The sequence below is a fragment of the Arthrospira sp. PCC 8006 genome (assembly GCF_046480465.1).
Classification (GTDB): Bacteria; Cyanobacteriota; Cyanobacteriia; order Cyanobacteriales; family Microcoleaceae; genus Limnospira; species Limnospira platensis.
In genome coordinates this window covers 1-57,671 of sequence record NZ_PKGG01000009.1, presented here as the reverse complement: position 1 = coordinate 57,671, position 57,671 = coordinate 1, and the positions used below count along the sequence as shown (strand labels likewise).

The 57,671-nt window shown below is 44.4% G+C and carries 51 protein-coding genes and 1 pseudogene (1 of these 52 running past the window's edge); 29 read left to right on the top strand and 23 right to left on the bottom strand.

Translation table 11 applies throughout. From position 1 onward, the window contains the following. Positions 1-860, top strand: partial view of an FAD-dependent oxidoreductase gene (locus B9T16_RS03090; RefSeq protein WP_410244068.1) — the 3' end only. Its footprint begins 868 nt before the window's first position; 860 of the gene's 1,728 nt are visible here — the last part of the coding sequence; its start codon lies off the left edge, out of view; it ends in the stop codon at positions 858-860. On the opposite strand, the gene B9T16_RS03085 is transcribed toward B9T16_RS03090, so the two are convergent. From B9T16_RS03085 to serA, 4 genes are all read right to left on the bottom strand, one after another. Continuing rightward, positions 818-1,255: a DUF6691 family protein gene (locus tag B9T16_RS03085; RefSeq protein ID WP_410244067.1), complete on the bottom strand. Its 438-nt coding sequence runs from the start codon at positions 1,253-1,255 to the stop codon at positions 818-820. The two genes, B9T16_RS03090 and B9T16_RS03085, sit on opposite strands and share 43 nt — an antisense overlap. A 3-nt stretch (positions 1,256-1,258) precedes the next feature. Further along, positions 1,259-1,681: a YeeE/YedE family protein gene (locus B9T16_RS03080; protein ID WP_410244069.1), complete on the bottom strand. Its 423-nt coding sequence runs from the start codon at positions 1,679-1,681 to the stop codon at positions 1,259-1,261. 50 nt (positions 1,682-1,731) lie between these two features. Beyond that, a complete protein-coding gene (gene prmA / locus B9T16_RS03075) occupies positions 1,732-2,625 on the bottom strand; it encodes a 50S ribosomal protein L11 methyltransferase (RefSeq protein WP_006618207.1) in 894 nt (297 codons plus the stop codon). Between the two features lie 164 nt (positions 2,626-2,789). Next, positions 2,790-4,373 carry a phosphoglycerate dehydrogenase gene (serA, locus tag B9T16_RS03070; protein ID WP_006618206.1) on the bottom strand — a complete coding sequence of 528 codons (1,584 nt, stop codon included), beginning with the start codon at positions 4,371-4,373 and terminating at the stop codon, positions 2,790-2,792. A gap of 326 nt (positions 4,374-4,699) precedes the next feature. Between serA and B9T16_RS03065 the strand changes: the two genes are divergently transcribed. Then, a complete protein-coding gene (locus tag B9T16_RS03065; RefSeq protein WP_006618205.1) occupies positions 4,700-5,203 on the top strand; it encodes a hypothetical protein in 504 nt (167 codons plus the stop codon). 78 nt (positions 5,204-5,281) lie between these two features. On the opposite strand, the gene B9T16_RS03060 is transcribed toward B9T16_RS03065, so the two are convergent. Further along, the gene (locus tag B9T16_RS03060; RefSeq protein ID WP_410244066.1) at positions 5,282-6,748 is read right to left on the bottom strand and encodes a haloacid dehalogenase-like hydrolase; all 1,467 of its coding nucleotides are present in this window, start codon (positions 6,746-6,748) and stop codon (positions 5,282-5,284) included. A 262-nt stretch (positions 6,749-7,010) separates the two neighbouring features. After that, positions 7,011-7,676 (bottom strand): DUF2301 domain-containing membrane protein, encoded by a 666-nt coding sequence (locus B9T16_RS03055; RefSeq protein WP_410244065.1) that lies wholly within the window; start codon positions 7,674-7,676, stop codon positions 7,011-7,013. Between the two features lie 79 nt (positions 7,677-7,755). Here B9T16_RS03055 and B9T16_RS03050 point away from each other — a divergent pair, with 79 nt between their 5' ends. Beyond that, a complete protein-coding gene (locus B9T16_RS03050) occupies positions 7,756-8,424 on the top strand; it encodes a calcium-binding protein (protein ID WP_006618202.1) in 669 nt (222 codons plus the stop codon). Positions 8,425-8,506: 82 nt separating this feature from the next. Here B9T16_RS03050 and B9T16_RS03045 read toward each other — a convergent pair whose 3' ends face one another. Then, positions 8,507-9,256, bottom strand: coding sequence for a DUF561 domain-containing protein (locus tag B9T16_RS03045; RefSeq protein WP_014276218.1), 750 nt, complete (start codon positions 9,254-9,256; stop codon positions 8,507-8,509). Positions 9,257-9,288: 32 nt separating this feature from the next. Then, positions 9,289-10,107, bottom strand: coding sequence for a creatininase family protein (locus B9T16_RS03040; RefSeq protein WP_006620122.1), 819 nt, complete (start codon positions 10,105-10,107; stop codon positions 9,289-9,291). 282 nt (positions 10,108-10,389) lie between these two features. Here B9T16_RS03040 and B9T16_RS03035 point away from each other — a divergent pair, with 282 nt between their 5' ends. The 3 genes from B9T16_RS03035 (at position 10,390) to B9T16_RS03025 (ending at position 14,636) form a co-directional block, all read left to right on the top strand. Next, positions 10,390-12,657 (top strand): tetratricopeptide repeat protein, encoded by a 2,268-nt coding sequence (locus tag B9T16_RS03035; protein WP_410244064.1) that lies wholly within the window; start codon positions 10,390-10,392, stop codon positions 12,655-12,657. A gap of 89 nt (positions 12,658-12,746) precedes the next feature. Beyond that, positions 12,747-13,586: a hypothetical protein gene (locus B9T16_RS03030; protein ID WP_410244063.1), complete on the top strand. Its 840-nt coding sequence runs from the start codon at positions 12,747-12,749 to the stop codon at positions 13,584-13,586. Between the two features lie 225 nt (positions 13,587-13,811). Beyond that, entirely contained in the window at positions 13,812-14,636 is an 825-nt protein-coding gene (locus B9T16_RS03025; RefSeq protein ID WP_410244062.1) for a hypothetical protein, read from the top strand. Positions 14,637-14,638: 2 nt separating this feature from the next. On the opposite strand, the gene B9T16_RS03020 is transcribed toward B9T16_RS03025, so the two are convergent. Beyond that, the gene (locus B9T16_RS03020; protein ID WP_410244061.1) at positions 14,639-15,067 is read right to left on the bottom strand and encodes a hypothetical protein; all 429 of its coding nucleotides are present in this window, start codon (positions 15,065-15,067) and stop codon (positions 14,639-14,641) included. A 67-nt stretch (positions 15,068-15,134) separates the two neighbouring features. Here B9T16_RS03020 and B9T16_RS03015 point away from each other — a divergent pair, with 67 nt between their 5' ends. From B9T16_RS03015 to B9T16_RS02980, 8 genes are all read left to right on the top strand, one after another. Continuing rightward, positions 15,135-15,455: a hypothetical protein gene (locus B9T16_RS03015; protein ID WP_006620116.1), complete on the top strand. Its 321-nt coding sequence runs from the start codon at positions 15,135-15,137 to the stop codon at positions 15,453-15,455. Between the two features lie 51 nt (positions 15,456-15,506). Further along, positions 15,507-17,639 (top strand): pentapeptide repeat-containing protein, encoded by a 2,133-nt coding sequence (locus tag B9T16_RS03010; protein WP_410244060.1) that lies wholly within the window; start codon positions 15,507-15,509, stop codon positions 17,637-17,639. 158 nt (positions 17,640-17,797) lie between these two features. After that, entirely contained in the window at positions 17,798-18,949 is a 1,152-nt protein-coding gene (locus B9T16_RS03005; RefSeq protein ID WP_410244059.1) for a DegT/DnrJ/EryC1/StrS family aminotransferase, read from the top strand. Between the two features lie 73 nt (positions 18,950-19,022). Beyond that, entirely contained in the window at positions 19,023-19,928 is a 906-nt protein-coding gene (gene crtB, locus B9T16_RS03000; RefSeq protein WP_410244058.1) for a cyanoexosortase B, read from the top strand. Next, complete coding sequence (locus B9T16_RS02995; RefSeq protein ID WP_410244057.1) at positions 19,903-20,622, top strand: cyanoexosortase B system-associated protein; 720 nt, start codon at positions 19,903-19,905, stop codon at positions 20,620-20,622. The genes crtB and B9T16_RS02995 overlap by 26 nt, the downstream gene beginning before the upstream one ends. A 21-nt stretch (positions 20,623-20,643) precedes the next feature. Continuing rightward, complete coding sequence (locus B9T16_RS02990; RefSeq protein WP_410244056.1) at positions 20,644-22,251, top strand: polysaccharide biosynthesis/export family protein; 1,608 nt, start codon at positions 20,644-20,646, stop codon at positions 22,249-22,251. Between the two features lie 150 nt (positions 22,252-22,401). Further along, entirely contained in the window at positions 22,402-24,624 is a 2,223-nt protein-coding gene (locus B9T16_RS02985; RefSeq protein WP_410244055.1) for a GumC family protein, read from the top strand. Continuing rightward, positions 24,625-25,320: a 4'-phosphopantetheinyl transferase family protein gene (locus B9T16_RS02980; protein ID WP_410244054.1), complete on the top strand. Its 696-nt coding sequence runs from the start codon at positions 24,625-24,627 to the stop codon at positions 25,318-25,320. Positions 25,321-25,353: 33 nt separating this feature from the next. On the opposite strand, the gene B9T16_RS02975 is transcribed toward B9T16_RS02980, so the two are convergent. Continuing rightward, positions 25,354-25,947: a hypothetical protein gene (locus B9T16_RS02975; RefSeq protein WP_410244053.1), complete on the bottom strand. Its 594-nt coding sequence runs from the start codon at positions 25,945-25,947 to the stop codon at positions 25,354-25,356. Positions 25,948-26,079: 132 nt separating this feature from the next. After that, entirely contained in the window at positions 26,080-27,198 is a 1,119-nt protein-coding gene (locus tag B9T16_RS02970; protein WP_006620107.1) for a ParM/StbA family protein, read from the bottom strand. Between the two features lie 620 nt (positions 27,199-27,818). Here B9T16_RS02970 and ftsH2 point away from each other — a divergent pair. From ftsH2 to B9T16_RS02955, 3 genes are all read left to right on the top strand, one after another. Beyond that, positions 27,819-29,708, top strand: a complete 1,890-nt coding sequence (gene ftsH2, locus B9T16_RS02965; RefSeq protein WP_006620106.1) for an ATP-dependent zinc metalloprotease FtsH2 — start codon at positions 27,819-27,821, stop codon at positions 29,706-29,708. Between the two features lie 250 nt (positions 29,709-29,958). Continuing rightward, on the top strand, positions 29,959-31,269 hold the full coding sequence (locus B9T16_RS02960) for an aminopeptidase P N-terminal domain-containing protein (protein WP_410244052.1): 1,311 nt from the start codon (positions 29,959-29,961) through the stop codon (positions 31,267-31,269). A 210-nt stretch (positions 31,270-31,479) separates the two neighbouring features. Then, positions 31,480-31,827 carry an SH3 domain-containing protein gene (locus B9T16_RS02955; protein ID WP_014276229.1) on the top strand — a complete coding sequence of 116 codons (348 nt, stop codon included), beginning with the start codon at positions 31,480-31,482 and terminating at the stop codon, positions 31,825-31,827. Between the two features lie 43 nt (positions 31,828-31,870). On the opposite strand, the gene B9T16_RS02950 is transcribed toward B9T16_RS02955, so the two are convergent. The 4 genes from B9T16_RS02950 to B9T16_RS02935 all read right to left on the bottom strand — a co-directional run bounded on the left by B9T16_RS02950 (position 31,871) and on the right by B9T16_RS02935 (position 35,904). Then, positions 31,871-33,472: a glycosyltransferase family 39 protein gene (locus B9T16_RS02950; RefSeq protein ID WP_410244051.1), complete on the bottom strand. Its 1,602-nt coding sequence runs from the start codon at positions 33,470-33,472 to the stop codon at positions 31,871-31,873. Positions 33,473-33,592: 120 nt separating this feature from the next. Beyond that, on the bottom strand, positions 33,593-33,928 hold the full coding sequence (locus B9T16_RS02945) for a ribulose bisphosphate carboxylase small subunit (protein ID WP_006620102.1): 336 nt from the start codon (positions 33,926-33,928) through the stop codon (positions 33,593-33,595). A 48-nt stretch (positions 33,929-33,976) separates the two neighbouring features. Then, positions 33,977-34,342 carry a RuBisCO chaperone RbcX gene (gene rcbX, locus B9T16_RS02940; protein ID WP_014276230.1) on the bottom strand — a complete coding sequence of 122 codons (366 nt, stop codon included), beginning with the start codon at positions 34,340-34,342 and terminating at the stop codon, positions 33,977-33,979. A gap of 131 nt (positions 34,343-34,473) precedes the next feature. Continuing rightward, positions 34,474-35,904, bottom strand: a complete 1,431-nt coding sequence (locus tag B9T16_RS02935) for a form I ribulose bisphosphate carboxylase large subunit (RefSeq protein ID WP_006620100.1) — start codon at positions 35,902-35,904, stop codon at positions 34,474-34,476. Between the two features lie 457 nt (positions 35,905-36,361). Here B9T16_RS02935 and B9T16_RS02930 point away from each other — a divergent pair, with 457 nt between their 5' ends. The 3 genes from B9T16_RS02930 to B9T16_RS02920 are packed head-to-tail and all read left to right on the top strand — an operon-like array spanning position 36,362 to position 41,188. Further along, entirely contained in the window at positions 36,362-37,258 is an 897-nt protein-coding gene (locus B9T16_RS02930) for a LysR family transcriptional regulator (protein ID WP_006620099.1), read from the top strand. A 23-nt stretch (positions 37,259-37,281) separates the two neighbouring features. After that, positions 37,282-39,510 carry an amino acid permease gene (locus tag B9T16_RS02925; RefSeq protein WP_006620098.1) on the top strand — a complete coding sequence of 743 codons (2,229 nt, stop codon included), beginning with the start codon at positions 37,282-37,284 and terminating at the stop codon, positions 39,508-39,510. Positions 39,511-39,544: 34 nt separating this feature from the next. Then, positions 39,545-41,188 carry an alpha/beta hydrolase gene (locus B9T16_RS02920; protein WP_006620097.1) on the top strand — a complete coding sequence of 548 codons (1,644 nt, stop codon included), beginning with the start codon at positions 39,545-39,547 and terminating at the stop codon, positions 41,186-41,188. On the opposite strand, the gene B9T16_RS02915 is transcribed toward B9T16_RS02920, so the two are convergent. Then, positions 41,185-41,514 carry a hypothetical protein gene (locus B9T16_RS02915; RefSeq protein ID WP_006620096.1) on the bottom strand — a complete coding sequence of 110 codons (330 nt, stop codon included), beginning with the start codon at positions 41,512-41,514 and terminating at the stop codon, positions 41,185-41,187. The genes B9T16_RS02920 and B9T16_RS02915 overlap by 4 nt on opposite strands. Positions 41,515-41,746: 232 nt before the next feature. Here B9T16_RS02915 and B9T16_RS02910 point away from each other — a divergent pair, with 232 nt between their 5' ends. Then, positions 41,747-41,980 (top strand): hypothetical protein, encoded by a 234-nt coding sequence (locus B9T16_RS02910; RefSeq protein WP_006620095.1) that lies wholly within the window; start codon positions 41,747-41,749, stop codon positions 41,978-41,980. A gap of 52 nt (positions 41,981-42,032) precedes the next feature. On the opposite strand, the gene ilvC is transcribed toward B9T16_RS02910, so the two are convergent. After that, complete coding sequence (ilvC, locus tag B9T16_RS02905) at positions 42,033-43,031, bottom strand: ketol-acid reductoisomerase (protein WP_006620094.1); 999 nt, start codon at positions 43,029-43,031, stop codon at positions 42,033-42,035. A 373-nt stretch (positions 43,032-43,404) separates the two neighbouring features. On the opposite strand from ilvC, the gene B9T16_RS02900 reads away from it, so the two are divergent. Next, on the top strand, positions 43,405-43,689 hold the full coding sequence (locus tag B9T16_RS02900) for a hypothetical protein (protein WP_006620093.1): 285 nt from the start codon (positions 43,405-43,407) through the stop codon (positions 43,687-43,689). A 266-nt stretch (positions 43,690-43,955) separates the two neighbouring features. Here B9T16_RS02900 and B9T16_RS02895 read toward each other — a convergent pair whose 3' ends face one another. The 3 genes from B9T16_RS02895 to B9T16_RS02885 form a co-directional block, all read right to left on the bottom strand. After that, positions 43,956-45,842: a tetratricopeptide repeat protein gene (locus B9T16_RS02895; RefSeq protein WP_235181474.1), complete on the bottom strand. Its 1,887-nt coding sequence runs from the start codon at positions 45,840-45,842 to the stop codon at positions 43,956-43,958. A 377-nt stretch (positions 45,843-46,219) separates the two neighbouring features. Then, a complete protein-coding gene (locus B9T16_RS02890; RefSeq protein WP_006620091.1) occupies positions 46,220-47,092 on the bottom strand; it encodes a 6-carboxytetrahydropterin synthase in 873 nt (290 codons plus the stop codon). Between the two features lie 124 nt (positions 47,093-47,216). After that, positions 47,217-47,867 (bottom strand): J domain-containing protein, encoded by a 651-nt coding sequence (locus tag B9T16_RS02885; RefSeq protein WP_014276240.1) that lies wholly within the window; start codon positions 47,865-47,867, stop codon positions 47,217-47,219. Between the two features lie 513 nt (positions 47,868-48,380). Here B9T16_RS02885 and B9T16_RS02880 point away from each other — a divergent pair. Continuing rightward, a complete protein-coding gene (locus B9T16_RS02880; RefSeq protein WP_006620089.1) occupies positions 48,381-48,902 on the top strand; it encodes a hypothetical protein in 522 nt (173 codons plus the stop codon). A gap of 1 nt (position 48,903) precedes the next feature. Here B9T16_RS02880 and B9T16_RS02875 read toward each other — a convergent pair whose 3' ends face one another. Then, positions 48,904-49,374, bottom strand: coding sequence for a type IV pilin-like G/H family protein (locus B9T16_RS02875; RefSeq protein WP_014276241.1), 471 nt, complete (start codon positions 49,372-49,374; stop codon positions 48,904-48,906). An 803-nt stretch (positions 49,375-50,177) separates the two neighbouring features. Here B9T16_RS02875 and B9T16_RS02870 point away from each other — a divergent pair. Genes B9T16_RS02870 through B9T16_RS02860 form a run of 3 tightly spaced genes read left to right on the top strand, consistent with a single transcriptional unit; the run spans position 50,178 to position 52,819 of the window. Further along, positions 50,178-50,819, top strand: a complete 642-nt coding sequence (locus B9T16_RS02870) for a hypothetical protein (RefSeq protein ID WP_410244050.1) — start codon at positions 50,178-50,180, stop codon at positions 50,817-50,819. Further along, positions 50,804-51,772 carry a hypothetical protein gene (locus tag B9T16_RS02865; protein WP_410244049.1) on the top strand — a complete coding sequence of 323 codons (969 nt, stop codon included), beginning with the start codon at positions 50,804-50,806 and terminating at the stop codon, positions 51,770-51,772. The genes B9T16_RS02870 and B9T16_RS02865 overlap by 16 nt, the downstream gene beginning before the upstream one ends. Positions 51,773-51,823: 51 nt before the next feature. Further along, positions 51,824-52,819 carry a pentapeptide repeat-containing protein gene (locus B9T16_RS02860; protein ID WP_006620086.1) on the top strand — a complete coding sequence of 332 codons (996 nt, stop codon included), beginning with the start codon at positions 51,824-51,826 and terminating at the stop codon, positions 52,817-52,819. Positions 52,820-53,279: 460 nt separating this feature from the next. On the opposite strand, the gene psbA is transcribed toward B9T16_RS02860, so the two are convergent. Next, positions 53,280-54,359, bottom strand: a complete 1,080-nt coding sequence (psbA, locus tag B9T16_RS02855) for a photosystem II q(b) protein (protein ID WP_014276244.1) — start codon at positions 54,357-54,359, stop codon at positions 53,280-53,282. A 262-nt stretch (positions 54,360-54,621) separates the two neighbouring features. On the opposite strand from psbA, the gene B9T16_RS02850 reads away from it, so the two are divergent. Continuing rightward, on the top strand, positions 54,622-55,530 hold the full coding sequence (locus tag B9T16_RS02850; RefSeq protein ID WP_014276245.1) for a Uma2 family endonuclease: 909 nt from the start codon (positions 54,622-54,624) through the stop codon (positions 55,528-55,530). A gap of 24 nt (positions 55,531-55,554) precedes the next feature. Here the strand turns inward: B9T16_RS02850 and B9T16_RS02845 are convergent, their stop codons facing one another. After that, on the bottom strand, positions 55,555-56,907 hold the full coding sequence (locus B9T16_RS02845; RefSeq protein ID WP_410244048.1) for a hypothetical protein: 1,353 nt from the start codon (positions 56,905-56,907) through the stop codon (positions 55,555-55,557). A 101-nt stretch (positions 56,908-57,008) separates the two neighbouring features. Between B9T16_RS02845 and B9T16_RS02840 the strand changes: the two genes are divergently transcribed. Both B9T16_RS02840 and B9T16_RS02835 read left to right on the top strand, forming a co-directional pair. Further along, positions 57,009-57,293: a hypothetical protein gene (locus B9T16_RS02840; protein ID WP_006616217.1), complete on the top strand. Its 285-nt coding sequence runs from the start codon at positions 57,009-57,011 to the stop codon at positions 57,291-57,293. Between the two features lie 30 nt (positions 57,294-57,323). After that, positions 57,324-57,671: pseudogene (locus B9T16_RS02835) on the top strand (ATPase); the annotation flags it as partial.

Below are 57,671 nucleotides of genomic sequence, written 5' to 3'. Positions count from 1 at the left end.
TTTTACAAGTTCGCGATCATCCTAAAGTATATGCGATCGGAGATGTAGCTTTTCTCTGGCCTGAGCATGGCCTTAGCGGTATCGCCCCGCAAGCTATCCAACAGGGGGAAGCCGTCGCGACCAATATTTTGCATCAGTTACGGGGAACATATCCCCAACCTTTTCGTTATATTGATAAGGGCAAGGCTGCTATTATTAGTCGCTATGCTGGGATTTTGTCATGCGATCGCCTCAATAGCACCGGATTTTGGGGTTGGCTAACTTGGTTAGTGATTCATCTGTGTTATCTACCCGGATGGCGCAATCGGTTAACAGTGGGCTATAACTGGTTCTGGGATTGTGTTTTAGGACTGAGACTGCTAAAACCGATTCTCCCTCCTTACCGGGAAATTGCCTTTTTAAATAGTCCTGATCCGGCTATGGAGTTTTTTAAGGATAAATCCCAAAGAAAGCGATCGCATTTGTTGTCTCAAGATAATTGGATTATGAATTATATTCCCCTAATTGGACGAGCATTTTTAGCCACCATTTTTATCAATTCATCCGTTAGCAAAATCTTGGATTTCGCCGCCACCGAGGAAATGATAGCATTGCGGGGATTGCCGCATCCCAATTTAATGCTATTAGGAAATATTGTGTTTCAATTAGTGGGTGCTTTTTCTTTAATTCTAGGTTATAAAACCCGTTGGGGGGCGATTATTTTGATTTTATTTTTAATCCCCACCACCCTAGTTTTCCACAATTTCCTAGATGCTCCTGGTGAGAAAACGGCATTTTTAAAGAACTTAGCCCTAATTGGTTCTTTAATGATGGTTTCCTACTTCGGCCCAGGACCAGTGAGCTTAGATGAGAGAGTATAAGCCAAGGACCCAGCAATCATCGCGATTATAAACAATACCGGGTTAAGAATACCTAAAACCAGGGCGGTAATCGCCGGACCCGGACAGTAGCCAGCAATACCCCAGCCAATGCCAAAAATAGCCGCCCCCATGATTAAAGTGGGGTCGATATCTTGGCGTGTAGGTAGGTAAAATTTGTGGGAAAATAGGGGGTGAGGAAGACGGAGGACAAACCGAAAAGCGATCGCTGTCACTCCGACCGCGCCGCCCAGGACAAAGATTAAAGTAGGGTCCCAAACTCCCACAACATCTAAAAATCCCAAAACGCGATCGCGATCCATCATTTGGGATAAACCCAGTCCGAAACCAAATAAAATCCCAGAAACCAAGACAATTAAATTTTCTTTCAGGTTCATAAGTTACAGCACCAAAACATGACGCATGATAAATACAGTAATAAAAGCAGTGGTCATAAATGAGAGAACTGCTATAAGCGATCGCATGGAAAAGCGACCCAAGCCACAAACACCATGACCACTGGTGCAACCGTTACCCATACGAGTACCAAACCCCACCAGAAAACCACCAATAATCATTAGCACAGGCACAAAATTTGACGGGGGAGTTGGCGGCGTTGGCAATCCATATTCATAAATAGCAGCACCAACTATTAAACCCAGAATAAACAGCCATCGCCAAGCCTCCTGGGATTTAAAAGTAATCGCCCCATTAACCATGCCACTAATGCCAGCAATCCGACCATTAAAAGCTAATAATAGGGTAGCACTCAGACCAATTAAAATCCCGCCCATTAAGGCACTTATCCAGTCAAAATCAGCCATATTACCTCTAAAATCATCAGTATAGTGAGAGTTGGTCAGATGTTGAACCATCAACAACGTCTAATATTGAAACAGCACCAGTCCTGTCGCTTCCAGAGAGTCGCGACGATCCAGCCATGTTGTTCTAATAAATCAGCGATCGGTTTAGCCTGTTCTAGCAAAATACCACTGAGAACCCCCCAGCTATTAGGTTGAGTGAGGGAGTCCAACTGAGGAATGATATCCATAATCACCTCAGCCAAAATATTGCATAAAATCCCATCAACAGGTCTTTGAACCCGCTTAATCAACTCCTGAACACTCCCCACGTCACTAATCATCTGTTCTGGTGATATATGGTTGAGGTCGCGGTTTTCATTAGCCGATCGCACCGCTAAGGGGTCAGTATCGACACCATAAACCTGAGTCGCCCCCAATAGGATCGCACCAATACCCAAAATTCCCGATCCACAACCGATATCAGCAATAGTGATCGGATTTTCTCCTAATATTCCCAAACGCATTTCTAGGGACTCCAAGCAAAGCTGAGTAGTAGCATGAGCCCCCGTACCAAAAGCCACCCCAGGGTCAAGACGTAAAATCAAGCGATCGCTATTTTCCGGGGGAGTTAGCCAAGCCGGATAAATCAAAAAGCGATCGCCAATTTCCGTTGGTTCCCAATGCTGTTTCCAACTACTAGACCAGTCCTCCTCATCAATGAGATCCCATTGCACAATAGGGATAGACATTTCCATGCACAAAGCATCCTGGCGCAGCAAAATAGATAAAGCCGCCAGATCCAAAAGATGAGCTTGTTCCTCTGGTAAATAGGCACAAATCAAACAAGACTGATGTTTAGTTTGACTGGCTGTTCCCCGAAAGCCAAAATTGTCGAGTCTCCAGAAGACAGTTTCTTCTAGGTTCAAATCACAGACTACTCGAATTTCCCACCAGCTATGTGCCATATCAGTTACTTTTGGGGTCGGACAATATGCGAGCATTTAACTCACCAGAAGTATTGAGAGAATGTATCTCACCCTAACGTAGTGTGAGCATCTGATTCTCCACTTTCTACCCCCAGTTTAGTCTGCCGGGAGCCATTAAGTCCAGCACCCCAATTTCGTTGAATTTAGAGAGTTACCGTATAGGCATCCCGGATACCTGCTACTTTCATGATCTCACTCAACAGTCCGTCCGGCAATGGGTCATCTAAACTTAAAACCATCACCGCCTCTCCCCGTACAATTTTACGACCGACCTGCATACTAGCAATATTTACATTAAAGCTACCGAGGAGCGACCCAATTTTACCGATAATTCCCGGCATATCTCGGTGGAGAGTAAATAACATATAACGAGTCGGCGGTACGTTAATGGGGAAATCATCAATATTTGTCACCCGAATTTCGCGATCGCCCAATAGAGCCCCCGTCACCGAATGAGTACCTAAAGATCCCTTCGCTTCCAAATGCAGAGAGCCGGTATAGTCACACACCGAAGCATCCCTAGTTTCAATGACCCGAATACCGCGTTCTTTGGCTTCAATGGTAGCATTAACATAATTAACCCGCTCCCGCAGAGCCTGAGATAACAAACCTTTCAGAGCCGCCACCACCACAGGTTTACTATCGCGATTAGCCAAATCCCCTTGTAAGCGGATATCCAAGAAATCTACCCTACCTCCTACCAGTTGGCTGACCAAATTTCCCAAGGTTTCCGCCAGTTGTAGATAAGGCTTGAGTTGTTCGAGAGCATCGGGATATAATCCCGGAATATTGACCGCTGAACGAGCTGGTAATCCTAACAATACATCTCTAATTTGTTCAGCTACATCAATGGCTACATTAACTTGAGCTTCTTCTGTGGATGCTCCCAAGTGGGGAGTGAGGATCACCTTTTGACCCAACTCCCGCAGGGGGGAATTTTCCTCTAGGGGTTCGTTTTCATAAACATCTACCGCCGCCCCAGCAATTTGATCACTTTTCAGAGCTTCTGCTAAAGCTACCTCATCCACAATACCCCCACGAGCGCAGTTAATTATACGAGCTGTGGGTTTCATTTGAGCGAGAGCCTCTGCGTTAATTAAATGATAGGTCTCCTCAGTTTTCGGCATATGCAGACTGATATAGTCTGACTCGCGGATGAGTAAATCTAAGTCTACTAACCGACAGCCTAACTGTTCTGCGCGATCTTGGGAAATAAATGGATCATAAGCCAGTAATTTCATCCCCATAGCTTTAGCTGCGGCTGCTACATGGGAACCAATTTTACCAAGACCGACAATCCCCAGGGTTTTTTTGTAAACTTCTACCCCAATAAACTGTTTGCGATTCCACTGGCCGTTTTTTACGGATACATTGGCTTCGGGAATATGGCGCGATAGGGCTAACATCATCGCTATAGCGTGTTCGGCGGCGGCGATCGTATTACCTTGGGGGGAGTTAACTACGACAATTCCTTGGCGGGTGGCGGCGGGAACATCCACGTTGTCCACCCCCACACCAGCCCGACCAATAATTTTCAGATGAGTACCCGCTTCTATTATTTCTTTGGTGACACGAGTACCAGAACGGATCATCAGGGCATCATATTCGGGAATAATCTTTACCAGTTCCTCAGCAGGTAGTCCGGTTTTGACATCAACCTGAGCCACCTGAGAGAGAATGTCAAGTCCAACTTGATCAATCGGATCAGATACAAGAACCTTAGGCATGGTTAGGCCAATAAATTGCAACGGTAGGGGATTCACCACAACTTCCTTGATTGGAGGATTCGTGGTAAATTGAGAGAGTCTGTTGATGCAGATCTCGATCGCGGCTAAAAATACCGCAGTGAACTATTCTAGCGTTAAGGGGGACGAGCTACCAAAAATTGTTCACAAAAATTTAGTAAATTCAGTTGTGATTGTCCCCGGCATCAGGCCCATTGATGATTAACCACAGTATTTATTATGGTGCATTTCCCAACATTAACAGGGGATCATGAAGCCTAGTGACTAACAGAATTGCGGCCGTATATCCAATAATCTAATCATCATATATGAACTACCTAATTGCTGTTTTACCCGATCGCATTCAAGCTGAGGCTGCCTATTTAGCTTTAGAAAAAGACGAAATCCCTATCAGTCAAGTAAGTATTTTAGGCAGAGGATACAAAAGCGCTGATGAGTTTGGCTTGATTGACCCCTATGATCCTGCCCGCAAACAGGTTAAACTGATGGCTAGTTGGTTGATTCCTTTTGGGTTTGTGGCGGGCTACACTTTCAGCTTAATCACCGGGCTTAATACCTTTGCTTGGGCGGGGGAAATTGGCGATCATTTCATCGGTGGTATTCTGGGCGGTATTTCTGGGGGACTCGGTAGCATTCTCGCTGGCGGCGGGGTAGGCTTGATTATTGGGGGTGGAGATGCTGTACCCTATCGGAATCGCCTTAATGCTGGGAAATATCTAGTGGTGGTTCAAGGTTCGGAAACTTTAGTCCGTAAAGCTACCCGCACCCTCAAACAATTTAACCCGGAAAATATCCAAGGTTATACTACCTGAAAAAAAAACAGGATGCTATAGCTGGCACAGCTTTCACAGCCAGCTAATCTTAACCTGTGCAAGCTGTTATTTTGGCAATTAGACGACAGTTTTATCCTTATATATTGGGTATGCTTGACGGCAAATATTGACAAATTGCTTGCGTCCTCGGTAAGCACACCAGGCAAAAATCACGAGAGTTTGCCAACTAAGTAAAATGGACAATTCCCCAGTTCCCAGGGCGACAGAAATCATCAGAAATGTAAACAAAAAGCAGCGGAAAAGTTCTCCGGGAAAATCCATCCATTCGGAGTGTTTACCGACTCGATAAACAATATAGGCGATCCAGCGGGCTAAAACTTGAGAAGCAAATAACATAATACCTATGCTATTTGTGGTAGTTACCATCAAAAATCCAAAACATTTACTGGCTTGTAACCCGAAATATAGCCAAATTCTAGTTTGTTTATCAAGGCGGTTATAACTCCCAAAAAGACCAAATACCAAGCCCAGAAAGGTTAGCCATAGGATACCATCTAAAGCCATAGATATGAGTAGGGATAAATTGAGAGTTGCTGAGGTTAATTGAAGTTTGATCACCTCCAATAAGAAAAGTCCGGGTATTGCCAAAATTATCGCCCATAACCAAACCTGTGAGAGGTGGACACGATTTTTGTATTTTTGATAGGTGGCGGTGAGAGCGGGTTTTTGCTCAAAAGTTTCGGCGATGATATCATTATCTACATAGCCATACTCGTAGATACACCAAAAAGATAAAAGCAAAAACAGCATCATGATTGATTGTAAAGCTGGATAAGGACTTATCCAAGCGATCGCCAAAATCAAGACTAACCAATCATCTGCGATAATGTTCTTGATAAAATATTTTTGGCCGGGGCGCTTACCACGTTCGAGATACAAAAATGGAATATAAGCATCAGCCATAGCGGGGACATATTGAGCATCGAGCCACTGCACGAGATAGGGTGATGCCACTGCATCCAATAATACCTGATCATCTGTGGAATCTGTAATCACGGCGGCATTGGCGATTTCTTCGTCAGTTAATACTGCTTTAACTAACTCATACTTTCCCCGTTGACGATCAACTCCTCCCTGCCAAAACCGACAACTAATGACAGCATCAGGACAAAATTGGAAATTCTTAATAATGGGATTGATAATTAGATCAAAACCGAGGGTAGCAATGACTATTTTTGATGGGAATTGTTCCAGGAATTTTAGTATCAGTTCCTGGTTAATATAATCATGAGCAAGTTTCTTGGCTTGGTGTTGCCAAAAAATTAAAGTCCAGGGAAAAATTAGGGTGGAAATAATTACACGACACCAATCCCTTGATTGGTCTCCTTTGAGATGTCCGGGTAACCAATTCCAAGGCTTGAGAATATCTAGGGCAATTAATAAAACAGCCCCCAAAATTTGAGGCTGCAAAGAATTGAGATATTCTTCTGTTGAGTTTCGCAAAAGAAGCGTTTCGTCCAAATCTACAATTACAAGTTTTCCTTGTAGTTCCATGGACATTGGGTCCGGCTCTATTGTTTCCATAAGTTTTGATAATTGATCAAGAAAATTAGATTTACGGTGGAGTAAGCATTTGAGGTATTCGGATGGACTTGAGTGAAATTACGGATGTTACCATAATCAAATATATACGATCATGGACTTGGTGGCCATGGCAGTCAAGAATAATTTACGATCGCCTTTATATGTAGATATCCTGCCCCTAGCTAGGGAAAAGGGCAGGTTGCTAATATTGACTGGTTATGTTTGACAACGGGCTTCTAGGGGCTGCTAGTATTGGGGTTAATTATACTGAATTTTGCGATCGCTGTTGGTGGAGGTAATCAAATACACTTTTATCGCCAATATCAGAAGGAATGGCTTGGAAACACTTGCGGAGGGCAAAAATCCCAAATTGAATAGCCCAGAAAAACAACAAAAATTTCTGATTGATCACTGTCCACACTCCCGCCATATATCCCAACAGTAAGAGGGGGACTAGGGGAGTTAGCAGTTTGGTTTCCATGCGATTAAAACAAAAAGCCTCCTTAAAGTAAATTCCTGTTAGGGCTACAAATGTAAACCCGACACCGAATAAGCTATATGGCTGATTATAAACGGTGACGGCTAAGGGTTCAGGATCTGCGATCGCCACTACTAGGGTAGCAATACCCCCCATGAGCCAACAAAACTGAAGGAATCTGTGTAAAATAATCAGATAGATATGAATTGTGAACAGGCTAACCCCCAAAGCTAACCAGAACACAAGATAAATAGGGGTCAGCAGTTGCAGGACTATGGGGTTGTGTGAGTCCCATATTACTAAAGCAGTCCCTATACCAAAGCAGAGGGCGGCGATCGCCAAACTAACTCTATATACTAGGACTCCCTGGCGATCGCCATCAGTGATGGTATACTCACCAAACTGTCCTTGGTATATCTGTGGCTGAGATGTTGATACGGTTTGAGTCACAATTTTAGTCTCCTGTTGATTATTAGGATCTATCCAGAACAAATTAAAGTAACTTCTGTTGTTCACTAACCTAAATATTATGACAAAATTTCAGAAAAACTTAAAATCGGCCTCGACTCATCTCGATCCGTCTCACCTGGAGGGGATTCAAATTGATGAGACGATTACTTTTAATATCCGTAGTGGTAACAGTAGAGACCGATTCGAGCTAACAGAAGATCCCCGTTTATTGATGTTTGAACACATCAAACACTTGAATCTAAGTGATATTGAAGGTCTCGAAGGTCTTGATGACTTATACATGGATTATGTTACCGATGATGACCTAGAAAAGGCGGTAGCCAAGACTAACAAAAAGTTGGGTTTCAAGGCTTCTTATAGTTTGACAAAAAAACTTAAACTATATCTGCAATACCTGAAAAAAGAAATCAAGTTACCTTGTTATGTGACCGGAAGCGATGAATTTGATTGGGAAGAAGAATATTTATTTTCTTCGGGTCGCAAAAAGGAATATCAGAAACAAAAAATCAACAATCCTTCCTATCAAGATACTTTTGAAATTTTGAGTTTTGTTGATAAATTTGATGCAGAAGATGGCTTGAAAGTGGAAGTCCGACGGGTTAGCGATGAGAAATTATTTACCCTAGTCCTAGCGGATTTAGAATGCACAGACGAAGAGTCTGATAATTATGAATTAATCGAAGATTATTCGATCTGGTTTTTAAGTAGCGCGGGAGATTTTGATTAGAGTACAGCCCCAACCGTCATCTGGTGGGCGGATAATTCCGACTGCCAAAGATAGAGACGAACTGTGGGGCTGTAAACATTTTCTAAGAGTGATAAATCCGGGAAGTATTGACAGTGGCTAATGCTTCCACCAGACTACGAACGGCTGCAATCATTGCTAATTCATTATCCAGGCGGTTGATAGCGGAACCGACACCGACACCAGCCGCCCCAGCAGCGATCGCCAAAGGTGCTGTTACACTAGAAATTCCCGAAGCGCATAATACTGGAACCGATACGGCGCGGGAAATTTCGCGGGCGGCGGCTAGGGTAGGGGCAGCTTTTTCAATCAATCCTAAAGTTCCGGGATGCACGGGGTTAGCGCTAGTTCCCCCTTCAGTTTGGATAATATCCGCCCCAGCTTCCACTAAGTCTATAGCTAATTGGACTTGTTGATCAAGTTCCAAAATATGGGGAACTGTTACCGATAGGGTAATCTCAGGAAGTAGCGATCGAGTTTGACGGGTCAATTCCAAAACTTCGGGAGCTTCAAAGCGCCGTCCTTGGGCGTAGAAAGCATCAAAATTCCCAATTTCAATCAAATCAGCCCCAGCTTGGACACAGGGGAGAAACTTTTCTGGTTCTACGGCTGAGACACAAATAGGTAAATGGGTCAAATTCCGGGCGATCGCCACCAATTCGGGGTCGGCGGCAATATCTACAAAGGTCGCGCCGCCTTGAGTGGCTGCTTTGACTACCGCCATGACATTGGCGCGATTGAAATTCATTAAACCGCTAATTACTTTCAGCCCTTGGCCTCGGTTAAAGGCTTGCTGTAGGGTGGAGTTGATCATTGTATTACTTAGACTCTATTTCCGATATCGATTTATTTTGACACAGAGCGGAAACACTGGGGCTGCTGAAATTTATAAATATCTGCGATCGCCTTTACCCAACTGTCTACCACCGACTCGAGTAGGCGCGTCCCCTTATCTTCTGTGGCGGCGGTTGCATCTCCCAAAACACCACTAGCGCTTAGATCCCGCGTTACCCAAGCAAAGGGCAATTTTCCCTCCATACTCAGTAAACTGTCCGAGGGTAAGCCGTGGGGAAACTCTCGCACCACCTTTTCCCGGCGTACCACATCAGGCAAAATTGATAACATCACGCTGGTTTCTATGTCTCCGGCGTGAATCCCTAATTCCAATTCTTCGGGGGAAAATAGTTCTTTGGCTATGTGGGGAACCCGCCACACAAACAGGGGAAAGACCATGAAATCTTCATGCTGTTGATGCAAGTCTCGCGCTACCATCTCTAAAATCTGGGGTTGTCCACCGTGGGCGTTCACAAATACTAATTTGCGGAACCCCGCCCGATATATACTTTCTCCTACTTCCATTAATACTGACATTAGGGTTTCAGAGGTTAAGGTGATGGTTCCCGGAAAGTGCCAATGTTCGTTAGATTTGCCATAATATAAGGTAGACAGGGCATAGGCGGGAATAGTGCGATCGAGTTTTTCTAGGGCTTTCCCGGTCACAGCCGTAGCAATGGCAGCATCGACAATTAACGGTAAATGGGGGCCGTGTTGTTCTATAGCCCCAATAGGTTGGATAATTACCGTATTTTCTCGATCGGGCATTTCCGCAATTTCTGTCCAAGTTAGGTAAGGGAAAAACCGATGAGGGGGGATAAAATTGTGCATGGTTTTCGAGGTAATTTTCACCAAAAATTTAGAATATTTTTTAATCTCAGGAAACTAGATCTTGAGCATGGTGTGCATACCTACCTAGGGACGGGGGGCATGGTGCAATCAGACTGGGTTCACAGTGGTTATGATTGATATAGACCATAGCCAAAATTTTATGCCAAAATTGACACAAGAAACTCAATGGTGAGTTCTCAATCCATAGGAAAATCAGTTAATCCATAGGAAAACCGATTGCATTTGTTATCTCCTCCATTTTATATCAAACTGTAACATATTATGAACTTAGACGATCGCTCAAAACCCCATTCCTCGAACTCCCATAGAAGTTTCAAACCTCAACGCCAGATGGAAATCATTGGTCAACTCCTAGATGGAAGGTATCGAATTGTACAAATTTTGAGTTCGGGAGCATTTGGCCAGACCTATCTAGCGGCAGATACCCGCCGCCCAGGTCATCCTCAATGTGTGGTTAAACAACTGCGTCCCCCCAGTAATAATTCCAAAATCCTGAAAACAGCCCTACGCCTATTTCGACAGGAAGCAGAAATCTTAGAAAAACTTGGAAGAAACGATCGCATTCCCCTATTATTAGCCTATTTTGAGGACAATAATCACTTCTATCTAGTGGAAGAATTTATCGAAGGACATCCCCTTCATAAAGAACTAATTCCCGGTCATCCGTGGAAAGAAGATATAGTTATCGAAGTATTAGAAGAAATCCTCAATATTTTAGTATTTGTTCACCACAACGGCGTAATTCATCGAGATGTTAACCCCTCGAATTTAATTCGCCGCAAATCAGACCAAGCCTTAGTCTTAATCGATTTCGGTTCTGTCAAAGCCGTGAGTAGTCAACTGGCTGAGGAAAATAATCAACCCATGCGAACCATAGCCACGGGTACACCTTCCTATATGCCGATTGAACAATTCCAGGGAAACCCACAATTTAATAGCGATCTATATGCTGTGGGAATGATTGCTATTCAGGCTTTAACTGGTTTAGAAGCCTCAGATTTGCCGAAACTTCAAGATCCTAGCCTATCTATATCTGGAGAAATTGCCTGGCGACAGCGGGCGCGAGTTAGTAACGGCCTAGCTAGTATTATAGATAAAATGGTGCATCATTACTATGGCAAGCGATATAAATCGGCTATTGATGCGATCGCCGAATTAAATCAACTCACCGGAAAAACTGGGTTAGTTAACCAAACTTCCCCAAATCACCCCCCTTATAAAGCACACAAACCGCGACGACGGGAAATCTCCTTAAATCGCCTATGGACTGTAGTAGGAATAGCCGCGACTGGATTAGTGGGTTTAATGGTGATATTTGGCTTATTTCAAGTGTTAAACCGTCCCGATCCCGTGAAATCAGAAGCCGCCTTAAAAAGAGGGGTAGAACGTCTGGAAGCGGGAGATACGGAAGCGGCAATTAAGGCTTTTAATCGCTCAATCCAGCTATTTCCTGATAATAGTGAAGCCTTCCGTAAACGGGCTAATGCTTACTATGACCTCCAGAAATATGAACAGGCGATCGCTGATTACACCCAAGCCATTAAACTTGATCCTACTAATCCTGACATCTATTTTAACCGCAGTTTAGCATACCATCAAATGGGAGATTTTGGTAATGCTATTAATGACCTAAATCAAGTTATCCGTCTGAACCCAGAAGATACAGACGCTTTCTATCAAAGGGGGCTCGCCCATTATACCCAAGAAAACTACGAAGCCGCCATATTAGATTATACCGAAGTAATTAGGCGACAGCCCGACCATAGTGAGGCTTATCGTGCTAGAGGAAGCGCTCACGTTAAAGCTGGTAATTTACAAGCCGGAATGGCTGATTATACAGAAGCAATTAGACTCAATCCCCAGTCGGCTGCTGCTTATTATAATCGGGGTCGCGCTCGGTTTCATTTAGGAGATTATCAAGGTGCTTTAGCAGACTATAATCAAGTGATTAGTTGGGAACCAGATAATGCTGAAGCATACGGGAATCGTTGCAGTACCTACATCAATTTAGGGAATTATGAGGCGGCGATAGAAAGTTGTAGTAGATCCATTCAATTAAACCCCACAGCTATGGATTATAATAATCGCTGTATTGCTTATCTGAATGTGCAAAATTATGATGCAGCTATTGGAGATTGTACTAAGGCGATTGAGTTAGAACCTAATAATTCTAAGGCTCACAGTAATCGGGGGTTAGTTCACTCTTTGGCTGAGGATTATGAGGCGGCGATCGCAGACTATAGCCAAGCCATTAGTCTTAATCCTAATGATGCGGAATCATACAGTAACCGGGCTCAGGCTCATGCTGAACTTGGTAATTACTCTCAGGCGATCGCAGACTACGCCCAAGCTATTCGCATCAGACCTAATTTAGCTGGTGCTTTTTATGGTCGCGGAATGGTCCGAGCATCTTTAGGCGATCGCCGAGGTGCCATCAGTGATTTTGAACAGGCTGGAAAACTGTTTTTAGAGCAAGGTTTGACCGGGGGATTTCGGGATTCTCAATATCAAATTCAGCGATTACAGTAACCTGGTTTTGATATAGAATTATCCCAGATATTGGTTTGTAATTTTGTGGGACATTGGCCAAATTCTCTAACTCTATCTATAACCTAGCCATGACTAATCAATACCCTCAACCCTCTTTAAATATCAGTGGTGTGATCATTGCCGGATTTCGCATCTATCGAGACCATTTTAAACAATACTTTACTATGGCGTTGGTTGGCTGTTTATGGCTGATTGTTCCCGTTTATGGTTGGGCTAAATTTCTCGCCACTTTAGGAGCGATCGCTCGTTTAGCCTTTTTTGAAGTCAGCGAACGCCCAGAAGCCCCATCAGATGCTAAACGCTACACTAACAAACGCCAATGGAGTTTTTTCGGACAATTACTCCTCGTCGGATTAATTCTTATTGGTATTGTCATCGGTTTTAGTATGATTCTTGGTGCCGCCATATTCATATTTATGAAACTGAATTTTGACAGTTTTTGGTTATCATGGTTAATTTTTTTATTAGCAGTATTTGGGTTTATCATCTTATACCTGGGGTTTATATGGATATCAGCCCGTCTGTATATATGTGACGTGATTCTCGCATTAGAAGACCAGACCAACGCCAAAAAATCGGTTAGAAAAAGCTGGGAAATTACCGAAGAATCAGAGTTTCAAATTATGGGGATTTTTATAGTCGCATTTTTAGCAACTTTACCCTTCCCCATAGCTACTCGGTTCATTTTATTAATCAGCCGATTACTTATCAATTCCCTGGTCACGGCGGCTGAGGTAGCAGTTTGGCTGAATTTATTAGTTGTATCCGCTGTGTTAATTTCTATGGGGGCGCTGACTCTCCCCTTTTTCAAATCCATTAAAGCCGTGATTTACTACGACCTCATCAACCAGCATAATCAGGATGAACAGAATTTAGTCACAGATAACTCCAAAATCTTAGAAATCTGAAGGTGTTTGTGAAATTTTGTTTAAGAAAATCGCCCGAATTACCTAATTGCTGTATAATCCCGACCATAGGAATTTTCGGGCTGGTCAATTAAAAGCAGATTCCTGGCTCCCCCCCCCTAGGTAACGACGAGCAGCATTTTTTTCCTTTGGTGAAACCAAGGAGACCAAGAATCTGTAATTTTGGAGACAGTCAAAAATCCTATAGCTGCATATCTAAATTGAGTCATGACTAATAAATATGCTCACAAATCCCTAAACTTGGGTGATGTGATTAGTGCCGGATTTCGCATCTATCGAGACCATTTTAAACAATACTTTACTATGGCGTTTTTCGGCTGTTTATGGCTGATTGTTCCCATTTATGGTTGGGCTAAATTTGCCGCTACTGTAGGAGCGATCGCTCGTTTAGCCTTTTTTGAAGTTAGCGAACGCCCAGAACCAGGAGCAGATGCTAAACGCTATACCGACAAGCGAAAATGGAGTTTTTTAGGGCAATCAATTCTGGTAGGATTGATTCTTATTGGGGCTTTTATAGGTTTAAGCATAGCTATGGTAATAGCCGGATTCTTGGTATCTATGGTGCTGAATCCAGAAAATTGGGTGTCATTATTACTAGGATTTTTATTAGGAGTAGTGGCATTTGTCATGTTTTATATAGGCTTGATGTGGATATTAGCCCGCCTGTATATATGTGACGTTATTCTAGCCGTAGAAAACCCGATGACCGCCACCGGAGCCATTAGTAAGAGCTGGAAAATTACCCAAGAATCAGCATTTAAAATTATCTGGATTATGATAGTCGCAGGTCTGGCTACATCCCCGATTGGCGTGGTTCAGTTGATTATACAAATCAGCCGATTATCGATAACTGCCAATTTTCCCGATGAGATAAAACTTTTTGTGAACTTGTTATTTTTTCCTGTGTTAATTGCTATGACTGCGCTGACTCTGCCGTTTTTCCAAGCCATTACAGCCGTTATTTACTACGATATAATCAGCCGTAATGGTAAAAAACAGAATCTAGTGACAGATAGCCCCAAAAGCCGATAAATCTAGGGCTTACGGTCAGAAATCGAAAGGCTATAAGGATGTTGAGACTGTTGGCGATCGCCAATAAAAATCCGATAAGTTCCCCGAGTACCATAACCAGAAAACTGTAACATAGACCCAGAGGGACTCTCCGGGAGTACACAATAGCGACCAGCCGGACCATCAATCAGTAAAGTAGGAGCCCCAGCCGTCTGTACAGTAATACTCCAATATGGTAGATCCTGAGTCACATCAAGAACATGATTAGGACTCTCAGCGATCCAACCACAGTCTCGGCTATTAGAACTTCCCCCCGAAGTTCCCGATAAAGTGACAGCCACCCCAGGGGAAACCGATCGCCTGTCAGCCAAAACCGACTGCGCCGACCCCAGAAACAGGGAAACCCCCAGCAGTCCCGCTGTGAAAACTTGACCCAAGTTAATATTAGTCATAACCCACCCTCTTAATCTCCTTGTACAATGGTAAAGCCTTGTTTTATATCCCCGGAGGAGAAACCCCTTGAACTACCAAGACGACCCGAAAATCAATCGTCGCCTCGAGCAACTCGAAGCCGAAGTTAACCCCAATGCACCCATAAATCCCACCCCCTCCGACTTAAACAGCAGCCTAAAAACCCTATATGGTCAGTTGATGGCGCGGTTCAAGAGATTACCCAAAGCCGGACAGATCGCCATAGCCAGTGTGGGAGTCATCGCCGGGTTAGCCCTATTAAAAACCCTTGTCGAATTAATTTCCTTAGCCATAAGTCTTGCGGTAGTCGGGGTGATAGTGTACATAGGTTATCAAGTATTCAAATCATCCCAAAAACCCAAGATTTAAAGAAGTTCCGTAACCCATCATCAAAGATTCAGACAAAGGCAATTATTAATTATGGCTAGTCCGACTGCAAACCGACCCAGCATCGACCAACCAACCCCCACCTGGCAAAAACAAGCCAAACAACTCCCGTTTTGGGTGCGTCGCTGCAGTGCTTGGGCGGTCGAGATGTCCCTAGTAATCGTGGGGGGATTAGCCCCATTTACCATTGGTGCGATTTCTAATCGTGGTCCCGTGTCAGTCCCCCTCAACCCAGTAGTAAGAGGAACAGCCGAAACAGTGGCTGCTACCTTGGGACTACCAATGCGCGATCGCCAGCCCAGTGTATCTCCATTGACGAATTTATTTTGGTCTGGTGCCTTAGTTTTGCCAATAGCGATCGCCTCCTGGCAGCTTTATCTATTGTCCACCACCGGACAAACCCTTCCCAAGCGCTGGTTTGGGGTTCGTGTAGTCAACTCCAGACAACTCCCCCCCGGATTTTCACGGATTATCGCTAGGGAAACCATCGGGCGTTGGGGCATTCCCGTCGGTATAGCATATATAGTTTGGCAAGCCACAGGCGCATTCCCCAATCTCCTGGTAATGATGGGATTATCGGGAATTATGATCGCCGCCGACGGACTAATGGGGCGGCGCTTCCACAGTCGCACCGGACACGATTTGCTGGCTGGTACTTATGTACAACCCGTCGCCACTTCCTTCTTTACCAATCCATTCACCTCCTACGACTGGGAAGAAGAAAACCAATCGGTCAAGGCGATCGTCTTAATCTCTAAGCCAAAACTCCCAGAGTGGAATTTATGGCAATGGATGCGACAATATCCTGGCTTAACCCTAATTATCGTCGGTAGCGCCAGCATGGCAGCCGTTTTGGGAACCTTTATCGGCACTCAAGTCTATATTCAAAATCAAGCCAACCTTCGCGCCTCCCAAAATCAAGATAACGAAGTATTCCTGGCGCTGGTGGGTCGCCTTTCTCCCGCCGCCAACACCGACCCCGCACAACGGCGGGGAGCAATTTTAGCTTTAGGAACCCTACAAGACCCCCGCGCTGTTCCCCTACTGGTGGATTTACTCGGTCAAGAAGATGACCCCATATTGCTAGAGGTGATTCAACAGGCTTTGGTGAGTACAGGTCCGGTGGCTTTACCAAACATCCGCAAACTTAATCAAGCCTTGAGAAATGACCTCGATTCGATGAGGTTTGGGGCGGACCCACAGCAAAAACGTATTGTTTCCCAACGACAGCAGGCTACTCAAAGGGCGATCGCCAAAATTCTCAAAGTCTATGGCGGTTTTATCCAACAAGCCGATCTTAGTCGTGTTCATCTCGGTCAAACTACCACCCCTCCCGCTCAGTTTACCCTCGTACTAGACCAAACCGACCTATCTGGCATCAGTTTCCGCAGTGCCATCATGACCCATGCCAATTTCCGCAATAGTCGCTTTGCTTCACCTGGACCTGATGGACGTTTTAACACCTTTGACGACTTGATATCAGACCTCAGCGGCGCTGATTTGACCTCTGTTGACCTGACAGGCGCTTTTATGAGTCCCGTCATCATGCGACGCACTAACCTGTTAAACGGCACCCTAGACCGCGCTAATTTATCCAATGCTGATTTGAATGGCAGTAATTTTAGCAGTGCTAGTCTGATTGGCACTAACCTAGAAAATGCTAACCTAAAAGAAGCTAGTTTGACCGGAGCAGATATCACTAACGCTAATCTGTCACGCTCAGACCTCAAATTAGCCCGCATGAGTCAGATTAACGCCCAGGGAACCCAATTTATGTTTGCTGACCTCCGGGAAGCAGATTTACAAAGGGGTTCCTTATCGGGCGCTGATTTCCAAGGCGCTAATCTTCAGAATGCTAACCTCAGTCAAGCTCAACTCACTGGCACTAATTTTAGAAACGCTAGGCTACAAAATGCTAACCTGAGTAATGCTGACCTGAGTTTAGTTAACCTACAGGGTGCTAGACTACATGGCGCAAATTTTGAGGGGGTGACTTTTGTGGTTAATCGGGAAACTCGCACTGATGAGTTTATCGAAGAAACCGCTCAGGGTGCCACTTCAAACCGAATGCAGGGGGCTGATTTTTCCCGTGTGCAAAACTTGAGTGATGCTCAAATTACCTATATCTGCAATCAAGGCGCAATTCATCCTAATTGTGAGTCCTGAAAGGGCTAAATAATTGTCGGGGTGGGTTGGGCAGTTTGGGGGTGGCGGATTCAGATCACTTCTGAACCCCCCCAGACTTCAGCAGTATTTTGGTTAAATTTATCGGCTAACTTAACCGTCGAAATAGACACCCAAATTGTTCCATATTGGCTAAAATTATGACCAATTCTATAGCACCTATTCCGTTTGTTGATTTATCGTTTCAATATCAGGAACTTACCGATGAGATTGAAAAGGCAATTCATGCAGTAATTGGACGCGGAGATTTTATCCTGGGACGCGCCCTGCAAGAATTTGAGGCAGATTGTGCGACAGCCTGTGGTGCTAAATATGGGGTGGGTGTCGCCTGCGGAACTGATGCGATCGCCATAGGTTTACAAGCCTGTGGCGTTAAACCAGGGGACGAAGTTTTAGTGCCAGCTAATACCTTTATTGCAACTATTATTGGTATTTTGCAAGCCAGAGCCAAACCCGTTTTGGTAGACTGTGAATTAAGCACAGCTTTAATTGATATAGCCGCCGCTGAAAGAGCCGTGACCGCCAAAACTAAGGCGATTTTACCAGTGCATCTATACGGTCAAATTGTCACCCCTAGCCAACTGCTTGACCTAGCCCTAAGTCATAACTTAATTGTATTTGAAGATGCGGCACAAGCTCATCTGGCTACCTGCGAAAACTATCGAGCCGGTTCTATCGGTCGCGCCGCCGCCTTTAGTTTCTACCCTAGTAAAAATCTAGGCGCTTTTGGTAGTGGGGGTATGGTGGTTACTTCCGATGAAACGGTCGCTAAACAGGCGCGAATTCTGAGGAATTATGGCGCACCGGAAAAATATGTGCATACGGAACAGGGGACTAACAGCCGCTTAGATACTATACAAGCAGCGGTTCTTAACGTCAAATTGCGTCATTTACCAGGGTGGAACCGCGATCGCAATTTAGCCGCCGAACAGTATGATGTTCAATTAATGGTGCTAAAAGAACATGGCATTATCCCCATTTACAACTACAGCGAAGGGGGTCATGTTTATCACCTGTATGTAATTCGTGTGACCGAGGAATGTTCCCTCACTCGCGATCAGCTACAGGCTAAACTGAATGAATTAGGGGTGCAAACAGGTATTCACTATCCCATCCCCTGTCACCTACAACCGGGTTATACTGATCTGGGATACAAAGCTGGAGACTTTCCCAAAACTGAAACCCTCAGCCAGCAGATTCTATCTTTACCCATGTATCCTGGGATTACCAGTGATCAGATTAATCAGGTAGTTGCAGCTATTCGCACCGCCTTGGGTCTTAAAAAAGATTAGGTGCGAGATGTTCGCGATTAAATAGGGATCATTAAATCAGTGGGAATGTTGCTCGATTACACAATTAAGGCTTATGGAAACTCAACCTAAAATTCCTGTGGCGATAGAGCGAAATCTATTTATCGGATTGGCGATCGCCTTGTTGGTGTTATTATACGCCCCTTTGCTCCTGCATTGGTACAATGGCTGGCTCAACAAAAGCATTAGCATCGAACATGAATATTTTAGCCACGGCGTAATTGGTCTACCCTTCGCGGCTTATATCGCTTGGAATAACCGCCAACAGTGGAACAAACTACCCAATCAACTGCACCCCTTGGGGGGAGTATTATTAGGACTCGGTGGCGTTCTCTACCTCAGTAGCATCTCCGATTTAGTCAATCTGTCCTTTCCGATAATTTTAGCCGGACTCTGCCTGTGGCTAAAAGGAATACCTGGGTTAAAATTGCAGGGGATAGCCTTATTGTTTTTGCTACTGGCAACCCCTAACTATATCCCCTATCTGATAGAGCCTTTAGCCCTGCCTCTACAAACCTTTATCGCCAATATGGCGGGATTTGTTCTAATTCAGTTTAACGTCCCGGTGACGGTAGATCAAATCTATCTCTATGTAAATGGACAAATTGTTGAGGTTGCGCCACACTGTGCGGGACTGAAAATGCTATTTACGAGTCTGTATGTCGGTTTAATGTTATTGTACTGGACGGGTGCGATCGCTTCGAGAACCAAAACCATCCTATTTTTAGTGGCAGCCGCTTTAACCAGTGTTGTCGCGAATATTATCCGCAATACCCTGTTAACTCTGTTTTTCGGAACAGGTAATCAAGAACTTTTTGATTGGCTTCATGAAGGGTGGGGAGGAGACCTATACTCTGCTTCCATGTTGGGTCTATTGGTTATTCTGATGAAACTAATGCAGTATTATTTCCCCAATCAACAGGAATCCGAAGATAATGGACAAATCAGCCCCGAATCTTGAACCCACCAGCCAGGAAACCCCCAAACTACAGCTAAAACCCTCTCAATGGGTACTGTTGGGATTTCTGCTACTCCTATTTTTGGTAGGGACTCTTCCCGGTTTCTTTCGGGGTGGCTGGTCTTGGTCAGATATGCCTGATATTCAAGCTCTCCCTCAACTGCAAACCATTCGCCGTGAGGGTTTGACTGTACCCGGCTGGGAAACTACCAGTCACGATAGTATTCAAGTGGGGGCGAGGAGATGGTCTTTACAGACCCTCCAACAAAATGATACCGAAGTCCTGGTATTGCTGTTTCCCCAAAACTACTATAAAGACCAACCCCAAGTTGAATGGATGGATTTGCAAGGGTTACAGAGCCTCAGAACTGACTCCTATCGTGCCCTGCAATTGAGCCTAGACTCCCCCCAACCTGTGACAGTTAACGCGAGATTTTTTCGGGCTTGGAACCCCCGCCAAACCTATGCCCTTGTACAATGGTACGCTTGGCATAATGGCGGATCTCCTGCACCCAGCCAGTGGTTTTTTGCCGATCGCCAAGCTCAACTAAGAGGCGATCGCGCCCCCTGGGTAGCTGTCAGTATTATGATTCCTATAGAACCTTTAGGTGACATAGAAACAGTGGCAACTATAGCTCAATCCCTCGGTCGGGATATCCAAAAACAATTGATGACCACGATTTTTCAGCCACAATAAACAGTTATCCACAGTTGTGATATGGGCGCTAACCTCAACCCGATTAAATCCCTATTCCTCACCGGTCTCTACTCAGTGGCGAGTATTATTCCTTTAGCCATTATCACCAGTGGCGGCAAGTCGATGGCTCAAAGGATACCTGATCGGTGCATCTTACCCCGCTCCTTTGTGAATCAACCCCTACCGAGAGGCGGCGGACAACCCGCACCAGTACAACCAGACTGGCCTACACTATTAGAGCTTTTCCGCAATGCGGATGCTCCCATTCAGACCAGACCCTCTGGTATTCCGGTGTCACCTTCTGTGTTTGAAGGTCCTATTGGCGATCGCATGAAAAGTTATCAGCTAGGACCGGGAGATCAGATTTTTATAGATGTGTTTATCAATGGTCAGCGTTCCCAAGAATTAACTATTCCCAATGCCACCATTGGTCCTCAAGGTTCCCTGGCTATGCCTTTAATTGGTCTGGTGGAATTGGAAGGATTAACCTTAGAACAGGTGCGCCAGAATATCCAACCCCGCCTAGCTCAATTTGTCAGAAACCCTGAAGTTGTCGTATCTCTGGTAAATCAGCGACCTGTACAAGTCACCGTGACCGGAAAAATTGCCAGACCAGGTTTTTATCCCCTGCCATCACCACAACTAATTGTCGCCTTGACTACGGCGGGGGGAACTAGACCAGGGGCAGATTTACGACGGATTACTGTGCGCCGGACTTTACCCACCGGACAAACTCTAGAAACGGAAATAGACCTATTTACCCCCCTGTTATTGGGTTTGGAACCGCCTAATATTCGCCTAAGCGATCGCGATGTGATTACAGTCCCCACTCAGGAAGTTAGCCCCTCAGAAGGGGTTGAGCGAGATCTATTAGAAAATTATAGTCTGGCTGCTTCACCAGTTCCCGCCCAAGTAACCGTCGTTGGGGAAGTTGTGCAACCAGGCTTCTATACCCTCCCGGCTGGGGGTTCTCGTGTCTCTACGGCGCTGTTAGCGGCCGGAGGTGCCACATTAACTGCTGACTTGCGAACCGTCCTAGTTTGTCGCACTACCGTTGATGGTCGAGTTTTAGAAGATATCATAGATCTATATACACCCTTAGCAGAAGCTACCTCTCTCCCGGATGTTTCTCTATCTAATGGTGATTCGGTGATTGTACTACCACTAGATCCTGATGTTGATGAGAGAGACTACGATCGCAAATTAGTGGCTAGTTCAACTTTAGTTAACCAGCAAATTACCGTCAGAATTCTTAGTTATGCCGGAAATGCGATCGGTGCGGTAGCCTTACCCAATGGTAGCACCTTTATTGATATCCTCGCCAATGTACCTTTACAAACTGGAGACCTCGATAAAATTGCCCTGATTCGATATGACCGACAATCTCGACAAACAACTACTCAGATTCTGAATGGTAAAAATGTACTTAGAGGAGACCAAACCGACAATATTCTACTACAAGATGAGGATGTGATTGTGATTAATCGTAATCTGATTACTCAAGTAACTGTGTTTCTCAATAACTTTACCCAACCCTTTCGGGATGTCCTCGGCTTTACTCTCTTCTTTCAACAACTCATTAATTCGGCGGAAAGATTATTTGGACCCGACCAACAACAGGGTAATTAAAGGTATACAGCTTGTTCAGAAATTGTGCTAAACATTACCCTCACCCTAAATCTATCTCCCCCCTGGGAGAGGAACTTTGACAGCCTATGGCATGATTACTGAAAAGGCTGTAAATACCAAATTGCTATTACCAAAAATTCTGATATTGTTATGACTTTACCAATTGTTAAACGCTATTTAATCGCCTTTGAAAACTACAAATTTGCGGGACTAGCCGCCTTTGTGGTAGCCCTGGGAATTTCTGGGGGTGTGGGTATGATTTTGGAAGCGCCGCCAAGACCGCCCTACGAAGCCAGAGGAATTTTAACCTATAAAAATCCCCCGGTTTTGTTCTCCCAAACAGGTCAAAATATTCGACAGCAAGGACAACAACTCACAGACCGGATGTTACTACAACCCCGTGTGATTGAGGCGGTGTTAAATGAAACGATGATTACTCCTAGAGATTTTCGTAACGCTAGGGTTCAAATTAGACCGGGAGAGGGTGGTCAACCGGGTACAATTCAAGTCACCTTTAGAGATTATAGCCGCGATCGCTCTGTGGAAGTGGTCAATGTATTAATGCGGGAGATGATCGAACAGAGCCGTTTAATTAATACGGAACAACTCCGCAATATTATGGACACAATTCAAGATCGCATGGGACCAGCGAGAGCGGAATTGAGAGAGGCTCAAAATACTCTGGAAGAGTATGATAGACGAGAAGGCGCTACTTTATTGGCGATCGAAAGTGGTTCTTTACCTCAGTCGATTATTTCCAATAGAAATCATGTAGAACAGCTTGAATTGAGACTAGATTCTATTAATGCTCAAATCGCTAGTTTGGAAGGTAGACTAGGATTGAATGTCGATCAGGCCTATGTTTCCCAAGCGCTGACGGCTGACCCAATTATTGCTCAATTGCGAGTACAACTTTATCAAATTGAGTCTCAGTTAGAGTTTCTGCGTAAGGATTTTACTGATGCTCATCCCCTGGTAGCAGATTTAATTAAACAACAACAGGCAAGCGAACAGCAATTACAAGCGAGAGCTTCTGAGGTTCTCGGTGGTCATGGGGTGGCGGCTCCCCTGCGACAGGTTGACCAAATTCGGGTTGATTCGTCTTTAGACCCCTCCCGACAGCAAATTGCTCAAAATTTAATTAACCTGCAAACTCAGCAAGAAACTCTACTCCAAGAAATTGCTACTAGCCGTGAGGTGGGACGCAGATTAGAACGGGAATATGCGACTATTCCTAATAAGCAAATGGAGAAAATGCGGTTAGAGCAACAGGTGGGTTATAGACAGACTCTCTACGATAAAATGCAGGCGCAATTGGCTGATGCTCAGGCGGCGGAAGCGGAAACGGTGAGTAGTTTACAGGTGGCTCAGGAGGCGGCGGCTCCTGATGTGGAAGATCCACCACCACCACCTAGTTTAATCCTGGTGATGGCGGCGGGTGGCTTTGGTGGGGTGATAGTTGGTGCGGTGCTGATTTTTGCGTTGGGTATACTTAGCGGTAAATTCTACACCTGGGAGGAGATTCAGGGGGCTTTGAAAGAACGAGAAATTCCGATTCTGGGAGTGCTTCCCAATGTTTTGGATGACCATGCGGATTGGGATATGCCTTTACTACTACATCACAATTCTCGGTATTTGGAACCCTATGAGCAGGTGCGTAGTAATTTGTTCAGTAACGGCCAAAAACCTCCGAAAGTGGTGTTGATGACTAGCACTAAAGGACCGGAAGGTAAGACTCTGACGGCTTATAATTTGGCGATCGCCTCCGCGAGAGCCGGAAAACGGACTTTGATAATTGAGGCGGATTTGCGATCGCCAAGTCAAGTTGAGAGAATGCGATTGGCTATTGATTCTCAGGACCGTTGGGAACCTTTGCGCTATTACGGAGATTTGAATAATTGTATCCGTATGGTTCCAGATGTGGAAAATCTCTATGTGATTCCCTCTCCTGGTCCGTTAAAACAAGTAACGGCGGTGCTAGAGTCTAGTGAGATGCGACGTTTGCTTAAAGAGGTGCGCCATCGCTTTGATGTGGTGATTGTGGATGTACCTGCTTGGAGTGACCATAATGATGCTTTGACTCTCGAGCCTTTAACTGATGGTATGGTTTTGGTGGCTAGACCTACTTGTACTATGTCGGCTCAGATGAATCAATTGGCTGATCAGTTGACGGAAACTGATGAGGAGCAAACTGGACCGAAAAAATATCGGCCGAGGTTACTTGGTGCTATTATTAATGGGGCTGAACTCGATCTTCTGCCTGAAGATGATGGGGAGTTGATTGATATTCAGGGTGTTGATTCTTTGGATCGTCCGGCTTTGCCTAGGGATTATGAGCCGATTCCTCAATTGCCTTCTGGCGCTAGGCGTTAAATGTTTCAACGGGTTGATCTTACCCCGTTTGGGGATGATGCGATCGCTCCTCATGTTGAGGTTTGGCAGGCTGATTTGGATTTGCATTTAAGTCAAATTGCTGGTCTGGAAAGACTCCTAAGTGCTGAGGAAAGACAAAGGGCGGCCGCGTTTCGTCGGGAGAGCGATCGCCTCCATTTTACCGCCGCTCGTGGGATTCTCCGCCAAATTTTAGCCTCTTATGTAGGGGTGGCTCCCCCAGGGTTGGAATTTGCCTATAGTCAACGGGGAAAACCGGGTTTAATTACTGGAAATTCTCAGGGTGAAATACAGTTCAATCTTTCCCACTCCCACGGTAAGGCTTTATATGCGATCGCCTTTAACCGCAGAGTTGGTATTGACTTAGAAAAAATCCGCTCCCTGGATGGATTAACTTTAGCCAAACGCTTTTTTTGTGAGGGGGAATATTCCCAACTTTCTAACCATCCAAAAGCCGCACAAAATCGCGCATTCTTTCAGCTTTGGACGGCGAAAGAAGCCTTACTAAAAGCCACTGGTACGGGATTAATAGGCTTAAAAGATGTGGAGATTTTACCCAATAATGATGGTCAACTTTTCCTGGCTAAAATAGTTGGAAATTACCCACATAATTGGTATTTAAAAACCTGGGAAATTGACAATTGGGCGGCAGCTATAGCAGTAGAGACCCTGAAATAAGCACCTAGCAACACTCCCACCAGTAACTTGATGTTAAAAATCATCGACTAAAGAACTCAGACGCTCCAGGAGGGGGTCAGTTTTTTGGGGGGGGACGGGTTCTGGTGGTGGGGGAGGCGGCGCGTTTGACCGAGCGGGTTCTGGTGGTGGGGGAGGTGATGTAATTTGGGGCAATTTACTAGGTATTTGAGCGATCGCCTCATTGGTAGCATCTAGTTTAGATGCGATCGTCGCCTGAAATTGAGCAAGCTGCTGGGTTAACTGATTAACCTGACTCTCAAGTTGTTGGGTTTTATTTTCCGGTTTTTGGGCTTGTAGCTGTCGCTCCAAAGCCCCTAATTGTCTCTGGAGACTCAATAAACCCTCTTCAATAGGTTTTAGATTAGCAGGGGGGTTTAAAGGTCTTTCCGAGGTAATTTCCGGGCGGTAATCATTGTTGTTAATCACAGGGGTCTGTGTAGTGGGAGAACTCAACAAAAACTGCCACAAAGCCTGTTTACAGAGATTGCTAAAAGTTTGATATTTAGTGAGAGATAGCTCCTTTTCGATCGCCTCTAATAGAGTTTGATCAGCAGCATCCTCAGTAAAAGTAACCGACTGCGTAAGTTTTTTATTAGCCCAGAGCATAGTTAGGTAGGACGTATCGGCAGACCCGCAAATAACGAGGATTAACTAAGTTTAGCAGCAATTACATCTAATTTCACCCCCAAAGAGGCTATCCCGTTGAGGAAGTACCCAACGGGATGAAAAACCAATTAATTAGCGTTTCGCCAGTTGAGCCTCCCCATAAACATATTGTCCTAGGGAGTTAGCCTTACGAGCCGGTTGAGTCAGATGAGCCCTTAACTGAGCCTCTTTGAGTAGGGGTTGTAGATCTTGCCAGAAAAACTCACCACCGCCGCCAGTAATCACTACATCTGTGACCCTTTCTGGCAACCATTTTACCACGCGATCGCAAAGATCCCGCGCAAAAATCTTACGCAACTCAGGTACAATTTCATCTAGGTTAGCAGGTTTAGTCGCCCCTCTGGGACGATAAAAACGTTGTCCTTGGGGTTTATGTACTGCCTCTAGCAAGAATAGGGATTGAGCATCGGCTCCCTCAATCTTAGCGGCGACTTCCTCATAAAATTTACTCATCGCAAAGACTTCACTCTGAGAAACCCCACGAGCAAACCGGAAGCGATCGACAGTCAAGAAATCCGTAGTTTGATGTCCCACATCAACAATAGCTACAGAAAGATCCGCAAAGTTAGGCATATCTTTACTGCCCTGGGCTTCACACCAAATCAGGCTACCATAGCCCTCTGGCATTACCCGAACACTCTGGATATCAACCACGACTTGCTCACCCCTAAAGACCAAGGTATTGGGTCCACTGAGGAGACTCATAATTTGTTCTTTCTCTCGCTCAAACTGTTCTTGGGAGTAGAATGGTAGACCCAGCACCACATCAAGATCGCCTTTGAGGTTGAAATACCCCACACAAGCGAAGATCTTAATTAGGGCATCGTTGACCTTAGAGGGGTTAGCGGCGGGATCTACGCCAAACAGACTCGCTCCAAAATCAGCAGCCAGTTGACCGACGGCAAAACCATTTCCCTGATATTCCAGCCATAGATCTAACAGAGGATCGGTGTTTTTCGACTCAAAGCCGCCGCCACGGGCTTTTTCTACACTTAGTTGGGCAACATTAGAGGGGATAAAAACCACATCTGCGGGGTTGCGACTAATACAGGATTTAGTTGCGGTTCTCCCCAAGTCAACACTGAGAATCGTTGAGCGGCCGACTACAGTAGTAGTGGTCGGTTTGGTTGTGGTAGCTTTAGCTAACGGTGACTGTGACTGTGACTGTCCGGGCTGTTTGTTACTCTGCATCTGAAAAATCCGTTACTTCACGAAGACTCAAAAATTGTGACACTCAGAGGGACTAAGTCCGTGAGATTCTTCTTTCGGCCATCAGACTTGCCATCGGGAACTAAAGTTCTCAACACTCAAGCTGATACAAGAAGCATTTGGGTTGCCTCACAACCCAGTTGACCAGTACATCAGGGTACTTAAATCTCATGCTTTCGATGTTAATTGCCAGATTGCAGCCCCATTCTCACAACTTGAATTCAGAAATATGAGTTTGAGTCTCTAGCAACCTTCTGACAATTCTCCCATAGTTATAACTTTCCTGAGATTTAGATGTAGGCAATCCAACAACGGTAACTTTACCCTACTTCGATCGCGAAATAATCATCTCTAACTACAATTCCTAGGATTATAGCCTGCTGTCCCCCATTGCCAGATTATATTCCACTGATGTTTTTCCGTATCAGGACTTTTCCCCCTCATCAACTGTAGCGGGCCATTAAACTCCCCGGCCTGGTTGCCTGATCACAGACTGTTACGTTACATTTAGTTAAGATTATGAATATCTTTAATCTTAGCCATTGACTGGGCTGAGTTTTAAGAAATTTCTGATGTATTAGCACATAGAGGCAACGGAATTTATGAAAACATCTTGGAGAACCATTCTGCTATGGACGATCCCGGCCCTGGTGATCGGGTTCTTCCTGTGGCAGGGTGCTTTTGCGGCTTCCCCGACGGATATAGCTCAAAATAATACAGCCAGCACTCGCATGACTTATGGCCGATTCTTAGATTACCTCGATGCCGGGCGAGTTACCAGTGTGGATCTATATGAAGGGGGACGGACGGCGATCGTTGAGGCGATCGATCCTCAATTAGATAATGGAGTGCAGCGCCTACGGGTGGATTTGCCTAATAATGCCCCGGAACTAATTTCTCGCCTGCGTGCTGCTAATATTAGCTTTGATTCTCACCCTCCCCGTAATGATGGGGCGATTTGGGGACTTTTAGGAAATTTGGTTTTCCCGATTTTGTTGATTGTGGGCCTATTTTTCCTGTTCCGCCGTTCTAATAATGTGCCGGGTGGCCCTGGTCAAGCGATGAACTTCGGTAAGTCTAAGGCTCGTTTCTCTATGGAAGCCAAAACCGGGGTTTTGTTTGATGATGTCGCTGGCGTTGAGGAAGCTAAAGAAGAACTCCAAGAGGTGGTTACCTTCCTGAAAAAGCCGGAACGCTTTACCGCTGTTGGGGCGAGAATTCCTAAAGGTGTTTTGTTGGTTGGCCCTCCGGGAACTGGTAAAACTCTCCTGGCTAAGGCGATCGCCGGTGAGGCTGGGGTTCCCTTCTTTAGCATCTCTGGTTCGGAATTTGTGGAGATGTTTGTTGGGGTTGGCGCTTCCAGGGTCCGCGATTTGTTTAAGAAGGCTAAGGAAACTGCCCCCTGTATCGTCTTTATTGATGAAATTGATGCGGTCGGTCGCCAGCGTGGTGCTGGTATTGGCGGCGGTAATGATGAACGAGAACAGACCCTTAACCAGTTATTAACTGAAATGGATGGTTTTGAGGGTAACACGGGCATTATTATTATTGCTGCTACTAACCGCCCAGACGTTCTCGATTCGGCTTTGCTGCGCCCCGGAAGGTTCGATCGCCAAATCATAGTCGATGCTCCTGATATTAAGGGCCGTCTGTCGGTTTTGGAAGTTCACGCCCGCAATAAAAAACTTGCCGATAAGGTGTCTCTCGAGGCGATCGCTCGTCGGACTCCCGGATTTACTGGGGCTGACCTCGCCAACCTACTTAATGAAGCCGCTATCCTCACCGCCCGCCGCCGCAAGGATGCCATTACTATGGCCGAAATTGACGATGCCGTTGATCGGGTTGTCGCTGGTATGGAAGGAACCCCCCTCCTTGATGGTAAAACTAAGCGCCTGATTGCCTATCATGAGGTCGGACACGCGATCGTTGGTACTCTGATTAAAGATCATGATCCCGTTCAAAAAGTTACCCTAGTTCCCCGTGGACAGGCTCGCGGTTTGACCTGGTTTATGCCTGATGAGGATCAGGGTTTGATTTCCCGGTCTCAAATTCTCGCCCGTATTACCGGCGCTTTGGGCGGTCGCGCCGCCGAAGATATCATCTTTGGTGATGCCGAAGTTACCACCGGCGCTGGTGGAGACCTGCAACAGGTGGCGGGAATGGCTCGTCAAATGGTGACTCGTTATGGTATGTCTGACTTGGGACCCCTTTCTCTGGAATCTTCCCAGGGTGAGGTCTTCCTAGGTCGCGATTTTGCTACCCGCACTGAGTATTCTAATCAAATTGCGGACCGCATTGATTCTCAAATTAAGGCGATCGCCGAACATTGTTATCAGGATGCTTGTCAAATCATTCGCGATAACCGGGAAGTTATCGATCGCCTAGTTGATTTACTCATCGAAAAAGAAACCATTGATGGAGACGAATTTCGGCAAATTGTAGCTGAATATACTGAAGTTCCCGAAAAAGAACGGTTTGCTCCAGTATTATAATCTCTCTAACTGAGAAATTGCTCTTAAATTTCCGCCCAGTTTCTTATTCAAGAGACTGGGTTTTTTAATCTAATCTTAATCTAATCATCCTGTTGACCTCTTTATACTCAAGTTACCAATTACTGACCCGGGGGTGGCACTAATTGTTCTAAAGATGACATCCAATTAAATTATCATGGGTACACTAACTAAATGCTAAGACTAAGTTATATGATCAAAAATGACCATCTTAATCAGGACAACTTAACCAATGACCACACCAGTAGAATATCAACAGCGTCGGGAACAGTTAATGGCTAAAATTGGTGGCGGTACTGCCATTTTTAGCAGTGCGCCCACAGCAGTCATGCACAACGACGTTGAATATTCTTACCGCCAAGATAGCGACTTTTTCTATCTCACTGGCTTTAATGAACCTAACGCCGTCGCCGTGTTCGCACCCCACCACCAAGAACATCAATTTATTCTATTTGTACAACCCAAAGACCCCGACAAAGAAACCTGGACCGGATATAGAGTTGGGATTGATAATGCTAAAACTATTTATGGTGCAGACCAGGCTTATCCAATTCATGAATTAGACGAAAAATTACCCCAATACCTACAAAAAGCCGATCGCATTTATTACCGACTAGGACGTGATCAACAATTTAACCAGATAATTCTCAATCATTGGCAAAATTTAATCCGGGTTTATCCTAAACATGGCACAGGTCCTATTGCTATTCAAGATGCTGGTACAATTCTCCATCCTCAAAGGCTAATTAAAAGCCCCAAAGAATTGGAATTGATGCGAAAAGCCGCCGAAATTTCCGTAGCTGCTCACCAGAGAGCGCGAGAATTTGCTCAACCCGGAAAGTATGAATATCAGGTACAAGCTGAAATTGAATATTTCTTTAATCAACATGGTTCTACTCCCGCCTATCCTTCCATTGTCGCCTCTGGTGAAAATGCTTGTATTTTGCATTACATTGAGAATAATCGCCAAATGCAAGACCAGGATTTATTGTTGATTGATGCCGGTTGTGCTTATCAATATTATAATGCCGATATTACCCGCACTTTTCCCGTTAATGGTAAGTTTACACCAGAGCAAAAAATTATTTATGAGTTGGTTTTGCGCGCACAAATCGCCGCCATTGAACAAGTTAAACCCGGAAATCCTTATAACCAGTTACATGATACGGCGGTGCGGGTTTTGGTAGAAGGTTTGCTAGATTTGGGATTGCTCAAAGGCGATATTGATGAGATTATTAAAGAGGGCAAATATAAGCCTTTTTATATGCACAGAACCGGACATTGGTTGGGCTTGGATGTTCATGATGTCGGCGTTTATCAGTGGGGTGAAGAACCGCAATTATTGCAGCCAGGACAAGTGTTAACTGTGGAACCGGGGATTTATATTAAACGGGATATTAAACCCGTGGAAGGACAACCAGAGGTCGATGAGCGATGGCTGGGAATAGGGGTGAGAATTGAGGATGATGTTTTGGTGACAACAGATGGTTATGAAGTTCTGACGGCTGGGGTTCCTAAGTCGGTGTCAGCTATGGAAAGTTAGGCTGATTTTCGGGGTGGAGTTGATGTTAATTTCTACCCCGGTTTTAACTTACCTAAGAAGGTTATGTTTGGGGTGAATATTTAATTAATTGTGATTATAACTGTTCCTCTGAGTCTTGAGATTATGGCAAAGATTAAGTTTTTGTAAAGAAACAGCCGTCAATCCTAGTCCAGTATGATATAATATAAAATTGTCATATATCGGGCAATGATGCAGATGAAACCTTGGCATTATGTTTTGATTCCGATGACGATCGCCTCCGCTACAGGTTGGGTAACAGCAGCGATCGCATTTACTGATTTTGACTCTGTTAAACCGTCTCAGGAATTACAACTTGCTCAAACTCCCGTAGGCGCTTGTACTGTCGATGACCCTACCGGAACTCCCTTAAATGTACGAGCTACTCCTGCTGGTAAAATTGTTGGTAGTTTACCCAATGGAACTCGGGTAATTTTAGGAATAACAGACGGTAGAGAAGGACCCAACTGGACTCGCATTATCGGACCCATAGAAGGTTATGTTTGGAGTCCATATTTAACTAATTGCGCTTACCAATAAACCATGAATATATATAGTTCATAGGACTACAACTCCTCTGCAATTATTGAACTTTCCACAGGTCTGGGATATCCAGAACTTGCTCAAGGTCGCCATAATTTTGCTGTAGCAACTCTTGTAATTCCTGAGAAGGTCTAAATACAAAAATGGTGGAATTTTCAGGAATTAATTGTAATGATGGTTGATTACTCATCAGAATAAGTTTAACCTCATTATTATCTAATAGATAACTGAGGGAGATTAAATCTCCTGTATTAGTACCATTTCCCGCATCAGAAATTACCACAGACGAGTTGGCTTGATTAATTTCTGTAGCCACTTGATGATTAAAATAGCTTAAACCTTTATCCCACCAAGTTGATGAAACTGTACTTAAACCCAAGGAGATAATACTAGAACTTAGTAATATGGCTAATACCCACAGCCACAACTTTTCACCATCCAATAATGATTGACGACCAGTATTAAGGTGGGTTACTAATAAAAAGGCGATCGCCATTTGAATAGCTGGAAAACAAGCGATCAGATACCGAGTGACAGAGGAACGCTGTCCCCCCCATAAGAAATCTGGTAAAACCAACAGGATAAACGGTATCAAAATCGCAGTTAAAATAAATAATCCGGTTTGACTATCATTGGTTTCACTTACATAATACAGAGCATAAATAATTAGCAGTAAAAACGGCAGCCTAAATAAATACGTCCAGAAGCTGTTAAAGCCAAAGTCAATATCAACTAAAACCGAGGTAAAACTTAGCATCCAAAACTTAGATAAATCCAGTAAACTCATGGATTGATGAGTCCAACTGGTCAAGTCTTGAGCCTGTTCCCAATTATGGATAATCACAGTTATCCAGGGTAGATAAAGAACCACAGTTAAACATATAGATATCGCCAACTGAATGAAAAACAAAGACGGACGTGGTTTATAATTCCGTCTCGGTTCCGACCCAAAAATCAAGATTCCCCAACCGATATGACTGGCTATAACTAATCCAAAAAATAAATGGGTATATAATCCTAAAGTGCAGGTAATTACATAACCCAACCACCACAGCCAATTGTTGGTGCGACTCCCTTTGAGTAACATCAGACTAGATGCGATAATTAAAGCCGTCATTAAGCTGTATTGACGAGCAGTTTGCGCTAATAATACATCCACCGGAGAAACAGCTAGTAAAGCGGTAGCCATGAGGGAAATTAGGGGAGATTGAAATAATTCCCAAGCTAAGGCATAAATAAGCGGTAAGGATATTAAACTAATGACGGCGGGTAAAAGACGGGAAGCTAAAATCGAACTGCCAAAGCCTCGCATCCAACCCCTAGCGATGAGATAATATAGGGGAGGATGATGGGGGTTTCTATGCAGAGAGGCGAGAGTATCGGCGGCGGTGCTATCGGGTTTGAGGCGTTGATATTCTAGGAGTTCTGAAGGGGTAAAAATGCGATCGCTGAACAATTGCTGATCTACCTGTTCGCGGGTAAAACCAGCCGAGCGCAAGTTGGTAAAAACTTCATCATGGGAATATAATTTGCGATCGAGACTCGCAAAACGGAAAAACACCCCCAGGACAATCACAATCATTAACAGAATAACCAGGCGACGGGGTGAACCACCTGTAAACACCTTTGGTTGGTAGAGCATTCCTGTGGTTAAGGTTTTTTATCGATTTCACCCAGATCATAAAGGCAGGGAGTCACCCCTGCCTCAAAATTTTGGAAATTGGCGGTTAGCCTAATCCTAGATTAAATTTTAGCGGGTGATTTAGTACAGTGAGCCAGTGGGACGGTGAACGATAAAGCTGAGAACTTGGCACTGCTTCACGTTATCAAAACCCATAACCCGGATAAAGCACTTAGGATATTCGCGACGGCATTCGTCGATTTCCGCCATAACTTCGCGAACGGTAGTTGCATTAAACAGAGGCAACTTCCACAGAGTCCAGTAGTGCTGTTCAGGCGCAGAGGATTCGCTGAATTCTACCCCAGCAATAAAGCCTTGCTCAAGAATGTACTGAAGCTGTTTCTGGGTCTGAGCATCAGTCAGAGGGGGTAAATAGGACAGAGTTTCGTAACGGCGCTCTTTTGGTAGTGTTTGCATTGTGATTTTCCAGGGTAGTTGTTGAAATTAATTATTTAGACTCCGACCTTAGTCGGGAGGGTTAGTCTCGGAAGTAGTTAGTTGCGTCATTCGTTCCAGGTACTGGCGGCGATGTGCCATATTTCCCTGCTGAATCCCCAGCCGAACCATCTCCGGTAGATAATCCGCCACCTCTTGGGTGAGATGATCTCGGACGGTCATCACCCGGAAAGCCAGTTCTTGATTTTCCTGTAGTAGTTCCTCAAGATAAGCCTCACCATCCTGGATTTTCCCCCGAGAGGAAAAATCACTCAGCCAGATGGCTAAACCGGGGTTAGTCTCTGTCAATTGGTTGGTGATGATGATTACAGCTTGATAGGTTAGGTAACTGGTCAGTACCTTGGTCGTGTCTTTAGCAACTTTTTTGATATCCATGTTCTGACACCAACCCTCTGTTAAGACTTCAAGTTTGAGATATTGGATTGAGTTGTATCCGTAGCTCTCCAAAATTGTCAAGTCAGGGGAATTTGCCCAATCCAAAATCACTTCTCGAAATCTCAGGAAACCTACAGGGTATCCATAGCCTCGAACTCGAATTTGATTTCTTTCCAAAGTTCGCAAGCCACAGCCAGTTCAGGACTCCACTTGCAAGCCTCACGAATCACGTCGCCGCCTTCACGGAACAGGTTACGGCCTTCGTTACGAGCTTGGATGCAGGCTTCGAGAGCCACACGGTTAGCAGTTGCACCAGGAGCATTACCCCAGGGGTGTCCCAAAGTACCACCACCGAACTGCAAGCAGGAATCATCACCGAAGATTTCCACCAGAGCTGGCATATGCCAAACGTGAATACCACCGGAAGCAACCGGCATTACACCAGGCATAGAAGCCCAATCTTGGGTAAAGAAGATACCACGAGAACGATCTTCTTCGATGTGGTCTTCCCGCATCAGGTCTACAAAACCCATGGTGATACCTTTTTCACCTTCGAGTTTACCTACAACTGTACCAGAGTGCAGGTGGTCACCACCGGACATCCGCAGACACTTAGCGAGAACCCGGAAGTGGATACCGTGGTTACGTTGACGGTCAACCACGGCGTGCATAGCGCGGTGAATGTGCAGCAACAGACCATTATCACGGCACCAACGAGCCAGGGTGGTGTTGGCGGTAAAACCAGCGGTGAAGAAGTCGTGCATGATGATGGGGGTGCCGATTTCTTTGGCGAATTCCGCCCGTTTCATCATTTCTTCGCAGGTGGGGGCAGTTACGTTTAGGTAGTGGCCCTTAATTTCGTTGGTTTCAGCCTGGGCTTTTTCGATCGCCTCTTGTACAAATAGGAAGCGATCGCGCCAGCGCATGAATGGCTGAGAGTTGATGTTTTCGTCGTCTTTGGTGAAGTCTAAACCACCACGCAGACACTCATAAACCGCCCGACCGTAGTTTTTAGCCGACAGACCCAGTTTAGGTTTGATTGTGCAACCCAACAGGGGACGACCGTATTTGTTCAATTTGTCCCGCTCAACGGTGATACCGTGGGGAGGGCCTTGGAAGGTTTTGAGGTAAGCAATTGGAATCCGCATATCTTCCAGGCGCAAGCCCCGCAGTGCCTTAAATCCAAATACGTTACCCACGATGGAGGTTAACATATTGGTAACAGAACCTTCTTCAAACAGATCCAAGGGATAGGCAACAAAGCAGAAAAACTGATTGTCTTCGCCGGGTACTGGTTCGATGTGGTAGCAACGACCTTTGTAGCGATCGAGGTCTGTTAACAGGTCAGTCCATACAGTTGTCCAAGTTCCGGTTGAAGATTCTGCTGCTACTGCTGCTCCCGCTTCTTCCGGGGGAACTCCTGGTTGAGGTGAAACACGGAACGCTGCCAGAATATCTGTATCTTTGGGTGTGTAATCCGGCGTGTAATACGTCAGCTTATAGTCTTTTACACCAGCCTGATATCCGGCTTTCGATTTGGTTTGAGTTTGAGAGTAAGACATAACTCCTTTATATCTCCCTTCTGAGGAATCGCTCTTTAAATTTCCGGCTATTTGCCGATTGATTAAAATACTATCAATAAATGGCTTCAGTCAACCTTTAATATTGTTAATATTTCCATTACATTTGTTTATATTTCTTTGCAAAACCACACATTTGGTCCAAAAAAAACATATATATCACTAAATGACTAAAAATAATATTAAGTATTGTAAATATTAGCGGCCAGATCATGAATAATCCCGATCCCGCCACTCTAGGAAGTGGGCGCAACTGGTTAAAGCCGAGAGATCACCAATAGCTTTAGGGGTCGCTGCGCCCCATTCATTTAGGTCTACGGACTGCTATAACCGAGATGGGTAATTATGGGAGTGGCAATCTATTGTATATTATCTATATTTTGATAGACTTAAATCAATAGTACAATCATCATTTCCCATTACTTGGAGGACAAAGCTGGTGATTCAGACCACACTGCATCAGTTAAAGGTTTTTGAAGCCGTAGCGCGTCACGGTAGCTTCACTCGCGCAGCAGAAGAGTTATTGATCACCCAACCCACTGTCTCAAGTCAAGTCAAACATCTATCGCAAGCGGTGGGACTACCACTATTTGAGCAAATTGGCAAACAACTTTATCTGACTGATGCGGGTCAGGAGTTACAAGCGACCTGTCACGATATTTTTCAGCGCCTGGAACATTTCGAGATGACCATTGCTGACCTGAAAGGCGCTAAACAAGGGCGATTAAGTTTATCAGTAGTCACTACAGCCAAATACGTTATTCCCAGACTGTTAGGGTCTTTTTGTCAAAACTACCCAGCCATTGATATTGCCCTACAGGTGATCAATCACCAACAGATTACCCAACGGATGCTGGAAAATAAAGATGATCTATATATACTAAGTCAACCCCCTGAAGATATAGACCTTTGTACGAAACCCTTTTTAGATAATCCCCTAGTGGTGGTAGCCCCCTCTAACCATCCCCTAGTCGGTAAAACCCAAATTCCCATTGAAGCGCTGAACAATGAACCATTTATCATGCGAGAATCTGGGTCAGGGACTCGTAGGGCAGTGCAGAAATTATTTGACAAGAGTAAGGTATCAGTGCGGGTACGCCTAGAATTAGGTAGCAACGAAGCTATCAAACAAGCGATCGCCGGAGGCCTAGGAATTTCCGTTTTATCCAAACATACATTAAACTCGTATGGCGATCAACGAGAGTTAACCACCTTAGATGTGGTAGGATTCCCTATCCAACGTTGTTGGTATGCAGCCTATCTCAACGGGAAACAATTATCAGTTGTCGCCCAGACCTTCTTAGAGTATCTTCTCGAGTGCGGTAAGTCTGATTGACCTGGGTTTAAACATAGCGTGACATGAAACTACCCTTTTTGCCATCTCAACCACCATCAGAACCCACCCCAACTTCCCAAACCGGAGCCGGTTTAGGCTCCTTTGGTGGAGTCTTCACCCCCTCAATTTTAACCATCCTGGGGGTGATTATGTACCTGCGATTTGGATGGGTAGTCGGTCAGGTAGGACTGTGGGGAACCTTAGCTATCGTCACCCTATCAACCTCTATCACCTTTCTGACCTCTCTTTCCATTTGTGCGATCGCCACAGATCAAGTAGTCAGAGCCGGCGGAGCCTATTATATGATTAGTCGCTCCCTGGGTATTGAATCCGGCGGAGCCATTGGGATACCCTTATATTTTGCCCAAGCCATCTCCGTTGCTCTCTATACCATTGGTTTTGCCGAAAGTCTAGTCATCACCTTTCCTCAACTCAATATTAAAGTTGTAGCCACCATCACCACCATCATGGTGGCTATAATTGCCATTAAGTCCGCAAAATTAGCGATTAAAGCCCAATACTTCATCATGGCAGCGATCGCCCTGTCCCTCATCTCCCTATTATTCGGCAGTCCGGTTGAAGCCAGCACACAAGACATAGAAATCGCCACCAACCTCCCCAAAGTAGGATTTTGGCAAGTGTTCGCCGTCTTTTTCCCCGCTGTTACCGGAATTATGGCGGGGGTCAATATGTCAGGAGACCTGCAAAACCCCACCAAAGCCATCCCCACAGGAACCCTCGCCGCCGTCGGCACAGGTTATGTAATATATATGTTGCTACCCATCCTATTATGGATGCAAGGGGATACAGAAAGCCTCCTAGCCGATGCGCTAATCATGAAACGGATAGCTTTCTGGGGACCATCTATCCTGCTGGGAGTCTGGGGAGCCACCCTATCGAGTGCCCTAGGTAGTATATTAGGAGCCCCAAGAGTCCTGCAAGCCTTAGCCAAAGATGGCATTTTACCCAACTCGTTAAAATTCCTAGGAACCGGATCGGGACCCGATAATGAACCCCGTATCGCCACAGTTGTTACCCTAGGATTTGTATTAATTGCCGTTGCTGTCGGCGACCTCAACCTGATCGCCCCAGTGCTGAGTATGTTCTTTCTGACCACCTATTTGGTACTCAACCTAGCAGCAGGTATCGAGACCTTTTTAGAAAGTCCCTCCTTTCGTCCCACCTTCAAAGTTCACTGGCTATTATCTCTGTTAGGAGTCGTCGGCTGTTTAGGGGTAATGTTCCTCATTGATGCGATCGCCACCATTATCGCCGCCATCATTGTCTTTAGTATCTATATTTGGTTAGAGCGACGAGAACTAGAAAGCGCCTGGGGAGATATCCGTCAGGGAGTTTGGATGGCTCTAGTGCGTCGAGGTTTATTTCAACTGAGTTACACCCCAGACACCAAAAACTGGCGACCCCATATCCTCACCTTTTCCGGTGCGCCCAATAAACGTTGGTCTTTAGTGGAATTAGCAGCTAATTTTAGTCATAACGTCAGCCTGTTTACTGTTTGCACCATCTTACCCACAGGCTCCCGTAGTCCGACCCAAAGAAATGAAATAGAAGCGATTTTGCGCGATTATTTAGAAAAACGAGCCATAGCAGGCTTAGTCAGGGTAATTATGGCTGATGATCCCTTCACTGGCTCCCGTCAACTCGTAGAATCCTACGGAATTGGTCCCTTAGTACCCAATACAATTTTATTAGGAGATTCCCAATCCCCTGAACGTCGAAAATCATATTGTGAAACCCTAGTACATTTTCACAAAACCGCTCGTAGTGTACTCATATTAAGAGATGAATCAGATCAGGGATTTGGCGATCGACAGAAGATTGATATCTGGTGGGGGGGTCTTAATACTAATGGAGGCTTGATGCTAATTCTGGCTTATTTGTTGCGGACCAGTCTGGAGTGGCGCGGAGCCGAAATTAATTTAAACTTAGTTGTACCCGACCAAACAGCAGCCGTAGCAGCCCAGACTAATTTGGCTAAAGTGGTTGCACAGTTACGCATTGGGGCTAAACCCCAGGTGATTGTTTCTCAAGGACAACCTTTCCCCGAAATTCTACGGTCTTCCTCTCAGGATGCCGATTTGGTATTTTTGGGTATGGCTACCCCCAAAGAGGATTTAGAGTACAGTGAATATTACGAGCGCCTCCAGAAAATGGCTACGGGATTACCCGCTACAATTTTTGTGTTAGCTGCTCCTGATTTTGCCTTCTCTGAGGTGTTACAAAAAGATTAGGTTCACTTTTTTTCAACCAGTAGTCTGAGGTGTTATGGGGCTGAACTTTCAATGGTCTAGGTTAAAGTTAGCTGTACTTTCGGCGATCGCATTGGGGACTCATATTGCGATCGCTACCCCAGTGAAGGCAGCAGAAACAATTATAGTTCGCCAAGGGATTATGTCCCTGTCCTTGGCGATCGAAGATTTAGAAACATTAGCCAACACCGGAAAAGCTCCCCCCGGACTCCGAGGTTATGAGCTGTTTCTGTCCCCCCAACAAAAACAACAAGTCCTGGGAGTCTTAAATTCTCAAGTAGGTATCCCACCCACCGCCGTCAGCAATTTACTGACAACCCAAATTGGCGAAAACATCCTTGACGAAATTGCCACCATTACCCGCACTCAGGACCCCCAAACCCGAGGCGCAGACATTAAAACCGCCCTATTAGAAGCCGCCGAAAGCGAGTCTGGGTTATCAATACTAGGGTTTTTACAAAGCTACCCTAACCCAGAATTGAGAATTGATATCGATGTCGCCTTTGATGTGTTTAGTCGCCTCAACCGTTCCTTTTGGCGGACTCAGCAGTTTATGGTGGAAATAGTCCAACAATTAGGACCCACAGATGCTAATTTAACCCTCCCCCTAGACCCCACCCAACCAGGTCCTCACCAAGTGATCACCACTACCCATACCTTTGAGGATACAGCCAGAAACCGCACCATTGATGTAGATATTTATTGGTCAGAAGCCGTCACCAGCGATCGCCCTGTGGTACTGTTTACCCACGGTCGCGGTTCCGTTCGCAACGAATTACAATATGTAGCCCGCCACCTAGCATCCCACGGCTATGCTTTCGTCACCTTAGAACATCCCGGCAGTAACCAGACCCATATTAGCCAAAATCTGGCAATGCAACCACAGGAGTTGTTAGAACGTCCCCAGGATATTAGTTTTGTTCTCGATCAGTTAACTCAACTCACCCAAACCGGTGGAGTTATAGAACGTAGCCTTAATCCTAACCGGGTTTTAGTGATTGGTTATTCCCTCGGTGGTGGTACAGCTTTAACTATAGCTGGGGGAGAGTTTCAACTCGACTCCCTACGCCAGCGCTGTCAGCAGGACGCAATTACTTTAAGTTCCGGACAAATTACCCAATGTATCGCCACTGAACTACCCGGCGATCGCTATAGGCTATATGATCCTCGCATCAAAGCAGCGATCGCCCTTAATCCTACCGCATCCTTAATCTTTGGTGAAACCGGACTAACTCAAATCCGAGTTCCCACCCTCATTTTTTCCACCTCCGCCGATAAACTCACCCCCGCCTTATCCGACCAAATCGCCATATTTCCCCAAATTCCCGCACCCAAATGGTTAGTCGGAGTTTTGGGGGGAACCCACCTCAGCGCCAAAGACCCCGATTTTGTCTTAGATCAATCCCGCGTTCCCAGTACACCCCTATCTGGTGATGAAGTAGCAGGTATCGCCGCCGCCGATATCCAAAACTATGTCAAAGCCTTTACCCTAGCCATGGCCGCACAGTTAACACCAGAAGCCGAAAAATATCAAATTTTTCTCACCCCAGAATACTTTGAGTTTATTTCTACCGATGCCTTTCCAGTGCGGCTAATCACCGAAATTCCCGAACCTATGCAGATCCTCGTTGATTCATTTCTCAAAGACCAGTTACCCTAAACTTTGCCAAAATGGTAGCTACTATGAGTTCCATTAGGATAAAGAAAAGTGCAAACCACAGATACATCAGGGTTATAAGCAATGAGCATCTCTTGCAATTTCATCTGTTTCCAATCCGACAGCATAGAATCAAGACTACTCATAGGACGGTATTGGAATTGCCATTCTTCCAACTCCGTCGAGTTATTCTCCAACTGGCGCAACAGCACCACTGTTCCTTTTTCTCCACTGTTTTTGTAGCCGCGATCGCTCATTTGCGATATTTTCTCGGCATTGGCTTCAATCACAGCAATTTGTTGTTCGGGAGTTTCTAAAACATCAGCCATAGTAATTTACGATAAGCTCATCAGATCATCGAAGCCTTGCTCCTCCTAGGACTGGGGCTGGTAGGCGAAGTAAGCTAGGAGGTAGTTACACAGGTTAAGATAGAACTATCATCAGGGAACCAAAAACAGGGAAGAGGCATTCCTGGCATCTACCGTCAGATATAGTAAATTGCTATATCTATAATCTATCAATATCAGTAACCCCAGTAAATCTTAACCCCAATCAGTTGATATGACTCCTAAAAAAATTCTAGGGCTGATAGTATTCGCCCTAATTGTTACTTTTATTACCTCTGCTGATGGTTTTACCTTCCTACCCGACCCAGTGCGGGGCGCTAGTAAAACCAGCCGCGAATTTTTAATTGGGCTGGTTCCCGACTGGCTAACCCCCCGTAATTTCAACGAAGAACGGGAAAGGGATGTCGAACAGTTACAGAATACAACGCCAGAAAATAGCGGTAATTAAGGCAAAAAGTCAGCCTATAAGTTTACCGGGCTACTCTCTCCCCGTGGCTATCTTAGGCTTTCTTTTTCAGCCAGCTAAACATCGCCCGCAGGTCATGACCAACTTCCTCGATAGGATGTTCGGCTTCCTGGCGGCGCATGGCGGTAAACCCGGCTTTACCAGATTGATTTTCTAACACAAACTCCCGCGCAAACTGACCTGTTTGGATCTCTTTGAGGATCTTACGCATTTCTGCGCGGGTAGCATCTGTAATTACACGGGGGCCGCGAGTATAATCTCCATATTCGGCCGTATTGGAGATACTATCGCGCATTTGAGCCAAACCACCCTCAACCACTAAATCTACAATCAGTTTGACTTCGTGGAGGCATTCAAAATAGGCTAATTCCGGCTGATATCCGGCCTCTACAAGGGTCTCAAATCCAGCTTTAATAAGGGCACTTAAACCACCACAGAGAACCGCCTGCTCGCCAAATAGGTCGGTTTCTGTCTCTTCCCGGAATGTGGTTTCCAAGATGCCACCACGAGTGCCACCAATACCTTTAGCATAAGCCATAGCGCGATCGCGTGCTTGTCCTGACGCATCCTGATAAACCGCAAACAGACAAGGAACCCCCTGTCCTTCTTCATAGGTACGGCGCACCAGGTGTCCAGGACCTTTGGGCGCTACCATGATCACGTCTACATTCTCTGGGGGGACAACTTGACCAAAATGGATATTAAACCCGTGGGCAAATGCTAGGGTTTTGCCTTCGCTGAGATTAGGTTCGATTTCGTTTTTGTAGACCGTTTTCTGCACTTCATCCGGTAGGAGGATCATAATTAGATCGGCAATTTTAGCCGCTTCATCTACCGGATAAACTGTTAAGCCGGCATCTTTGGCTTTAGTGGCTGACTTACTCCCTGGATATAGCCCGACGATGACGTTCATGCCACTATCTTTAAGGTTCAGGGCATGGGCATGGCCTTGGGAGCCATAACCGACAATTGCAATGGTTTTACCTGCCAATAGATCTAGATTGGCATCGGCATCGTAGTACATACGGGCCATAATCCGGGTTCTCCTTCCTATTCAAGTTGTGTGTTAAGGGGTACTTGCAAAACTTAAATCATATCATGGGTAGAGACCTAGTGGCATATATGATCCTGGTCACCATTCTCGGTAATTGCTACTCAAATCGGGCACATGATAGCTTCGACCGAGTTATGTAAATATCTTTTAAATATCGTTGCCAATATTGTTACAAAATCTCAACTGGGCGATCGCCTAAAAGTCTTGTCAACACTGACTTGGGGTTTTTTAGGCTCAAATTTTAGCCGGGATTTGTTATTAAGTCTTGTGTCAGGGTCCTGCTGTGACGGGAAATTTGAGTTTCAATTAGAACTATAACCAACCTAATGTGATGTCAATGGCATAGTGTGATATGAAACAACCTTCACAGTTAACACGGCTGATTTGGGATTTCTATCGAGAAAACGAAGCCGAATTGCAACAGCTTAGACCCTTGGGACAGTGTAAAGTCTATAGGCGGTGGGGTGTTTTGCATATTCAGTGCATGAACCAGGACATCGCAGACGCTGTAAAATCTTCCCCATCGCTAATTCAGGAACCTGTTGTTCTGATGCGACTGGCTCATCAAATTAAAATATCGGTTAAGAATACAACGGTGGCTGTGTTTGATGTTAATTGGGACACCATCATCGCCTAGAACCTTTTGGGAAGTTATAGTCTGGTCCCTACGGTCGTCGGATTGTAGGGACTTTGTTATATTCACAATTTTTTCTCAAATTTCCCGGAGTGCTTCATCTCCGACAGGAATAGGAAAAAGTAGATGCACCCTGATGGTTTTCCCCCGGCTTCGGCTGGGGGATTTTTTTGCCCAATACTGGACAATTACAAATTTTAAGACGATCGCCACCTTAACCGAGCGATCGCCTTCATCAACATCTCAACTTATTAACAGCTTTCCATCTATTAAGCCGGAACAGGTGAGAAACCATTATTATCACCTATCGATTGAGAACTATTAGCCGCTTTTTTGCCATTGCGTAACTCTTTTTGAATCGAAATAGCTTTTCCTAAAGAAGCGATCGCCTCCTGATATTTTTTCAGTCGGGATAATAAAGCGCCCCTGTGTCGCCAACTTTCCGCATGATCTGGCTTCAAAGCAATCGCCGTATCAAAACAAGCGATCGCATCATCATGTCGTTCCAACTTCTCTAAACAGATTCCCCGTTGACACCAAGCCTGATAAGCATCTGGCTGTAAAGCAATCACCCGATCCCAATTAGCCAGCGCCTGTTCATACTGTTTTAAAGCCGTTAAAATCTCACCTCGCCCCATCCAAGCCTCATAGCTATCCGATTTCAGGCTAATCGCCCGATCATAACAAATCACAGCCTCTTCATGACGTGCTAATTTTACTAAAACTCCCCCCTGAGAAATCCAAAGTTCTGGCTCCTTAGAATTCAGAGATATCGCCTGTTCATAGCAAGATAGAGCCTCCGAATATTGATTAATATGACATAAAGCCATCCCTCGATTTGCCCAAATATCAAACTGACCTGGATTAATTTGAATCGCCCGATCATAAGATGATATAGCTTCCTGATAGCGTTTTAATTGACTTAAAACATTACCTCGATTATGCCAAGTTTCATAATGATTCGCTTCCAGCTTAATCGCCCGATCATAAGACTCTAAAGCCTGCTCATACTTCTGAAATTTACGCAGTAAAGCCCCCCGATTGTGCCAAGCCGCATAATCATTAGGCTGAATCTTTAACGCCTGATTATAGGCTGAAAGAGCCTGGGAATAACGTTTTAAACGCACCAAAACATTACCCCGATTATACCAAGCATCTGACCGCTTAGGCTGAATCTTTAACGTGCGATCATAACACTCCAAAGCCTCAGAATATTGTTTTAGCTGCACCAAAGCATTACCCTTTTGATACCAAGCCTCATCTAAATCAGGGTTAATTTCCAAAGCCCGATCGCAAGAAGCGATCGCTTGTTTATATTGACGTTCATTAATTAGAGCTTCCCCTTTTTTAAGGAAATCATCCGCAATTAAAGGCTGAGAAGTAGGCGGATGCTTAGGAGGTAATCGTAATTCATGATTATCATGATTAGATGGAGATTTTGATATCGGCTTAGAGATAGGTGGCGCAGAAACTGGTAAGGCTGGCGTATTAACCTGTTCCATCGCCTGATTTTTATAATTTTGCAGCTCCACCATCATCTGTTGTACCTGTCTAAGATACTGTAACTTCAGATTTTCTAGTTCTTGAATCGATACCTGGGAAGCCTCAACCTCTTTCCTTAAAAAATGAATAGACTTTTGTGCTACTTTCAACTGCATTTCTAAATCTTTAACCAATTTTTTAGACTGATAATTAGATTTTTTTAGTTGTGATTCTAAACCATCAAATTTATCTAATCTTTTGTTAGTTTCACTCACCAACTCTCGAATCACTAAGCGCCGCACCAACCAGAAAAACATCAAAGTTAAAGTCGGTGATAAAGTAGAAATTAACAGCAAAGTATTGAGTAATATAATCGTGTAGCCAAATTCAGAATTAGCTACAGAAGGGCTAACCTGAGCCAGTGACAAAGATGGGGAAGCTGAGGCTATAAATACCACTTCATCTGTTGTTAATGATGAATCCTCAGCTAATTCTGGCCGGCTCCAAGTTTCCGGGGTGCCGACAGTGGGAGTCAGTTCAACTTGGCTAATTTCGATATCAATTTTATCAACCAAATTTTCCGTATCACCAACCGGATTAGAACCAGATGTTAACTTAGGGGCGGCAGTTGCCGGATTTAGGAATTCGTTAGCTGCAAGCGCAGTCAGAGTCAACAGTGTTAGGGTCGATAGCCTCATGGATATAACTCACTCTTGCTTGATGATTAGGGGGATGGATAACGGATAGCTAAATAGTGACTCCCCCCCGGTTTAATATCCTTTAAACTCAGGGGGAGTGTCTTAGCTAGTTCATAATTACGCCCCAATTTTTGCAGGTCAGGAAATTGATAGTTATAATCTAGGGAGTTGAGGGTTGGTTAAGAGTCAATCCGGTTGAGCAACCATCATCAAAGTTTCTGGTCGCCATAGCATCCCCGACCCCCCAGGAAAAACTATCGATTTGGATTTGATAGCCACACCAAAAAAAGCAGGCAAAATACCTGCTTTTTACAGTCAAACATTAGACTAATTGATATCGGGCTTGATATCTCTTATGCGCCTACTGCTACCGGTTCTCGATGGCTGGCTAGAGGAGTTTGATGTTCCGATGGTGTGCAGTAGACCTCACAGGAATTGTTAGGGCTTTCAATCAACTTGATTTTATGGAGATTGGCTCCTAATTCATCAATGGGATTTTGCAGCAAGTCACGGATATAAACGGCAATATTTTCAGCGGTTGGTACGACCTTAGCAAAGTAGGGAATATCTTTGTTGAGGAAGGTATGATCGAAGGGTTCAACCACATAATCATCGATCGCCTTCTGCACAGCTCCTAAATCCGCAATCATACCCGTGCGGGGGTCAATTTGACCACGAATGGTAACTTCTAGGTGATAATTGTGTCCGTGACCGTGAGGACGGGCGCATTTGCCATAAATTTTCGAGTTATCCTCATCATTCAGGAGAGGGTGAGCTAGGCGATGAGCTGCGCTAAAGTGGGTGCTGATGGTTAGATATGCTTCCATGGCGTTTCCTTGATAATCTGCCCAAAGTTGGGGGTGTTCAAATAGTTGAATGTTGGTTAGGGGTAAATGGGGGGCTAAACGATGCCAAATTAAATAAGCCAGAAATTCAGTTGTGGGTAGGGTGTGCTGAAATTCCGGCCATGCTTCATTGAGGAATGAAAAATCTAGGGGTTCGGTAACTTCACTCCTAATGGTATGTTTGACGTTCGACAGGTTAAGTACCATGCCATATTCGTCTAGTTCCCCTACCATTGAAACATACAGGACATAATTATGGCCGTGACCGGGGGCGCGGGCTGTTTGTCCAAATTTGGCAAAATTTTCGGCTTCGCTTAGTTCTGGCAACCAGTAACGGTGACTGGCTGAAAACTGGGCGCGACGGGTGATCAGGCATTGCATAAATGCAGGTTAATTTTTGCTTGTTAAGTTCTGTTAACTAATGTAGTCGGTTTCCGAATTTTTTTCAACCTCGATCCCCATGGTATGATGCTCTGCTCAAGAAATTATGGCGATCGCTCTCTGGTTAAAGGAATTTATGGATTTGCTCTTGGGCTTCTTGACGTAAGCGATCGGCAATGCGGAAAAATTCATGGCCAGCGTGTAGATAGGATTCGTCATAGTTCAGCGTAAACATATTTAATTCTTCGATACCATCACCAATATGATTCAGACAGTAATAAAGATGCGCCGCCACTCCCGCAATATTCGCCGGGTTGGGAGTCGAGCGAAATCGAGTTTGGGTTTCCGCTAGGATATCTCTACAGGTTTCAATATAGGCTTGGAAATCTGCCATTAATTCATCATCAAAGGGGTCGCCCGATAAGTTATCGATTTCTTGTTTAAATGGTTGAAAAATCCGCTCAATATTTTGATTAACAGGCCTATAGACTTCCTGTAACCATTGGTCTAGGTCAAAATCTTTAGACCGCCCTTTGGGCTTCTGTTTACGGGGTCGGGTTGGGCTGCTTAGGCTCCGGTCATAATTTTCACGTTTTTGGGGATCGCTCAGAACTTCATAGGCTTGATTAATCCGAATAATTATATCGTGATTGGCTGTTTCTTCCTGACTGTCTGGATGGAATTTTTTGGCTAATCTCCGATAGGATTTTTTGATATCCGTTTGACTGGAATGGGGTGCAACCTCTAAGATTCTATAGTAATCATCAATTTGCATCATCTTTTAACAGTGATCATGATAGTTTAAAAAATGCTAAAATTCCCTAGTATTTAGCTATGAGATTAAGTGATGCAGCCCCGTAAATATCTGGTAGCAATCATCATCATTAACGACATTGCCATATTTAAACACCCAGAAATTATTAGATGTCTGAAATATTTTATACATAATAGCTAAATTTGATCATCTCTGGCCTTCCTTAACGCCACTGGCTCGGCAGGACTGAAGGCTCACTACAGCCATCTGGTTTGGGGTTAGGGGACTCAGTAATGGTCTCGTATCACCTATATTTATGCTGATGAGCCAAATTATCTGGGTTACTCAAATATTAGTTGCTCCCTGAATCCATCTCTGGTATATCATTTGGTGTTTTTTGTCAACCCCCTAAAGGGAGGAATATTATCATCTTTTTGCAGATTTTGCTATTAACAACAATCTGTTAAAATTCTAGCGGAGAGTGGAATATATCCCCAAGACTAAAACTCCCCAATTCGTCAATGAGGACAATATATGAGTAGACTTCGTAAAATTCTCGCTGGGGCTGGAATTGCTACCGTCGGTGCTATTGGTACTAAGATGGCGGTAGATTATTTCCGCAATCGCAATAAAGAAGAAGTGGTTGACGAAAGTGAAGGTGATGTCGAGGAAGAAGAACTTCCGGCTGAACAGGTGAGCTATGCTGTAGTTCAGGATGATTCACTTCAGGAATTCCTTGATGCGGCTTTTGGCGCTCCTGGTCGCTATGTTCCTACCCGTCCTTCTAAGGTTTTCTCCTATCACGGGGAAGAATATATGGTGGTTTGGACTTATGATAATGATAAGTCGAAAAATCAAATGTTGGCGTTTAAATACACTGATGCAGGACGGAAGATGATCGCTAGTGTTGGATACACCAGCGAGAAGACTGATTATAACTTGACTGGTTTGGGTGAAACCGAATTCGCGATCGAGGTTAATGGCGAAAAAATCACTTCTGGTCAAGGAGAAACAGACGGCACAGATGATGTTGATTTTGTTCCGGTAACCGCCTAGATCAGCGTACTGGAGTAGATCCAGGAGGACATTTTAATCCTTGACCAGGTACAGGGGTTGAGGATAATAAGGGGGGTATTTTAGATGGTGTGTCTGTTGGGCACAGGTTAGCCATCAAGACCACCCCTCCCTCGTTTTTTCCTACTGTCATGACACCACTATAACTACGCAGGTCATCGGTTTTGGCTGTGGCTGTTATGAAGACGGTTTGAGCGGTTTCGCCTTCGGTTTTAATGGCGTATTGATAACTGTCGGTTTCCAGATTGAGATGACCAGATAGACCCTGAAGGGAATTAGCAAAATAACCTTGATTTTGATAATATGTCTGTTGTCCCAAGGCGATCGCCTTCATCATTAAAGGAGCGCGATCGCTACTTCGCAACCCTGGTATATCTTCCAAGACAGACGAAAAATTGACCTGACAACCCGTTAAAACGATAGGAGCCAAAAATAGCAAATATTTCCACATCATCTCAGTTTCCTTGACTTAACGCGATGCTAGACCTCACTACAAGGCGATCTGGCTTGATTCCTGAAATTAATGAGAAATCACAATGGGATCCAAAATGGGTAACCGCAACCTTTGGACAGTCCCGGAGAGGACTATATGAGTATTTACTCATGGGGGCTTAACAGCGATCGCCACAGCCATAAATAGGTAAACTACCTTCAGGGAAGTGGTAGTGTCCTGGGGGATAATATGCGATCGGAGCTAGGGATTGTCCCAAAAGTGCTAAAACTTGGCGATCTTAGTTGAGGCTTTGGGTAGGATCAGCACCTATCGTTGGTAACCAGCTAACAGGCTACCATGGGCTGTGTCAACCGAAAACTATCCGATTATGATTGATATAGCCGGGGTCTGACGCAGCCTACGCCACCAATATCGCACTAAGCGTGCGATCGCATCAAAGTCCGCCATCAGTTCTGGGGGGTAATCTAAATGGCTGAATGAGAATGATTAACCATTATACAATAAATGACCTACAATGTACCTTGTACAAGGTAAAAGGTAGATAGAGGCGAGTTTTAAATGCTCTATTGTGATGATGGTTTGGTGTTTATATATTCCGTAAAATACACTTAAATAATTCCGTATGGCTTGGTTGATTTTGGCGAAATCACTGATAAATAATCCTACTTAACCAGGCTAAAATATAGCCAATATTTTGAATGGTTATATATTGATTATATATGACTAATAAATTTTGCCGAATCTGGCGGCTCACACTATCACAAACTAACTGTTGATTTATCAATGATTTGTAGGAGGCAAAAATGCCAGCCAAATCGATCCTGGATGATGTTGTGCAAAACTTAGATACCAGCGATGAGGTGTTTCGTATAAAAAAAATCATGATTTGTGCTACCCATGGAAAATGGGAGAGTGATTCAGCAGTTATCGCCAATACTCCTATGCGGGATTTAGTGCAATCTTTGTATTGGAGTACCCAAAGCCTTGAACGGCTTAATAGTATTTTGAATAAAATTTTATATAAAATTAACAAAAAAACAGAATATACAGTTATTGTTAATCTGGTATTGAGTCAAGTTGGGAGATTGTACCTTGAGGGAGATCAGGAATCTTCTACTGAGATGGTTATGACTTCCTATCAGTCGTCAGACCGTCCTCACTCTCAACTTGATTGGTCAGTTAATCCCGAAAACTTTAACCACAATCCTCCCCCCAAAAAACTAGATAATATCTTTGATATTCGTTTCAAGATCATGCAGACTGCCAACCCATTAAGGGTGAAGATATTGATATTTTCCGTCTTAGAAAATGAGTTTACATTTAGCGATCGCGACTGGCTACAACTCAAATCAATCGAGTTAGATAACCTGATTGAACAACTGTTTCAAATGTTTCCTAACTTTGAAGATTTGAAAGTTTATCTCAAAAAATGGTCGCTTACCTAGAKGATTCTGATGAAGATGCTCAAGTGGCAACAGTTTTAATTGAAACCATGCGTCTTTGCTATAATCATCAAGTAGTTAATCACAACTATTTTCAGGAATTACCTGAATCTAATTATAGTCAGGATCAAAAATTATCTGATCTCGCCAAAACTCAGGGAATTGATTTGAACGAAAGCCAGACTATTCAAGTAGCAATGCCCACCAATTTAGTCGCATCTCCCACACCGGAAATCTCAGGATTACAAACCTTACCAATTCCTACAGAGTCCGGTCAAGCGCTATCCAATAACGAATTGGTATCAGAGTCATCGGCTAACCGTTCTAAGTCCAATATTATTCAGGAACGTTTGGGGTTAAAAGATGGTATTCACAAGCGAGTTAGCCAGGGAGTAACCGAAGCTATAACATCCATTGCTAATACCCTACAGAGTTTAGAAGACCAACTAGACGGCCGAATGATTAGCTATGAGGTTGAGGAGCAGTTAAAATTCAAGTATGAGGTGCTTAAAGACTTCATTGCTCAAGTTCAAGAACAAATCCTACAACTAGAAGAAATAGTTGATCAATCTGAAACGACAGAACGCCAACAAACCGCAGCCAAATCAGAGATTACTGACCCGTTACCACCACCTACTCAGATATCAGATTCCGGGGGTACTAATCAGGTACTAGAACTAGCTAAAGAGGGTAATCCTAAAGCGATCGCATCCTTCCTAAATCACTTAGTAAAATCCAAAGGTATCCACGTTTTAGCTCAATCTAAAAATCAGTGTTTGCATCTAATTCTCGAATCCCAGCACAGTTTCGCGCCAGAATCAACCACCCAGTTTATCCACAAAAAGTTACTATCCCTACAACTACAATCTATTAACATTGTCAAAATTTACTTCCGTAAGCCAGGTGATCAGTCTTTTATTTGGGCTCAAAAAATCAACTATGTAAACCATAGTTAATAATTGATAATTCCGAATAAATTAACAGCCAAAGTACAAGGATGAAGATGGATGGATGAGCGGACTTTCTTAAATAAATATCGAAGTGGAGAAAAATTGTTTCGAGGTGTTAACCTCCGCAATGCTGAACTAAGTAATGCTGACCTAATTGGAGCTAATTTAAGTGGCGGTGATTTTCAAGGAGCCAATTTTGTGTTAGCCTATCTTAATGGAGTTAACCTAACTAGGGCAAATTTAGAAAAAGCCAAATTAGGAGGAGCTAACCTATCACGAGCTAATTTAAGTGGCGCTCAACTAACCGACGCTGATTTTCATGGTACTATCCTGCAAGCAGCCGACCTGAGAAAAGCTAATTTAACCCTAGCCACATTAGTTGATGCTAACCTAATTCAAGCAGATTTACGCGGTGCTAATTTGCAAGGTGCAGATTTAAGGGGTGCTTGTCTACGGGGTGCAAATATGCGTTATGAAAGGCGTATTTATGAGAGTGTAAATTTACGAGGCGCAGATTTAAGAGGTACCGATTTACAGGGGGTTAATCTCACCGGGGCTGATTTAACTCGCGCTAACCTAATGGGGGCTAATTTAACTGAATGTGTACTGCGTGGCGCGATTCTCAACCAGACTAACCTTTCCGAAACCAATTTACAAGGGGCGATTTTAACAGAAGTTAATTTAAGTGGTGCTAATTTAATTGGTTCCCGCATGGTTAAGGTAAAACTAGAGCGAGCCATCTTGACTAACGCCCAAATGCCTAGGGTGGAATTGTGCGACTCAATTTTACCAGATGCTAATCTCAGTAATGCTAATCTCAGTCATGCTAACCTAAGCCGGGCGAATTTGGTACGGGCGGAACTAAATCGGACTAATTTAAGTTCGGCTAATTTGACTCAGGCTGATTTAACCGATGCTTCTCTTGGTCGGACAAATTTGCGAAATGCTAACCTTAGCTATGCCTACTTAACTCGTACTGAGTTTAGTAGTGCTAATACCATTGGGGTAAACCTACATGGCGCGATCATGCCTAATGGCGAGATTCATGATTGATAGGGCTTTGATGTACTACTTTAGATAGATTTGGTCGGGAATTTGGGCGCTTTTGGCAATACTTATGCTATAGTGTCTGCATGAGAGTTACTCAATCACTAAACAGAATAAGGCTGAGAACAGCACTTTAATTATGACCACAAGTGAAAGCACTAACTCATATTTAGAGGCTCCTCAGCCTAGCAATTGTTCAATTCACAATTCTTCTGAAACATTTTCCAACATTATGCAAAAACTAATGAACTACGCGGATCGTAGCATTACGGTTTTATTTTCTATTCTGAGACAAGTTGAGGAGAACCTAGGTTAGAACTATAAACCCAAAAAACTTAAAAATCACCCGGTTTCTGTATCTTAACCTTCGAGTCAAAAACCGGGTGGTTTTTTTGGCTAGGTGAAGTTTAAACAAACAAAAAGCGCCCCCCTGGTGGGAGGCGCTTAATTTAATCAAAGCTATAAATTAGCCGATTTGAGGTGCAACCAAAGCTACAGGCTCAGACTCAGCAGAAGCCAAATCTAAGGGGAAGTTGTGAGCGTTACGCTCGTGCATTACTTCCATACCCAGGTTAGCGCGGTTGATGACATCAGCCCAGGTATTGATTACCCGACCGCTCGAGTCCATTACGGACTGGTTGAAGTTGAAACCGTTCAGGTTAAAGGCCATGGTGGATACACCTAAAGCGGTGAACCAGATGCCGATTACCGGCCAAGCACCCAAGAAGAAGTGCAGGGAACGGCTGTTGTTGAAAGAAGCATATTGGAAGATCAGGCGACCGAAGTAACCGTGAGCTGCCACAATGTTGTAAGTTTCTTCTTCTTGACCGAATTTGTAACCGTAGTTTTGAGATTCGATTTCGGTGGTTTCACGCACCAAGGAAGAAGTTACCAAAGAACCGTGCATCGCGGAGAACAAAGCACCACCGAAGACACCAGCAACTCCCARCATATGGAAGGGGTGCATCAGGATGTTGTGTTCTGCTTGGAAYACCAACATGAAGTTGAAGGTTCCAGAGATACCCAGAGGCATACCGTCGGAGAAAGAACCTTGTCCGATGGGGTAGATCAAGAATACTGCACTAGCAGCAGCAACAGGTGCGCTGTAAGCTACGCAGATCCAAGGACGCATTCCCAAGCGGTAGGACAGTTCCCACTCACGACCCATGTAGCAAAATACACCGATCAGGAAGTGGAAAATTACCAACTGGTAGGGGCCACCGTTGTAGAGCCACTCATCCAAGCTGGCTGCTTCCCAAATAGGGTAGAAGTGCAGACCGATCGCATTGGAGGAAGGAACAACCGCACCAGAGATGATGTTGTTTCCGTACAACAGAGAACCAGCTACGGGTTCGCGGATACCGTCAATGTCAACGGGAGGAGCAGCTACAAAAGCGATGATGTAGCAGATGGTAGCAGTTAGTAGGGTAGGGATCATCAGAACACCGAACCAGCCTACATAGAGGCGGTTGTTGGTGGATGTTACCCAGCTACAGAACCGTTCCCAGGCGTTGGCGCTCTCGCGCTGCTGAATGGTAGTAGTCATGTTGGATATGATTGCTTTATTGAGTTTTCGAGGTACTTATCCGGCAGTTGTTTTTCTACCGTGTTTATAATATGACACACTCTGTTAAGGTTTGTAAAGGGGTTGAGCCACATTTATTTTAATGGCTGTCATAAGTAGGGCTTATCATTAATTGAACCATAAGGAGTCGAACCCTGAGAGAGCCTGTGGTTCCAGGCGACTATGGGCGGCTTGGGATATAATCATCAACAACTGAGAAACACGAGAGAGGGGGGAACCGAAAATGTCAGTTGAACTCACTGCCAATACTAGCCCCGAAACTGCTACGGAAACGGAATGGGAACCCCCCATGCCGCCCACAGATTTGATTTTTGATGATGGAGAGCCTTTGGAAAGTAACCGTCACCGCATTGCCATGAACGTCCTGATTAGGTCATTGCAACAGGCTTGGAGCGATCGCCATGATTTCTATACAGGCGGGAATATGTTTATTTACTATAGCAGCGAACAAGCTAGGAACCGAGATTTTCGTGGCCCTGATTTCTTTGCTGTGTTGGATGTAGATGGCACTAAAGAACGACAGGGTTGGGTAGTATGGCAGGAAGGGGGTCGCTACCCAGATGTCATTGTGGAGCTAATGTCTCCCAGTACCGCCAGAATAGATAAAGGAAAGAAAAAGGAGCTGTATCAGCAGACTTTTCGGACACCAGATTACTTTGTATTTGACCCGTTTGAAGCCAACGCCTTTCAAGGATGGCATTTGCATAGTTCGGAAGGTTATCAGCTTTTAGAGCCGAATGAGCGAGGTTGGCTGTGGTGTGAAAGTTTAGGCTTTTGGCTGGGAACTTGGTCGGGAACTATAGACCGTGAGGAGGCAATTTGGCTGCGGTTTTATGATACCGAAGGTAATTTGGTGTTGTTACCGGAAGAAGCAGAACGCCAAAAAGCCGAAGCAGAACGCCAAAAAGCCGAAGCAGAACGCCAAAAAGCCGAAGCAGAACGCCAAAAAGCCGAACAATCTCAACAGCTTGCTGAGGCAGAACGCCAGAAAGCCCAACAAGCTCAACAGCTTGCTGAGGCAGAACGCCAGAAAGCCCAACAAGCTCAACAGCTTGCTGAGGCAGAACGCCAAAAAGCCGAACGTCTTGCTGAACGGTTGCGATCGCTGGGTTTAGACCCAGAGGAACCATAAAAAAAGTCACCCACAATATGCCCGTTAAACACTATTTTTTATTTGTTCATCTAATTCATTCACTGCAGACATCACACCCAACTCAGGATCTTTTAAAAGAGTATTTTTGAGTTCACTTAGAGATTCAACTAGATCCTCACGCAAACGGGGCTTATTTTCTGTAACTCCATTATTATAATCCCAATAATCCAAGGCAATTAATCCAACAGCGACAGCAGGATCGATCACAGATGCGATTGAACTAGAAATCAAGCCAGCCACAACTTTACCACTCGTCATAGCTGCTATTTTTGCTACAGCTTTAGTGGTGAGATAACCACCAATAACTTTTACTGGCAATGATTGATCGCCTTGTTCATTTTCTAATCTGACTTTGATTGTCTCTAAATATTGCTGCCAGTCTGCCTCAGCAATTTTGTACTTTTTGGGAACATTTTTTAGTTGACCCGATAGTTTTTCTAGATATAATTCAGTGGTATCAATCTTGATTGTATTAAATTTACTTTCAGCAGATTTTGAACTAACAACGCGACGAGCAAATTCTCTTTGAAGATTATAATTGACGCTATTTTTAATTTGTTCGTTAATTTTAGACTGATCGAATCCATTTATAAAATTTTGGCTTACATATTGAACAAGCACGTCCAATTCTTGTTTTTTCTGATTAAAGTAACTAAAATACCAGTTCAGAAAATCTGTATCTATGCGCTTAATTAATTCAGTTTCCCATTTATCTAATTCCTGTTCGGCATATTGTTTAGCCTCTTTATAGGCTGTTTGACGAGCTTGATCAAAAGCCTGTTGGTTCCCTAGCCAGCCAAATGCAACCATATTTGGCGTAATTTCCAGTGAAGGAGTATTTAATTCAGCAGATAAAGCTTGATTCATAATCTGGTGTCCCAGTAATGGGAATAACACCAGAAAAATCACCATAGTCCAAATGATAATACTAACTATCTTAATTACTTTGACGACGATGGATGTTTGTTTTAAGTCAACCAGACTGAAATCTCGATCGCCCAAAAACTTACTTAATTTTTGATTCAGCTTTTTGGCAACGATCTGCCGTCCTGCCTGAAGGCCACTGGGGAGATAAATTAGATGGTTATTTTCGTCCAAAAATACGAGTGCTAAAAAAGTACCTTCGGGATGTTTTTGGCGAAYGATCGCTGCTTGTGTTAGACTGGGACTATCGGGGCGATCGCTTTTTAAATAACTGACTACCTTATCAAAGCTGATTTCCTCTAAGATTTCCGAGTTTTCAGGAAGAGATGGTAAGGACTTATTGAACTCCCCAACTATCCCCAACATATCCTCATCAGTAATTGCCTTGGTTTCTTGAGAGGATTTTTTCGCAAACAAGTTAAACAATTCCATAATTATTTTCCAGGATTAGATTATCAATACATACAAGATCCTATCGCTGTTTAATTTTAGCAGTTCACTTGAGAGTTATCTATAACAATTAGTGGGATAAAGTGGGATTTTACAATTATTTACAAGACCGATTTTGTGGGATAAAGTGGGATTTTTGTCGCCAAGTGGGGAAAAGTGTGATCAAGTGGGATTATCCTTGCATACCCCCACTTTTTCCTATGGATATTCAAGAAGTTTTAAACTGGACTGATGAACAGGTATTCACTAAAACTGGAAAACATCTTGATTGGCTACAAAAGTCTATATTACAGGGGATTTGGCAACATCAGGATTATTACGAAATTGCCGCAAACAATGAGAAAAGTTACGATCATGTCAAAAAATAAGCCTGGAAGTTATGGAAACTTCTGTCTGATGTGGTTGGGGAAGATGTTAAAAAGTCTAATGTGTTTTCTGTGCTAGAACAAGTACAAATATATGGAAATCATGCTGATTGCTTACCAATAGGTAATATCAATATTTGTAGTGAAAAACAACGATCGCCTTCTTATTCTCATTCTCCCACACCTCAAGATTCTTCACCGATTATCGACTTAACCGACGCACCAGACCTGACTGAATTTTATAGCCGTACTTCCGAACTAACTACCCTAAAACAGTGGATATTAAAAGACCATACCCGCCTAATTACCATCTATGGATTAAGTGGTATTGGCAAAAGCCTATTAACACGCCAACTCATAGAACAAATAAAAACTGAATTT

Bases quoted from the DNA above. Each gene is read 5' to 3' on its own strand.
- B9T16_RS03085 (WP_410244067.1), bottom strand. From the start codon at position 1,255: ATGAACCTGAAAGAAAATTTAATTGTCTTGGTTTCTGGGATTTTATTT.
- B9T16_RS03080 (WP_410244069.1), bottom strand. From the start codon at position 1,681: ATGGCTGATTTTGACTGGATAAGTGCCTTAATGGGCGGGATTTTAATT.
- prmA (WP_006618207.1), bottom strand. From the start codon at position 2,625: ATGGCACATAGCTGGTGGGAAATTCGAGTAGTCTGTGATTTGAACCTA.
- serA (WP_006618206.1), bottom strand. From the start codon at position 4,373: ATGCCTAAGGTTCTTGTATCTGATCCGATTGATCAAGTTGGACTTGAC.
- B9T16_RS03065 (WP_006618205.1), top strand. From the start codon at position 4,700: ATGAACTACCTAATTGCTGTTTTACCCGATCGCATTCAAGCTGAGGCT.
- B9T16_RS03060 (WP_410244066.1), bottom strand. From the start codon at position 6,748: ATGGAAACAATAGAGCCGGACCCAATGTCCATGGAACTACAAGGAAAA.
- B9T16_RS03050 (WP_006618202.1), top strand. From the start codon at position 7,756: ATGACAAAATTTCAGAAAAACTTAAAATCGGCCTCGACTCATCTCGAT.
- B9T16_RS03045 (WP_014276218.1), bottom strand. From the start codon at position 9,256: ATGATCAACTCCACCCTACAGCAAGCCTTTAACCGAGGCCAAGGGCTG.
- B9T16_RS03040 (WP_006620122.1), bottom strand. From the start codon at position 10,107: ATGCACAATTTTATCCCCCCTCATCGGTTTTTCCCTTACCTAACTTGG.
- B9T16_RS03035 (WP_410244064.1), top strand. From the start codon at position 10,390: ATGAACTTAGACGATCGCTCAAAACCCCATTCCTCGAACTCCCATAGA.
- B9T16_RS03030 (WP_410244063.1), top strand. From the start codon at position 12,747: ATGACTAATCAATACCCTCAACCCTCTTTAAATATCAGTGGTGTGATC.
- B9T16_RS03025 (WP_410244062.1), top strand. From the start codon at position 13,812: ATGACTAATAAATATGCTCACAAATCCCTAAACTTGGGTGATGTGATT.
- B9T16_RS03020 (WP_410244061.1), bottom strand. From the start codon at position 15,067: ATGACTAATATTAACTTGGGTCAAGTTTTCACAGCGGGACTGCTGGGG.
- B9T16_RS03010 (WP_410244060.1), top strand. From the start codon at position 15,507: ATGGCTAGTCCGACTGCAAACCGACCCAGCATCGACCAACCAACCCCC.
- B9T16_RS03005 (WP_410244059.1), top strand. From the start codon at position 17,798: ATGACCAATTCTATAGCACCTATTCCGTTTGTTGATTTATCGTTTCAA.
- crtB (WP_410244058.1), top strand. From the start codon at position 19,023: ATGGAAACTCAACCTAAAATTCCTGTGGCGATAGAGCGAAATCTATTT.
- B9T16_RS02995 (WP_410244057.1), top strand. From the start codon at position 19,903: ATGGACAAATCAGCCCCGAATCTTGAACCCACCAGCCAGGAAACCCCC.
- B9T16_RS02990 (WP_410244056.1), top strand. From the start codon at position 20,644: ATGGGCGCTAACCTCAACCCGATTAAATCCCTATTCCTCACCGGTCTC.
- B9T16_RS02985 (WP_410244055.1), top strand. From the start codon at position 22,402: ATGACTTTACCAATTGTTAAACGCTATTTAATCGCCTTTGAAAACTAC.
- B9T16_RS02980 (WP_410244054.1), top strand. From the start codon at position 24,625: ATGTTTCAACGGGTTGATCTTACCCCGTTTGGGGATGATGCGATCGCT.
- B9T16_RS02975 (WP_410244053.1), bottom strand. From the start codon at position 25,947: ATGCTCTGGGCTAATAAAAAACTTACGCAGTCGGTTACTTTTACTGAG.
- B9T16_RS02970 (WP_006620107.1), bottom strand. From the start codon at position 27,198: ATGCAGAGTAACAAACAGCCCGGACAGTCACAGTCACAGTCACCGTTA.
- ftsH2 (WP_006620106.1), top strand. From the start codon at position 27,819: ATGAAAACATCTTGGAGAACCATTCTGCTATGGACGATCCCGGCCCTG.
- B9T16_RS02960 (WP_410244052.1), top strand. From the start codon at position 29,959: ATGACCACACCAGTAGAATATCAACAGCGTCGGGAACAGTTAATGGCT.
- B9T16_RS02955 (WP_014276229.1), top strand. From the start codon at position 31,480: ATGCAGATGAAACCTTGGCATTATGTTTTGATTCCGATGACGATCGCC.
- B9T16_RS02950 (WP_410244051.1), bottom strand. From the start codon at position 33,472: ATGCTCTACCAACCAAAGGTGTTTACAGGTGGTTCACCCCGTCGCCTG.
- B9T16_RS02945 (WP_006620102.1), bottom strand. From the start codon at position 33,928: ATGCAAACACTACCAAAAGAGCGCCGTTACGAAACTCTGTCCTATTTA.
- rcbX (WP_014276230.1), bottom strand. From the start codon at position 34,342: ATGGATATCAAAAAAGTTGCTAAAGACACGACCAAGGTACTGACCAGT.
- B9T16_RS02935 (WP_006620100.1), bottom strand. From the start codon at position 35,904: ATGTCTTACTCTCAAACTCAAACCAAATCGAAAGCCGGATATCAGGCT.
- B9T16_RS02925 (WP_006620098.1), top strand. From the start codon at position 37,282: ATGAAACTACCCTTTTTGCCATCTCAACCACCATCAGAACCCACCCCA.
- B9T16_RS02920 (WP_006620097.1), top strand. From the start codon at position 39,545: ATGGGGCTGAACTTTCAATGGTCTAGGTTAAAGTTAGCTGTACTTTCG.
- B9T16_RS02915 (WP_006620096.1), bottom strand. From the start codon at position 41,514: ATGGCTGATGTTTTAGAAACTCCCGAACAACAAATTGCTGTGATTGAA.
- B9T16_RS02910 (WP_006620095.1), top strand. From the start codon at position 41,747: ATGACTCCTAAAAAAATTCTAGGGCTGATAGTATTCGCCCTAATTGTT.
- ilvC (WP_006620094.1), bottom strand. From the start codon at position 43,031: ATGGCCCGTATGTACTACGATGCCGATGCCAATCTAGATCTATTGGCA.
- B9T16_RS02900 (WP_006620093.1), top strand. From the start codon at position 43,405: ATGAAACAACCTTCACAGTTAACACGGCTGATTTGGGATTTCTATCGA.
- B9T16_RS02890 (WP_006620091.1), bottom strand. From the start codon at position 47,092: ATGCAATGCCTGATCACCCGTCGCGCCCAGTTTTCAGCCAGTCACCGT.
- B9T16_RS02885 (WP_014276240.1), bottom strand. From the start codon at position 47,867: ATGCAAATTGATGATTACTATAGAATCTTAGAGGTTGCACCCCATTCC.
- B9T16_RS02880 (WP_006620089.1), top strand. From the start codon at position 48,381: ATGAGTAGACTTCGTAAAATTCTCGCTGGGGCTGGAATTGCTACCGTC.
- B9T16_RS02875 (WP_014276241.1), bottom strand. From the start codon at position 49,374: ATGATGTGGAAATATTTGCTATTTTTGGCTCCTATCGTTTTAACGGGT.
- B9T16_RS02870 (WP_410244050.1), top strand. From the start codon at position 50,178: ATGCCAGCCAAATCGATCCTGGATGATGTTGTGCAAAACTTAGATACC.
- B9T16_RS02860 (WP_006620086.1), top strand. From the start codon at position 51,824: ATGGATGAGCGGACTTTCTTAAATAAATATCGAAGTGGAGAAAAATTG.
- B9T16_RS02850 (WP_014276245.1), top strand. From the start codon at position 54,622: ATGTCAGTTGAACTCACTGCCAATACTAGCCCCGAAACTGCTACGGAA.